This is a genomic window from Streptomyces sp. NPDC006551, from assembly GCF_040611675.1.
In the GTDB taxonomy this organism is placed as follows: Bacteria; Actinomycetota; Actinomycetes; order Streptomycetales; family Streptomycetaceae; genus Streptomyces.
This window is the reverse complement of sequence record NZ_JBEXOT010000040.1, coordinates 1-56,329: the sequence shown is the minus strand read 5'-3', so window position 1 is coordinate 56,329 and position 56,329 is coordinate 1. Positions and strand designations below refer to the sequence as shown.

The window sequence follows — 56,329 nt, the reverse complement described above, 5'->3', positions numbered from 1 at the left end:
ACGAGGGCCCGTTCTACGCCCGAGCGATCCACAAGGGCCTCGCCGCGCGCCTCGCGGCCTCGCCGTACGCCACCCTCGCCGAAGCCGTCGGCGCCGACACCCGAAAGGCCGCCCTGTGACTCTCTCCTTCGGTACCCGCCTGCGCACCGCCATGGACGAGCGTGGCCCCCTCTGCGTGGGAATCGACCCGCACGCCGCCCTGCTCGCCTCGTGGGGCCTGAGCGACGACGTCACGGGCCTGGAGCGGTTCTCCCGTACCGTCGTCGAGGCCCTGGCCGACCAGGTCGCCGTCTTCAAGCCGCAGGCCGCCTTCTTCGAGCGCTTCGGCTCGAAGGGCATCGCGGTCCTGGAACGGACCGTGGCAGACGCCCGCGCCGCCGGGACCCTGGTCGTCATGGACGCCAAGCGCGGAGACATCGGCTCCACCATGGCCGCCTACGCCGAGTCCTTCCTGCACAAGGACGCGCCGCTCTTCTCGGACGCGCTGACCGTCTCCCCGTACCTGGGCTACGGCTCGCTGAAGCCGGCCGTCGACCTGGCCCGGGAGAGCGGCGCCGGCCTCTTCGTCCTGGCCCTCACCTCCAACCCGGAGGGCGCCGAGGTCCAGCGCGCGGTCCACCCCGACGACCCGGCCGGCCGCACGATCGGCGCGACCATGCTGGCCCACCTCGCCGAGGAGAACGCGGGGGAGACCCCGATGGGCTCCTTCGGCGCGGTCGTCGGCGCCACCCTCGGCGACCTCTCCTCCTTCGATCTCGACATCAACGGCCCCCTGCTCGCCCCCGGCCTCGGCGCCCAGGGCGCGACGCCGGCCGACCTCCCGGCCGTCTTCGGCACGGCGGTCCGCAACGTCGTCCCGAACGTCAGCCGGGCGGTGCTGCGGCACGGGCCGGACGCCTCCGCGCTGCGGGCCTCGGCGGAGCGGTGGGCGGACGAAATCCGCGAGGCCGTGGCCGCGGCACCGCGGATCTGACCAATCCGCAGGTCGGAGCCGTCTCACCTGGTGACAGAAAGTTGGCCGAAAAGCCGGTCGATATGCCGGAAAAGTCCTGGTCGGTCGATGCTGACCAGGACTTTTCCTCCGTTCTCGCTGACTGGAGAGGCATAGGCCGCTAGTCTCCGGGGCAGAGTCAGCGTTCAACGGAGGCTTGCGTTGATCGTTGCTCCACTGGTGTGGGGCGACTAGGTTCCTCACCGGTCCGTATCCGACAGTTCGACATCCGAGGTGACGTAGGCGTGGCTCTTCCGCCCCTTACCCCTGAACAGCGCGCAGCCGCGCTCGAAAAGGCCGCCGCGGCTCGCCGGGAGCGGGCCGAGGTCAAGAATCGACTCAAGCACTCCGGCGCCTCCCTCCACGAGGTCATCAAGCAGGGCCAGGAGAACGACGTCATCGGGAAGATGAAGGTCTCCGCCCTGCTCGAGTCCCTGCCGGGCGTGGGCAAGGTCCGCGCCAAGCAGATCATGGAGCGACTCGGCATCTCCGAGAGTCGTCGGGTGCGCGGTCTCGGTTCCAACCAGATCGCCTCCCTGGAGCGCGAGTTCGGCAGCACCGGCGCCTGAGCCGGGACCGCCGTCCCGGGCATGCCCGTAAAGCTGGAATAATCGCTGCATGGCAGCAGAGGTTCGTCCGCGACTGACCGTGCTCTCCGGCCCCTCAGGGGTCGGCAAGAGCACGGTCGTCGCTCATATGCGCAAGGTCCACCCCGAGGTCTGGCTCTCGGTGTCGGCCACGACACGAAAGCCGCGGCCCGGCGAGAAGCACGGCGTCCAGTACTTCTTCGTCACGGACGACGAATTCGACAAGCTGGTCGCCAACGGTGAGCTCCTCGAGTGGGCCGAGTTCGCGGGCAACCGCTACGGCACGCCCCGGCGCGCGGTCCTGGACCGGCTGGAGGCGGGCGAGCCCGTGCTCCTGGAGATCGACCTCCAGGGCGCCCGGCAGGTCAAGGAGTCGATGCCCGACTCCCAGCTGGTCTTCCTGGCCCCGCCGAGCTGGGAGGAGCTGGTCCGCCGGCTCACCGGCCGCGGCACCGAGTCGCCCGAGGTCATCGAGCGTCGCCTCCAGGCGGCGAAGGTCGAACTGGCCGCCGAGTCGGAGTTCGACACCACCCTGGTCAACACCTCCGTCGAGGACGTGGCGCGTGAGCTGCTAGCCTTGATGAACGTTGTCTGATCTATTTCTGATCACCTGGATCTGATCATCCCGATCAGCTCACCCAGAAGTTTCTTCGGAAGGCTAGAGCGTGTCCTCTTCCATCACCGCGCCCGAGGGCATCATCAACCCGCCGATCGACGAGCTGCTCGAGGCCACCGACTCGAAGTACAGCCTCGTGATCTACGCGGCCAAGCGCGCGCGTCAGATCAACGCGTACTACTCGCAGCTCGGCGAGGGCCTGCTCGAGTACGTCGGTCCGCTGGTGGACACCCACGTCCACGAGAAGCCGCTCTCGATCGCCCTGCGTGAGATCAACGCGGGTCTGCTGACCTCCGAGGCCATCGAGGGCCCGGCGCAGTAAGCATGCACACGAGCGCGTGACGCTCGTCACCACAGGCCCGGCGGAACATCCGCCGGGCCTGTGGTGTCTCATGGAGTCGTACGCATCCGAGTGCGGGGAGCAGCAGTGGCAAAGCCGAAGGTCGTTCTGGGGGTGAGCGGCGGCATCGCCGCCTACAAGGCGTGCGAGCTGCTCCGGCGGCTGACCGAGTCCGGTCATGACGTACGGGTCGTCCCGACCGACTCCGCCCTGAACTTCGTCGGCGCGGCCACCTGGTCCGCGCTCTCCGGCCACCCCGTCTCCACCGAGGTGTGGGAGTCCGTCCATGAGGTCCCGCATGTACGGATCGGGCAGGCCGCCGACCTCGTCGTCGTGGCCCCCGCCACCGCCGACATGCTGGCCAAGGCCGCCCACGGCCTCGCCGACGACCTGCTGACGAACACGCTGCTCACCGCCCGCTGTCCGGTCGTCTTCGCCCCGGCGATGCACACCGAGATGTGGGAGCACCCCGCCACCCAGGAGAACGTGGCCACGCTGCGCCGGCGCGGCGCCGTCGTCATCGAACCCGCCGTCGGCCGGCTGACCGGCGTCGACACCGGCAAGGGGCGGCTGCCCGAGGCCGCCGAGATCTTCGAGGTCTGCCGGAGGGTCTTGGCCCGCGGCACCGCCGTGCCCGACCTCGCCGGCCGTCATGTCGTCGTCAGCGCGGGTGGCACGCGCGAGCCCCTCGACCCCGTCCGCTACCTGGGCAACCGCTCCTCCGGCAAGCAGGGCTACGCCCTCGCCAAGGCCGCCGCCGCCCGTGGTGCCCGGGTCACCCTCGTCGAGGCCAACACCGGCATCCCCGATCCGGCGGGCGTCGACGTCGTGCACGTCGGCACCGCCGTCCAGCTGCGCGAGGCGGTCCTGAAGGCGGCCGCCGACGCCGACGCGGTCGTGATGGCCGCCGCGGTCGCCGACTTCCGCCCGGCGGTCTACGCCCCCGGCAAGATCAAGAAGGCGGACGACGGTGGCGCCCCGACCGTCGAGCTCGTCCGCAACCCCGACATCCTCGCGGAGATCTCGGCCGAGCGGGCCGTGCCCGGGCAGGTCGTCGTCGGATTCGCCGCCGAGACCGACGACGTCCTCGCCAACGGCCGGGAGAAGCTGCGGCGCAAGGGCTGCGACCTGCTCGTGGTCAACGAGGTGGGGGAGCGCAAGACCTTCGGTTCCGAGGAGAACGAGGCCGTGGTGCTCGCTGCGGACGGCGCCGAGACGCCCGTACCGTACGGGCCGAAGGAAGCCCTCGCCGAGACGGTCTGGGACCTCGTCGCCCCGCGACTGCGGTCCGTGTCCGGGTAGAATTCCGGAAATCTCCGCTTCGCCCGGACATCACCGCGATGGCGGAGCGAAACTCCGCAAACCGGGCCACTCGGGCGCAACGGAGCGGTGTTCCCGCTGGTTGGAGGCCGCTTTCACGTATGATCCGGCTCCCACCTTGCGAGACACCCGGTCCCATGCGGGACCATGACCGATAGACTGGTCGCGGAACGTCGCGGGGCGCAGCCCCCTGCCGGTCCGCACATGCATTGAGCCAGCAGCCGCTGCAACCACAGGGAGCGTTGTGTCCCGTCGTCTGTTCACCTCGGAGTCCGTGACCGAGGGTCACCCCGACAAGATCGCTGACCAGATCAGCGACACCATTCTCGACGCGCTCCTCCGGGAGGACCCCACCTCCCGCGTCGCCGTCGAGACGCTGATCACCACCGGTCTCGTACACGTCGCCGGCGAGGTGACCACGAAGGCGTGGGCCGACATCCCCACCCTGGTGCGGAACAAGATCCTCGAGATCGGGTACGACTCCTCGAAGAAGGGCTTCGACGGCGCCTCCTGCGGCGTCTCGGTCTCCATCGGGTCGCAGTCCCCGGACATCGCGCAGGGCGTCGACACGGCGTACGAGAAGCGCGTCGAGGGCGACGAGGACGAGCTGGACAAGCAGGGCGCCGGCGACCAGGGCCTGATGTTCGGCTACGCCTCGGACGAGACCCCCGAGCTGATGCCGCTCCCGATCCACGTCGCGCACCGGCTCTCCCGGCGCCTGACCGAGGTCCGCAAGAACGGGACCATCCCGTACCTGCGCCCCGACGGCAAGACCCAGGTCACCATCGAGTACGACGGCGACAAGGCCGTCCGCCTCGACACGGTCGTGGTCTCCTCGCAGCACGCCTCGGACATCGACCTCGAGTCGCTGCTCGCGCCCGACATCCGCGAGTTCGTCGTCGAGCACGTCCTCAAGCAGCTCCTGGACGACGGCATCAAGCTGGACACCGACGGCTACCGCCTCCTGGTCAACCCGACCGGACGCTTCGAGATCGGCGGCCCGATGGGCGACGCCGGCCTCACCGGCCGCAAGATCATCATCGACACCTACGGCGGCATGGCCCGCCACGGCGGCGGTGCCTTCTCCGGCAAGGACCCGTCCAAGGTCGACCGCTCGGCCGCCTACGCCATGCGCTGGGTCGCCAAGAACGTCGTGGCCGCCGGCCTCGCCTCGCGCTGCGAGGTCCAGGTCGCCTACGCCATCGGCAAGGCGGAGCCCGTCGGCCTCTTCGTCGAGACCTTCGGCACCCACACGATCGAGACCGAGAAGATCGAGCACGCCATCGGCGAGGTCTTCGACCTCCGCCCGGCCGCGATCATCCGCGACCTCGACCTGCTGCGCCCGATCTACTCCCAGACGGCGGCCTACGGCCACTTCGGCCGCGAGCTCCCCGACTTCACCTGGGAGCGCACGGACCGCGTGGAGGCCCTGCGCAAGGCCGCGGGTCTCTGAGCGACGGCCTTACGGCCACGCACCGCACGGAAGCCCGGCACCCCTCGGGGGGCCGGGCTTCCGCATGTCCGGCTGTCAGTGCGGTCTGGTAGGTATGTGGCTGTGAGCAGCGAGAACGAGAAGCCCGAGGGGGCGGCCGGTGAGCCGCCCGAGCAGCTCGCGCTCATCCGGGAGACCGTGCGGAAGGCCAAGGTGCCGCGGGCCAAGCCGCGGACCTGGCGGGGCGCCGCGCTGGCCAGGGAGCTGCCCGTGGCGCGGGTGGTGGTCAACAAGGGAGTGCTGCACCTCGACCAGTTCTTCGACTACGCCGTGCCCGAGGAGCTGGACGCCGTGGCGCAGCCGGGCGTGCGCGTGCGGGTGCGGTTCGGGGCCGGGGCGCACCAGGTGCGCGACGGGCGGCGTGAGGGCGGGCGGCTGATCGACGGGTTCCTCGTCGAGCGGCGGGCCGAGTCGGACTACAAAGGAGCGCTGGCCGCGCTCGCCGATGTGGTGTCGCCCGAGCCGGTCCTGAGCGCCGAGCTGCTCGGGCTCGCCCGGGCGGTGGCCGACCGGTACGCCGGGAGCCTGGCCGACGTCCTGCAGCTGGCGGTCCCGCCGCGCAGCGCCCGGGCGGAGGGCAAGGCGTCGCCGGAGCCCCTGCCGCCGCCGGAGTCGCCGGAGCCGGGCAGCTGGGGGCGGTACGAACGGGGACCGGCGTTCCTGGAGTCCCTCGCACGGGGCGGGGCGCCACGCGCGGTCTGGAACGCGCTGCCGGGGCCGCACTGGGCGGACGAGCTGGCCCGGGCCGTGGGCGCCACGCTGGCCTCCGGGCGCGGGGCCCTCGTCGTCGTGCCCGACGGGCGGGCGGCGAGCCGGGTCGACGAGGCGCTGGGCCGGGTGCTCGGCGAGGGACGGCACGCGGTGCTGACGGCGGAGACCGGCCCGGAGAAGCGGTACGCCCAGTGGCTCGCGGTACGGCGGGGCTCGGTGCGGGCGGTCGTGGGCACACGGGCCGCGATGTTCGCTCCGGTACGGGACCTGGGCCTGGTGGTCATCTGGGACGACGGCGACGGCAGCCACAGCGAGCCGCACGCCCCCCAGCCCCACGCGCGCGACGTGCTGCTGCTGCGCGCCGCCCACGACCGGTGCGGCTTCCTCCTGGGGAGTACGAGCTGCACGGTCGAGGCCGCCCAGCTCGTGGAGTCCGGCTGGGCCCAGCCGCTGCTGGCCCGCCGGGACCAGGTCAGGGCGGCGGCCCCGCTCGTACGGACCGTGGGCGACACCGACCTGGCCCGCGACGAGGCCGCGCGCGCCGCCCGCCTGCCCTCGCTGGCCTGGCAGACGGTACGGGAGGGGCTGAAGACCGGTCCGGTCCTCGTCCAGGTCCCGCGCCGGGGCTATGTGCCGAGGCTGGCGTGCGAGCGGTGCCGGACCCCGGCCCGCTGCCGGCACTGCGCCGGGCCTCTGGAGGCGCCCGAACAGCGGGAGTTGACATGCGGCTGGTGCGGCCGTGGCGCCGCCGACTGGCACTGTGTGGAGTGTGGTTCGACCCGGCTGCGCGCCCAGGTGGTGGGAGCGCGGCGGACGGCGGAGGAGCTCGGCCGGGCGTTCCCCGCCGTGCCGGTCCGCACATCGGGCCGTGACCACGTCCTGGACCGGGTGCCGGGGCGGCCCGCGCTCGTCGTGTCGACGCCCGGAGCCGAGCCCGTCGCGGACGGCGGGTACGCGGCCGCGCTGCTCCTGGACGGCTGGGCGATGCTCGGCCGGCCCGACCTGCGCGCGGGCGAGGAGGCCCTGCGGCGGTGGATCGACGCCGCCTCGCTCGTGCGGGGGCAGGGGGAGGCCGGGACGGGTGGTGTTGTCGTCGTGGTGGCCGAGCCGACGCTGCGGCCGGTGCAGGCGCTCGTGCGATGGGACCCGGTGGGCCACGCCCAGCGGGAGCTGGCGGAGCGGGCGGAGCTGGGCTTTCCGCCGGTGTCACGGATGGCGGCGGTCTCGGGGCCGCCGGAGGCCGTACAGGCGTTCCTGGCGGCCGCCGAACTGCCAGGCGACGCCGAGATCCTGGGCCCGGTGGCCCTGCCGGTCGTCCGTCCGGGCGGCCCACGCCGTCCGGGCGACACGCCGCCGGGGGAGCAGTGGGAACGCGCGCTGATCCGCGTCCCGCCGGGCAACGGCGCGGCGCTCGCGGCCGCGTTGAAGAAGGCGCAGGCGGCCCGTCTGGCCCGGGGCGGCAGCGACCCCGTGCGGGTACGGGTGGACCCACCGGACATCGGCTGAACCGCGACCGGTGCGGACGCTGCGCGGCGGAGCGGCTCGGCCGCGCGGCTCCTCGGCCGGTCCGGATCCTGCGGCCCGAACGCGGTTCGGCCGCCCAGTCCCTCGGCCGGACCGGTCCGTACGCCCCGGACGCGGCTCGGTCGGACCTGTCCCGACGTCGCCGGACGCGGCTCGGCCGGTCCGCTCCCCACTCCCAGGACGCGGCTCGGCCGCCCGACCCCTTGGCGGGGCTGGGCGGCCGGAGGAGCAGGGAGCGTCAGCCGTTGCGCGGGCCCGGGAGGGCCGACGGGCGGGGCTCCTCGCGGAGGGACTGGGTGGCGGGCGTGGGCTGCGGGGGCATCGTGCGGGCCGACGGGACCACCGGGATCGTCCGGGTCGCGCCCGGCTCCGGCGCGCGGTCCTGTTCCACGACGCCGGCCTGCTGGGGCGCGCGGCGGGCGCCGTAGCGGCGGTGGACGGCCTGCTTCGTGACCCCGAGCGCCGAGCCCACCGCGTCCCACGAGAAGCCGAGCGAGCGGTCGAAGTCGACCGCCGCCGTCACCAGTGTCTCGACGCTGTCCCGCAGCTCCTGGGCGAGCCGGACGGTCGGGGCGGGCGCCCGTCCGTAGACGACGAAGCCCGTCGACGGGCCGGAGCGACGCGGGCGGTAGACATTGCCCAACTGGGCCGTGAGCGTGCGCAGTGCGTCCACCTGCCGCCGGACCCGCTCGATGTCCCGCACCAACAGATGCAGACTTGCCCGGGCTTGGGCGTCGTGGGTTGCGTGGTCGGCCATGTGAAAGCCTCTCGAACCGGCGTGGAATAGGGGCGGGCCACGACGAAGGGTCGGCCCGTTTCGGTCAATCTCTCTTGACCAACGCGCCACCCGTGCTTGGGTCACGCTGCGGGGGCGTACACGCATATGCGCGGGGCGCTCGTCCTCACGTACGCCCCCTTCCCGCCCCGGCCCCTAGACTGGTGCGCTGCCCGCCGACAGCCCCGAGAGACGGGCAGTCAGCCCCCCGATGCCGTGCTGTCCCGGGGAGCAACCCCCGGGCCCCCGGCGGACACCCGTGGGCAGGGGACCACACTGAAGATGCGAGGTTTTTCCGAGTGAAGTTGGTCTTCGCAGGCACCCCCGAGGTCGCCGTACCCGCCCTGGACGCCCTGCTCGCCTCCGGGCGGCACGAGGTGGCCGCCGTCGTCACCCGCCCGGACGCCCCCGCGGGCCGTGGCCGGCGCCTGGTCGCCAGCCCGGTCGCCCAGCGCGCGGAGGAGGCCGGTATCGAGGTGCTCAAGCCGGCGAAGCCACGGGACGAGGAGTTCCTCGCACGGCTGCGCGAGATCGCCCCGGACTGCTGCCCGGTGGTCGCCTACGGCGCCCTCCTGCCCCGCGTCGCCCTGGACATCCCGGCCCACGGCTGGGTCAACCTGCACTTCTCGCTGCTTCCCGCCTGGCGCGGCGCCGCGCCCGTCCAGCACGCGGTGATGGCGGGGGACGAGGTGACGGGCGCGTCGACCTTCCAGATCGAGGAGGGGCTCGATTCCGGCCCCGTCTACGGCGTCATCACCGAGGACGTGCGGCCGACCGACACCAGCGGCGATCTGCTCACCCGGCTCGCCTTCGCGGGCGCCGGGCTGCTCGCGGCGACGATGGACGGCATCGAGGACGGCACCCTGAAGGCCGTCCCGCAGCCCGCAGAGGGCGTCACCCTCGCGCCCAAGATCCAGGTCGAGGACGCGCACGTGGACTTCACCGCTCCCGCGCTCCGCGTGGACCGCGTGGTGCGCGCCTGCACCCCGGCCCCCGGCGCCTGGACCGTCTTCCGCGGCGAGCGTCTCAAGCTGATCCAGGCGCTCCCGGTCCCGGACCGCACCGACCTGGCCCCCGGCGAACTCGCGGTCGGCAAGAACAACGTGTTCGTCGGCACCGGCTCGTACGCCGTGGAACTGCTCTGGGTCCAGCCCCAGGGCAAGAAGCCGATGAAGGCCGCCGACTGGGCGCGCGGTGTGCGGATCGCCCCGGGAGAAGGGGTCGGCGCGTAGCGGCGTCGGCCGAGGGCGGTGACGGGAGGCGGGTCGGAGGGCCGGCGGAGCGGACGTAGGCTGAGGGGGTTGGACCCTCTCACTTCGTCAGCGGAGCACCTTTTGAGCGAGCAGGCACGTCGCCGTCCCCCCAAGCCGTACCGGCGCCCCAAGAAGGATCCCGTCCGGATCCTGGCCTTCGAGGCGCTCAGGGCCGTCGACGAGCGCGACGCCTACGCGAACCTCGTGCTGCCGCCGCTCCTGAAGAAGGCGCGGGAGAAGGAGGGGCCGGAGAAGTTCGAGGCCAGGGACGCGGCGCTCGCGACCGAGCTGGTGTACGGGACGCTGCGGCGGCAGGGGACGTACGACGCGATCGTCGCCGCGTGCATCGACCGGCCGCTGCGCGAGGTCGACCCGCCGGTCCTCGACGTGATCCTGCTCGGGGCGCATCAGCTGCTCGGTACGCGCATCCCCACCCACGCGGCCGTCTCGGCGACCGTGGAACTGGCGCGGATCGTGCTCGGGGACGGCCGGGCCAAGTTCGTGAACGCCGTTCTGCGGAAGATCTCGCAGGACGACTTCGACACCTGGGTGGAGCGGGTCGCCCCGCCGTACGAGAAGGACGCCGAGGAACATCTCGCGGTCGTCCACTCGCACCCCCGCTGGGTGGTCTCCGCACTGTGGGACGCGCTCGGCGGCGGGAGGGCCGGCATCGAGGACCTGCTGGAGGCGGACAACGAGCGGCCCGAGGTCACGCTGGTGGCCCGGCCGGGCCGGTCCACGGCCCGGGAGCTGGTCGAGGTCCTCGGCGAGGACTCGGTACTCCCGGGCCGCTGGTCGCCGTATGCCGTACGGCTGGCCGAGGGCGGCGAGCCCGGCGCCATCGAGGCGGTCCGCGAGGGACGGGCGGGCGTCCAGGACGAGGGCAGCCAGCTGGTCGCGATCGCGCTCGCCCAGGCGCCCCTGGAGGGCCGCGACGAGCGCTGGCTCGACGGGTGCGCCGGGCCCGGCGGCAAGGCCGCGCTGCTCGGCGCCCTCGCGGCGGAGCGCGGCGCCGCGCTGCTCGCCTCCGAGAAGCAGCCGCACCGCGCCCGACTGGTCGAGCGCGCGCTGGCCGGAAATCCCGGTCCGTACCAGGTCATCGCCGCCGACGGCACCCGCCCGCCGTGGCGTCCCGGATCCTTCGACCGCGTCCTGATGGACGTGCCCTGCTCGGGTCTCGGCGCCCTGCGCCGCCGCCCCGAGGCCCGCTGGCGCCGCCGCCCGGACGACCTCGACGGCTTCGCCCCGCTCCAGCGCGGGCTGCTGCGCGAGGCGCTGCAGGCCGTCCGCGTCGGCGGCGTGGTCGGCTACGCGACCTGCTCGCCGCACCTCGCCGAGACCCGCGTCGTCGTCGAGGACGTCCTCAAGGGACGGGGCGGCCCGGCCGTCGAAGCCGAATGGATCGACGCCCGCCCCCTCATGCCGGACGTCCCCGCCCTCGGCGACGGCCCGGACGTCCAGCTCTGGCCGCACCTCCACGGCACCGACGCGATGTATCTGGCGCTTCTGCGCCGCACGGCCTGACGGAGGCGCGCCTCCGAAGGCGGTCTCCGTGCGGCGAAAAGCCGGGTATGCCTGGCCTGTGGCGGTCTCGGAGGCCGCGATCCGTGCCGAAGTCGGACCGATGTCGGACCGAACCCGGTCCGAAACCGGTCCGCGGCAAAGAAGTGCCCAAGAACATGGCAGGCTTGGCACATGGCGCAGATCAATCCCAGCATCCTGTCCGCAGACTTCGCCCGCCTCGCCGAGGAGGCGAAGGCCGTCGACGGTGCCGACTGGCTCCACGTCGACGTGATGGACAACCACTTCGTGCCCAACCTGACCCTCGGCGTGCCGATCGTCGAGTCCCTCAGCCGGGCCACGGAGACACCGCTGGACTGCCATCTGATGATCGAGGACCCCGACCGCTGGGCCCCGCAGTACGTGGAGGCCGGCGCGGGCTCCGTCACCTTCCACGTGGAGGCGGCGGCCGCGCCCGTGCGGCTGGCGCGCGAGATCCGGGCCAAGGGCGCGCGGGCGTCGATGGCGCTGAAGCCGGCGACGCCCATCGAGCCCTACGAGGACCTGCTCCCCGAGCTCGACATGCTGCTGATCATGACGGTCGAGCCCGGCTTCGGCGGCCAGGCCTTCCTCGACATCATGCTGCCCAAGATCCGGCGCACCCGTGAGCTGATCTCCAAGCACGGCCTGGAGCTGTGGCTCCAGGTCGACGGCGGTGTCGCGGAGTCCACGATCGAGCGCTGCGCCGAGGCCGGAGCCGACGTCTTCGTGGCCGGCTCGGCCGTCTACGGCGCGAACGACCCGGCCGAGGCAGTGCGCGCCCTGCGGGCCAAGGCCGACGCCGCGACCGCGAACGCGGCGTGGGCGTGTGGCCACTGAGCCTCCGGGAGATGAACGCGGCCCGACGAGGGGCCGACAGGACTGATCAAGGACCGTCGGATCTGACAGGATGAACCGCGAGTCCAGAGTGTGAACAGCAGTGACGTGAGCAGCGGTACGTGAACAGCAGCAGTGAGGAGATCGCGGTGGCGGGTATCTCGGCGGGACGGTCAGCCCTGCGGATGGGACCCGCGGAGCTGGTGCAGGCGGCGGCCATGGCCCGCCGCTTCTACCTCGAGGGCAAGTCCAAGATCCAGATCGCCGAGGAGTTCGGCGTGAGCCGCTTCAAGGTGGCCCGGGTCCTGGAGACCGCCCTCGAACGCGACCTCGTACGCATCGAGATCCGCGTACCCGCCGAGCTGGACGCCGAGCGCTCCGACGCGCTCCGCGCCCGCTTCGGGCTCCGCCACGCCGTCGTCGTCGAGTCCCCGGCGGAGGGCGAGGACGAATCGCCCGATCCGGAGAACCTCGGCGAGGTCGCGGCCGATCTGCTCGGTGAACTGGTCACCGAGGGCGACGTCCTGGGCCTCGCCTGGGGCCGCTCGACCATCCACATGGCCGCGGCGCTCGACCGGCTGCCGCCGTGCACGGTCGTCCAGCTCACCGGGGTGTACGACGCCGGGACCGCGGAGCGCGGCTCGGTGGAGGCGGTACGGCGTGCCGCCCAGGTCTCCGGCGGCGAGGCGCACCCCATCTACGCACCGATGCTCCTCCCGGACCCGGCCACGGCGGCCGCGCTGCGCAACCAGACCGGGATCGCCCGCGCCTTCGACTACTTCGACAAGGTCACCGTCGCCTGTGTGTCCATCGGCTCCTGGGAGCCGGGCATCTCCACCGTGCACGACATGCTCACGGACGAGGAGCGGGCCCACTACGCCTCCCTCGGCGTCGCCGCCGAGATGTCCGCGCACCTCTTCGACGCCGAGGGCCGCCGGGTCGGGCGCGACCTGGGCGAGCGCTGCATCACGGTCGAGGCCGACCGGCTGCGCCGGATCCCCGAGGTCGTGGCCATCGCCGGCGGGCAGCGCAAGGCGGCGGCGATCGGCGCTGTCCTGCGGTCGGGTCTCGTCACCAGCCTGGTGACGGACCGCGCCGCGGCGGACTACCTCCTCACCGAGGCGGCCCCCGGCCCCCGCCCTGCCCTGGACCGCGCGGACCCGGACGGCGTCTGACCCGGCAGTCCACGCGCTGTCGCCGTGGCGCCGGGCCCTAGCCCGAGGGGCCGGGCCTCGGCGCAAGTCCCACGCTGCGGCGCCGGCCGCCGACCCGTAGATTCGGGCCATGCTGCTCCGGCCCCCGCGCGGGCTTCTCGCGCTGTTCCTCTGCCTCGGGGTGCTCGTCGGGTGCTCGCCCGCCGCGAGCGGCGGCGACCCCGCCCCCACCGGCTCCTCCGGACTTCCCGCCGTCCGCGTCGCCGACCTGCCCCCCGAGGCGCGCGACACCCTCGACCTCGTCGAGCGCGGCGGGCCCTTCCCGTACGAGAAGGACGGCGCGACCTTCTCCAACTTCGAACGGATCCTGCCGCGGCACCCGCGCGGCTACTACCTCGAGTACACCGTCCCGACCCCCGGCGAACGCGACCGCGGCGCCCGGCGCCTCGTCACCGGGCGGGGCGGCGAGGTCTACTACACCGACGACCACTACGAGACCTTCCGGGAGGTCGTGCCCGATGAAGCCCGCTGACGCGCTCCCCGACGCCCTCGTCCTCGATCTGCGCGGGGTCGTCGACAAAGCCGCCTTCATGGACCGCTGCGCGACCGCCCTCCGGCTGCCCGGCTGGTTCGGACGGAACTGGGACGCCCTCGCCGACTGCCTCTCCGATCTCCCCGAACCCCTCGCCGTGGTCGTCACCGGCTGGCAGGACTATGCCGAGGCCCGCCCTCGGGAGTGGGAGACCGCCCAGGAGGTCTTCGCCGCGGCGGTCGACACGAGCCCCACGGGCCTCGCAGTCCTCCTCGCGCTCGGAGGATCCGACAAGAGCGATGCCGCGAGCCTCGGATGAATCGCCCGGGTCTGGTATCCGTACCGGCGTGGGACAATGAACTACGTGCTTTTTCCCCTGGCTGAAATGCCTAGGGGCCACTCCGATCGACTGGGATTCAGCACGTGCGTTTCCTCAATGACGTCAAGCCGCCGTACGACCTGACGTACGACGATGTGTTCATGGTGCCGAGCCGCTCGGCCGTCGGTTCCCGCCAGGCCGTGGACCTCACCTCGCCGGACGGTACCGGCACGACGATCCCGCTGGTCGTCGCCAACATGACCGCGATCGCCGGCCGCCGCATGGCCGAGACCGTCGCCCGCCGCGGCGGGCTCGTCGTCATCCCCCAGGACATTCCGATCGAGGTCGTCACCGACGTCATCTCCTGGGTCAAGAGCCGCCACCACGTCCTCGACACCCCCATCGTCCTGGCCCCGCACCAGACCGTCGCGGACGCCCTGTCGCTGCTGCCCAAGCGGGCGCACGACGCCGGTGTCGTCGTCGACGAGGACGGCCGCCCGGTCGGTGTCGTCACCGACGCGGACCTGTCCGGAGTGGACCGCTTCACGCAGCTGTCCGAGGTCATGTCGAAGGACCTGCTGCTCCTCGACGCCGACATCGAGCCGCGCGACGCGTTCAACACGCTCGACCACGCCAACCGCCGCTACGCCCCGGCCGTCGACAAGGACGGACGCCTGGCCGGCATCCTCACCCGCAAGGGCGCGCTGCGCGCGACCCTGTACACCCCGGCCACCGACGCCGACGGCAAGCTGCGCATCGCCGCCGCCGTCGGTATCAACGGCGATGTGGCGGGCAAGGCCAAGCAGCTCCTCGACGCCGGTGTGGACACCCTCGTCGTCGACACCGCGCACGGCCACCAGGAGTCGATGATCACCGCGATCAAGGCCGTCCGCGGTCTCGACCCGCACGTCCCGATCGTCGCCGGCAACATCGTCGCCGCCGAGGGCGTCCGCGACCTCGTCGAGGCGGGCGCGGACATCATCAAGGTCGGTGTCGGCCCCGGCGCGATGTGCACCACCCGCATGATGACCGGTGTGGGCCGCCCGCAGTTCTCCGCCGTCCTGGAGTGCGCCGCCGAGGCGAAGAAGTACGGCAAGCACGTCTGGGCCGACGGCGGTGTCCGTCACCCCCGTGACGTCGCCATGGCGCTCGCCGCCGGTGCCTCCAACGTGATGATCGGTTCCTGGTTCGCCGGGACGTACGAGTCCCCGGGCGACCTCCACCAGGACGCCGAGGGCCGGTTCTACAAGGAGTCCTTCGGCATGGCCTCCGCCCGCGCCGTGCGCAACCGTACGAGCGAGGAGTCGGCCTACGACCGTGCCCGCAAGGCGCTGTTCGAGGAGGGCATCTCCACCTCCCGGATGTTCATCGACCCGGCCCGCCCGGGCGTCGAGGACCTGATCGACTCGATCATCGCGGGCGTCCGCTCCTCCTGCACCTACGCCGGAGCGGGCTCGCTCGCCGAGTTCGAGGAGAAGGCGGTCGTCGGCATCCAGAGCGCCGCCGGTTACGCCGAGGGCAAGCCGCTGCACGCCAGCTGGAGCTGAGCCCCGTAGCTCCGAGGGCCCCCGGGACACGTGTCCCGGGGGCCCTCGCCGTTCGCGTACGGGTGCGGAGACCGGGGACGGCGTCAGGCGATCCGACCGGCGGACCGGCCCACGAAGCCGGCCTCCCGCAGCGCCGCCGCCACGGCCGTCGCCAGCCGGGCGTGGCCGCGGTCGTCGGGGTGGAGGCCGTCGGCGAGATCCTCCGGGGCGAGCAGCGGGAGCCCGCTCAGGAGAGCCAGCCGGGAGTCTCCGGCCGAGACGAGGTCGCGGACCGCCTCCTCCATCGCGGTACGGAGCTCCGCCAGCGTGGCACCCAGCGCGTTGGGCGTGGTCTCCGCCGCGGGGCGCAGAACGGGGGAGAGGACCAGCAGCGGGGTGTCCGGGTGCCCTCGGCGCACCAGAGTGACGAACGCCCGCGTCGTCTCGTAGAGGAGCGGGGCCGAACTCGGTACGGCTCCCCAGCAGTTGGTGCCGAAGGCCAGGGTGACGAGCTCGCCCGGCAGGGTCGCGAGCTGCTCCGCGAGGGACAGCTCGCCGCGCGCCCCGCCCGCGAACCCGAGGTTGACCGTGTCCAGGCCGAGCATCCGTCCCGCCGTCGCCGGCCAGGAGTGGGCCGGCCGGGTCGACCACCAGCCCTCGGTGATCGAGTCGCCGTGCACCAGCCAGCGCGGGCGCCGCGGGGCGGGCGACAGCGCGCCGTCGAGCGCCCGCAGGCCCAGGACGACCGGCCCCCGGCTGTCGGGCGGGTGGACGGCGAACGAGCCGCCGCCCGGCGGCAGGGGCAGGCGGACCGTCGCCTCCTCGGCCGGGTCCGTCATGACCTCGCTCACACACCGTCCGCCCTGCCACAGGGCGAAGCAGTGCGGCAGGGACCCGGGCAGGGCCGCCCGGTAGCGCAGGTCGACCGCCCGCGTGCCCGGCGTGGCCGTGAACTCGATCCGCACCCCGATCGGCAGGGCCGCCCGCTCGGCGATGTCCCAGGGCAGCCGGTCGAGGTCGGCGGGGTCGGCGCGCACCGCACGTCCCCCGTCGAGCCACGCCGTACCGCGCAGAAAGGGTTCCGGGTCGAGCCAGGGCACCGGTGTCTCCTCCGCTCGGGACGGGGCTGAGGGCTCGCAGAGTGGGTCTTCCGGCATGAGAAGTCCATGCGCGCATCAGGGGTGCTTCACACCTCGACGTGTCGATTCATGCGGTGGGGCGCAATGTTTCCCCGCCTGCGCCCTGAGAGCGCAAGGATCATTCACAAGTGCGCAACAACCCTGCATTACGGACGCGAAGCGTGAAGGCTTAGGCTCGTGCCTCGTACCAGGAGTGGCGGCGACCGCCTGCTCGGCGGTTCCCCTTCCCTCGCGGGCTCCCTCGCTCTGCTCGCGTACCGCCGCGGTCGTCCCGATTTCGACAGGCAGCGATCAAGGAGCCCCCGCAGTGCTGGATCAAGGCACAGCCCCGCCGGCCACCGAGCCGACCGTCCCCAAGTCCTCCGGGCTGTCCGCCCTGACTCGCCGCAAGCCGGTGGAGGTGCTGGTCGCCGAGGGTGGCCAGGGTGAGGGCGGATCGCTCCGCCGCTCGCTCTCCATGTGGCAGCTGACGATGATCAGCATCGGTGCCACGCTCGGCACCGGCATCTTCGTCGTCCTCGGCGAGGCCGTACCGCTGGCCGGCCCGGCCGTCACCATCGCCTTCGTGCTCGCCGGGCTCACGGCGCTGTTCTCGGCGCTCTCGTACGCCGAACTGGCCGGCACCATCCCCGTCGCCGGCTCCTCCTACTCGTATGCGTACGCAACGATGGGTGAAGTCGTCGCCTGGATCTGCGGCTGGTGCCTGCTCCTGGAGTACGGCGTCTCCGTCGCGGCGGTCGCTGTCGGCTGGGGCGACTACCTCAACGAGCTCCTCGACGGAACCATAGGAGTGACCCTCCCCGCGGCGCTCACCGCGCCTCCCGGCGACGGCGGCGTGTTCAACCTGCCCGCCTTGATCGTCGTCATGCTCGCCATGGTGTTCCTGCTCGGCGGCGCCAAGGAATCCGCCCGCGCCAACACGATCATGGTCTTCGTCAAGATCGCCTCGCTCGTGCTGTTCTGCGCGATCGGATTCATCGGCTTCAACTCCGGCAACTACTCGGACTTCCTGCCGCTTGGCAGCGACAGCATCGGTGCCGCGGCGGCCATTCTCTTCTTCTCGTACATCGGTTTCGACGCCGCTTCGACCGCCGGTGAAGAGGCCAAGAACCCCAAGCGCGACCTGCCCCGGGCGATCATGCTCTCCCTGGTGATCGTCACCGCGCTGTACGTCCTCGTCGCCGCCGTCGCCGTCGGCGCGTGGGACTGGAAGAAGTTCGCCGGGACCGAAGCCACCCTCGCAGCGATCATGAACGACGTCACCGGACAGAGCTTCTGGGGCACTCTGCTCGCCGCAGGTGCCGTCATCTCCATCGCCAGCGTCGTCCTGACCGTGCTCTACGGCCAGACCCGCATCCTGTTCGCGATGTCCCGCGACGGTCTCGTGCCCAAGGTCTTCCGCAAGGTGAACCCCAAGACCGGGACGCCTCGCGCCAACACCGTGATCGTCTCGCTCTTCTGCGGCATCCTCGCCGCGGCCGTCCCTCTCGGCGAGCTCGTCAATGCCACCAGCATCGGCACCCTCTTCGCGTTCGCCCTGGTCAACATCGCCGTCGTGGTGCTCCGCTACACCCGACGCGACATGGAGCGTTCCTTCAAGGTGCCGTTCGGGCCGCTCTTCCCGGTGCTCGGCTTCTTCTTCTGCGCCTACAGCATGTACAGCCTCGACCTGATCACCTGGGCGTACTTCGGTGCGTGGATGGCCGCGGGCCTCGTGTTCTACTTCCTGTACGGCATGCGCCGCTCCCGTCTGGCCTCCGCCCCGGCTCTGGCAGAGGCCCCAGCAGAGAAGTGATCCACCCGTAGTGCGACTCAACGACCTCGACGAACGCATCGTCCACGCCCTCGCGGAAGACGCCCGTCGCTCCTACGCCGACATCGGCTCGCTCGTCGGCCTCTCCGCCCCCGCGGTCAAGCGGCGCGTGGACCGGCTGCGGGCCGAGGGCGCCATCACCGGCTTCACCGTACGGGTGGACCCGGCGGCGCTCGGCTGGGAGACCGAGGGGTTCGTCGAGATCTACTGCCGCCACAACACCTCGCCGGACGACATCCGGCGAGGTCTGGAGCGGTACCCCGAGGTGGTGTCCGCGTCGACCGTCACCGGTGACGCGGACGCCGTCGTCCAGGTCTTCGCCTCCGACATGCGTCACTTCGAACGCGTCCTGGAGCGGATCGCGGGCGAGCCGTTCGTGGAGCGCACCAAGTCCGTGCTGGTGCTCTCGCCGCTCCTGCGGCGCTTCTCCTCCGGCTCGCCGGCGTAGCCCCACGGGGGCGGACAGGCGGGATGGTGCGGGCCATGAGACCCGCGCCGCCCCGCCTTTCTCGTTGTACGGGAGTTGCCGGGGGCGGGGTGGCGCAACGAATCGCCGTGGCGCCCGACGATCGCGCAACGGTTCGACGGTTGGTCCGCAACGGTCGCGCCTTGTCCGGGACCAGTGCGGAACCGTACGGTTTTGACGTCTTCCTTCCACCCTTTTCACGCGAGGTCCTGCCGATGCCGCCGCTGCGCACCGCCCTGCTCCAGAGCTCCGGACAGCCCGGTGACGTGGCCGCCAATCTCGCCGTGCTCGACGACGCCGCCGCCCGCGCCGCGGCCACCGGCGCCCGCCTGCTGATCGCCCCCGAGCTCTTCCTCACCGGGTACGCGATCGGCGCGGACGTCCCCCGGCTCGCCGAGCCCGCCGACGGCCCCTCCGCACAGGCGATCGCCGCCCTGGCCGTCCGCCACGGACTGGCGATCGCGTACGGCTACCCGGAGCGGGACACCGAGCGGCACGGGGTCCTGTACAACAGCGCCCAGGTCATCGGCGCCGACGGCAGCCGGCTCGCGAACTACCGGAAGACCCACCTCTTCGGCTGCTTCGAGCAGAAGTGGTTCACCCCCGGCGAGCAGACCGTCACGCAGGCGGAGCTGGACGGCGTCCGGCTCGGCATCATGATCTGCTACGACGTGGAGTTCCCGGAGAACGTCCGCTCGCACGCGCTGGCCGGCACCGACCTCCTCGTCGTCCCGACCGCGCAGATGCACCCCTTCCAGTTCGTCGCCGAGTCCGTCGTCCCGGTGCGCGCCTTCGAGAACCAGATGTACGTGGCGTATGTGAACCGGACAGGTCCCGAGGGTGAGTTCGAGTTCGTCGGCCTCTCCACGCTCGCCGGCCCCGACGGCACCGCCCGGGCCCGCGCCGGCCGGGGCGAGGACCTGGTGGTCGGCGACGTCGACCCCGACTTCCTGGCGGCCTCCCGCGAGAACAACCCGTACCTGCGCGACCGCCGCCCCGGCCTCTACGGCTCCCTCGTGTGAGCCGTCCCCTCTCCCGACCCTCCCCAGTCTTTTCCGTGCAAGGAGTCCGTACCCCATGACGTCCACGGTGCCCACCGCCGTCCAGCACACCGACGCGCAGCCGCCGATCACCATGTTCGGTCCGGACTTCCCGTACGCCTACGACGACTTCCTGGCCCACCCGGCCGGGCTCGGCCAGATACCCGCGACCGAGCACGGCACCGAGGTCGCCGTCATCGGCGGCGGGCTCTCCGGCATCATCGCCGCCTACGAGCTGATGAAGATGGGCCTCAAGCCCGTCGTCTACGAGGCCGACCAGATCGGCGGCCGGCTGCGCACCGTCGGCTTCGAGGGCACCGGCACCGAGGGCCTGACCGCCGAGATGGGCGCGATGCGCTTCCCGCCGTCCTCCACCGCGTTCCAGCACTACATCGACCTGGTGGGCCTGGAGACGCGGGCCTTCCCGAACCCGCTCGCCGAGTCGACCCCGTCGACCGTCGTCGACCTCAAGGGCGAGTCGCACTACGCCGAGACCGTCGACGACCTCCCGCAGGTCTACCGCGACGTCGCCGCGGCCTGGAACAAGTGCCTGGACGAGGGCGCCGACTTCTCCGACATGAACCAGGCCATGCGCGAGCGCGACGTCCCGCGCATCCGCGAGATCTGGGCCAAGCTCGTCGAGAAGCTCGACAACCAGACCTTCTACGGCTTCCTGTGCGAGTCGGAGGCGTTCAAGTCCTTCCGGCACCGCGAGATCTTCGGCCAGGTCGGCTTCGGCACCGGCGGCTGGGACACCGACTTCCCGAACTCCATCCTGGAGATCCTCCGGGTCGTCTACACCGAGGCCGACGACCACCACCGCGGCATCGTGGGCGGCTCGCAGCAGCTGCCGCTGCGCCTGTGGGAGCGCGAGCCGGAGAAGATCGTGCACTGGGCGCAGGGCACCTCGCTGTCCTCGCTCCACGGTGGCGAGCCGAAGCCGGCCGTGACCCGGCTGAACCGCACCGCGGGCAACCGGATCACCGTCACGGACGCCTCCGGCGACATCCGTACGTACCGGGCGGCGATCTTCACCGCCCAGTCCTGGATGCTGCTCTCCAAGATCGCCTGCGACGACTCGCTCTTCCCGATCGACCACTGGACGGCGATCGAGCGCACCCACTACATGGAGTCCAGCAAGCTCTTCGTGCCCGTGGACCGGCCGTTCTGGCTGGACAAGGACGAGGAGACGGGCCGGGACGTCATGTCGATGACGCTGACCGACCGGATGACCCGCGGCACCTACCTCCTGGACGACGGACCGGACAAGCCGGCCGTCATCTGCCTCTCGTACACCTGGTGCGACGACAGCCTGAAGTGGCTGCCGCTGTCCGCGAACGAGCGGATGGAGGTCATGCTGAAGTCGCTCGGCGAGATCTACCCGAAGGTCGACATCCGGAAGCACATCATCGGCAACCCGGTGACGGTCTCCTGGGAGAACGAGCCCTACTTCATGGGCGCCTTCAAGGCGAACCTGCCGGGCCACTACCGCTACCAGCGCCGTCTGTTCACGCACTTCATGCAGGACCGGCTGCCGGAGGACAAGCGGGGCATCTTCCTCGCGGGTGACGACATCTCCTGGACGGCCGGCTGGGCCGAGGGCGCCGTGCAGACCGCCCTCAACGCGGTGTGGGGCGTGATGCACCACTTCGGTGGCGCCACCGACGCCACCAACCCGGGTCCTGGCGACGTCTACGACGAGATCGCCCCGGTGGAGCTCCCGGAGGACTGACCCCGGAGCACGCACGCGAACAGACCGGCCCCCGTGGAACTTCCCGGGGGCCGGTCCCGTTGGGGGAGTGGGGCGGACAGCATCGGTGCGCGAGCGGCCGCGAAAGCGGTCAGCCGCACGGTGCGAGCGGCGTCAGCAGCATCCGCCCCACCAGCCCCACCGACCGGTCGAGGCGTTCGGAGAACTCCTCGACCAGGTCGGGCAGCCCACGCAGCTGCCACAGCGAGCGGGCGGCGAGCCAGGCCCCGTCGCGGGCCCGGTCCAGGCTCCAGCAGCCGAGCAGATGCGTCAGCGGGTCCGTGACCTCCAAGAGGTCCGGGCCCGGCATCAGTTCCTCCCGGATACGTTCCTCCAGCAGGACGAGAATGTCGCCGACGCGGTCGAACTCGTCCTCCAGCTCCTTCGGCGCGCAGTCCAGTGCCCGGCACGTGTCGACCACGGCGAGCGCCAGGTCGTGGCCGATGTGCGCGTTGATGCCGGCCAGTGCGAACTGCAGCGGCCGTACGCCGGGGTGGCGCCGGTACATGAAGAGCGGCCGCCAGCAAGCCGGGGCGGGGCTCCCGGTGGCGACGGCGTCGACCACCGAGAGATAGCGCTCGGCGAAGCGGACGTCGAGGGTCGCGGCGGCCCGCCGGTCCGCGAAGGTGCCCGCCTCGATGGCGTGGCCGATCTCCTCCGTCACCGTCAGATAGACACGGTTGAAGACGGCGACACCGTCGGTGGGATGCCAGGCCGACCGGATGGCCCGCATCCGGTCCACCACCGGGTCGACCGCCGTGAACGGCCCGATCCGTTCGGTACCGATCTGTTCGTGGCCGATCCGCTCGCCGTCGAGCCGGGGGGTGCCGATCTGCTGGGTCTGCGCCATGAGGGCAGCGTTCCAGCAGCCGGGCCCGGTGGGAACTCCCCGGGCCCGGCTTCCCCAGAACGGGCGAACGCGGCGGGCGAACGCCGGGCGCGATCTCGGCGGCCGTGCGTGCCGGGCGTCGCGAGCCCGGCGGGACCGGCCGGACGGCCCCTACACCTTGGTGGCGGGCTCCTCGTCGGAGGTGCTCTCGTACGAGCTGGTGCCGGAGTCCAGCAGGGGCTCCTGGCGCTTCATGTGCGCCGGGGCGAAGGCCCGCAGCACGTGGTAGCCGGTGATCACGACGAGGGTGCCGAGGGCGATCCCGCCGAGTTCGAAGGTGTCGGTGAAGGTGAGCTTCACTCCGCCGACCCCGATGATGATGCCCGCCGCGGCCGGCACCAGGTTGAGCGGGTTGCGCAGATCGACCTCGGCGTTGATCCAGATCTGGGCGCCGAGCAGGCCGATCATGCCGTAGAGGATCACCGTGATGCCGCCGAGGACACCGCCTGGGATCGCCGCGACGACCGCCCCGAACTTGGGGCAGAGACCGAAGAGCAGCGCGAAGCCGGCCGCGGCCCAGTAGGCGGCGGTGGAGTAGACGCGGGTGGCGGCCATGACGCCGATGTTCTCGGAGTACGTGGTGTTGGGCGGGCCGCCGACGGCGGTGGACAGCATCGAGGCGGCGCCGTCCGCGGCGATCGCGGTGCCGAGCTTGTCGTCCAGCGGGTCGCCGGTCATCTCGCCGACGGCCTTGACGTGGCCGGCGTTCTCGGCGATCAGGGCGATCACGACGGGCAGGGCGACCAGGATCGCCGACCATTCGAAGCTGGGGCCGTGGAACGACGGCAGGCCGATCCAGTCGGCCTTGGCGACACCGGAGAGGTCGAGCCGCCAGTGATCGGTGACCTGAGCGCCCGGCGACATCGAGTTGATCTTGCCGAAGACCAGGTCGAAGACCCAGGAGACGGCGTAGCCGAAGATCAGGCCGAGGAAGATCGCGATGCGCGACCAGAAACCGCGCAGGCAGACCACGGCGAGCCCGGTGAACAGCATCACGAGCAGCGCCGTCCACTGGTCCTGCGGCCAGTAGGTGGCGGCGGTGACCGGGGCCAGGTTGAAGCCGATCAGCATGACGACGGCGCCGGTGACGATGGGGGGCATCGCCGCGTGGATGATCCGCGCGCCGAACTTCCGTACCGCCAGACCCGCCAGGAACAGCACCGCGCCGACGACGAGGACCGCGCCCGTGACGGTGGCGCTGGTGCCTCCGGAGGCCCGGATGGCGGCGGCGACGCCGACGAAGGAGAGCGAGCAGCCCAGGTAGCTGGGGACCGTGCCCCGCGTGGCGAGCAGGAAGATCACCGTCGCCACGCCGGACATCATGATCGCGAGGTTCGGATCGAGTCCCATGAGCACCGGGGCGACGAAGGACGCGCCGAACATGGCCACCACGTGCTGGGCGCCGAGTCCGGCCGTACGGGGCCAGGAGAGGCGCTCGTCCGGCCGGACCACGGCTCCTGGAGCGGGTGTCCTCCCGTCGCCGTGCAGGGTCCAGCGCACGCCGAGGTTCATGGGGTCGCTCCAGTTCTCCGGTTCCGGTGGCCGGTTCGCCGCGCGAAACATCAGCCGAAAAAAGTCAGCCACATGGTAATGCGCCGCTGGTCACCGGGGGCCGGCCCGAGGTCCGCGCGAGGTCTACGCGACCTTGTCCGAGCTGGGCGCCCGGCCGGCGTCCGAGGACGTGGCCGAGGGGCGGGAGCCGGTGCGGAGCACCCCGGCGCCGAGGACCAGGCCGAAGGCCAGCACCGTGACCAGCCCGAAGGAGAACATCAACGACGTCGCGTCGGCGATCCCGCCGATCGCCGAGGGGGCGATGAGACCCGAGGTGTACGTGATGGTGGCGACGCCCGCGATGGCCTGGCTGGGGTTGGGGCCGCTGCGGCCGGCCGCGGCGAAGGCGAGCGGGACGACGACCGCGACACCGAGGCCGATGAGACCGAAACCGGCCATGGCGAGAGCGGCGTGCGGGGCGAACACCACGAGCAGCCCGCCGAGGGTGGCCGCGACGCCGCCGACCCGTACCGTCCGCACGGCGCCGAACCGGTCCACCACCCGGTCGCCGACCAGCCGGGCGACGGCCATGGTCAGCGCGAAGGCGGTGGTCGACGCGGCCGCGACGCCGGCCGACGAGCCCAGTTCCTCCTTCAGATAGACCGCGGACCAGTCCAGGCTGGCACCCTCGGCGAAGACCCCGCAGAACCCGATCGCTCCGATGACCAGCGCGGACTTCGGCGGCAGGGAGAAGCGCGGCGGCGGCTCCTCGTCGGGGGCGCTCTGCAGATCGAGCACGCCCTGGCAGAAGGCGAGACCGAGAGCGGTCAGGACGAGGGCGGCGATCAGATGGTGGAGCCGGGCGTCCCCGCCGAGATGGGCGGCGACGGTGCCCGCGGCCGAACCGATGAGCGCGCCCGCACTCCACATGCCGTGCAGGCTGGACATGATCGACTTGCCGAGCCGGTTCTCGACCTCGACACCGAGGGCGTTCATCGCCACGTCGGACATGCCGGCCGTGGCGCCGTACACGAAGAGCGCCGCGCACAAGCCGTAGATGTTCGGGGCGAGCGACGGCAGGATGAGGGAGAGCGTCCACAGGGCGAGCAGGCCGCGCAGCGCGGTACGGGCGCCGAAGCGGTGGCTGATCGCGCCGGCCAGGGGCATCGCGAGCGAGGCGCCGATGGCGGGGAAGGCGAGGGCGAGGCCGAGCTGACCGGCGCTGACGCCCGCGTGGTCCTGGATCCACGGGATGCGGGTGGCGAAGCTGCCGGTGACCGCGCCGTGGACGCAGAAGACGGCGGCGACGGCGAAACGGGCCCGCCGCAGGCGCTCGGTACTGAAGACGGTCTCGCCCGCCATGGGCCCTCCCCGGGCTGTCTCTTTCGCTACGGTCCTGGTGCCGCCGTAAACTATCAGGAACCCTGCCTGATAAATAGTGGGCCCTACCAGAAGTCTGAGAGGATCCCGGCATGCCCGCATCCCCGAGCACCGCCCGGGCCATCAACGACCGGCTCGCCCTGCGACTGCTCCAGGACGAGGGGCCGCTGACGGCGACTCAGCTCAAAACGCTGACCGGACTCTCCCGGCCGACCGTCGCCGACCTCGTCGAACGGCTCCGAAGCTCCGGCCTCGTCCGGGTCGTGGGGGAGTCCGGCGCGGAGCGGCGCGGCCCGAACGCCAAGCTGTACGGGATCGTCGCCGACCGCGCCCACCTCGCCGCCCTCGACGTGCGGACCCGCTCCGTCTCCGTCGTCGTCGCCGACCTGCTCGGCCACACGCTCGCCGAGGCGACCCTGCCGATCGGGGACGGCACGGGTACGGAGCCCGCCGTCGAGCGGGCGGTCGCCCTCCTCGAACGCACGGCGAAGGAGGCGGGGGTCGGCGCGCTGCACAGCGTCGGCATCGGCGCGCCCGGCCTCATCGACCCGGCGACGGGGGATCTGAACGATTCCTCCGGGCTGCCGGCCTGGCACCGGCGGCTCGTGCCGGCGCTCCAGGAACGGCTTCCCGCGACCGTGCTGGTGGAGAACGAGACCAACCTGGCGGCCGTCGCCGAGCAGCGGCTGGGTGCCGCGCGGGACTGCGACACCTTCGTCCTCCTCTGGCTCGGCCAGGGCGTCGGCGCGGCCGTCGTCCTGGACGGGCGGCTGCGCCGCGGCGCCTCGGGCGGCGCCGGAGAGATCGGCTTTCTGCCGGTCCCCGGCACCTCCGGGCTGCCCTCGGCGACCGACTGCGCGGGCGGCTTCCACGAGCTGGTCTGCGTCGCGGCCGTCGACGCGCTGGCCGTCCGGCACGGCCTGGAGCCCCGTACGGCCCTCGCCTCGGGCGACGGCCTTTTCCTGGACGCCCTCGCGGAGCGCCTCGCCGTCGGCGCCGCCGCCGTCGTCTCGGTCCTGGACCCGGGCTGCGTCGTCCTCGGCGGCGAGACCGGCCACGCGGGCGGCGCCGCCCTGGCGGCCCGCGTGGAGAAGCGCCTCACGGCCCTTTCACCCCTGCGGACCGAGGTCCGCCCGACCACCCTCGGCGACACGGCGGTCCTCCACGGCGCCCTCCTGGCCGCCCGCGACGCCGCCCAGGACGCCCTCTTTCCGGCGGGCGGCTGACCGAGGCGCCGGGGCGCGCATCTCCGGGCGGGCGGCTGACCGAGGCCGCCTGGACAGCTCTTTCCGGCGGGCGGCTGACCGAGGCGCCGGGGCGCGCATCTCCGGGCGGGCGGCCGACCGACGCTGCCCTGGACAGCTCTTTCCGGCGGGCGGCTGACCGAGGCGCCGGGGCGCGCATCTCCGGGCGGGCGGCCGACCGACGCTGCCCTGGACCGTTCCTTCCGGCGGGCGCCTGACCGAGGCGCCGGGGGCGCGCTCTTTCCGGCCGGCGCTGACCGAGGCCGCCGGGACGCGCGCCCCGGCGGGCGGCTGAGGGGCGACGGTGAGCGGCGACCACCGGCGGGCTGCACGGTCCCCCCGGCGGGGCCGTCCGTCAGGGCGCCGGGGCCGGCCGGTGGGCGTCGCCGAGGTGTCGGGGGAGCCCGGCGGGCCTTACGGCGTACTCGGCCGCGCGCGCTCCGTCCTGGTGAGGAACTCGGCGAACGTGCCCTTCCCCACCGCCCGCTCCGGCGCGAGGTTGCCGCCCTCGCGCAGCGCCCTCGCCACGCGGCCCGGAAGCGGGAGCGGCACCCGGAGCCGCCGTCGCCCCGATGCCCGCAGGTACAGGTCGGCGAACTCCCGGAACGACAGCGCCTCCGGGCCGCCCATGTCCGGGACCCGCCCGGCCGGAGCCGCGCTCGCCAGCCCGGCCAGGCGGTCGGCGACCTCGGCGGTCTCGATCGGCTGGGACGAGACCCCCGACGGCACCGGCATGACCGGCAGCCGCGCCGCGCTCCGCACGATCGAGAGGATCAGGTCGTGGAACTGTGTCGTCCGCAGCACCGTCCAGTCGAGCCCGGACTCCTCCACGAGCCGTTCCACGGCCAGCTTCGTCTTGTAGTAGCCCAGCGGGACGCGGTCCACGCCGACGATCGAGATGTAGACCAGGTGCCCGACCCCGGCCCGCCGCGCCGCGGTGATCAGGTGCCGGGCCGCGTCCTCGTCACCGCGCGGCGCGGAGGCGCAGTGGACGACGGTGTCCACACCGTCCAGGGCGGTGTCGAGGCCGGGCCCGCCGGCCCGCAGATCGACGGCGTACGGCCGGGAGTGCCGGCTCAGCACCCGTACGTCGTGCCCGTCCGCCGTCAGCCGTTCGACGACGAGCCGGCCGAGTGTCCCCGTACCGCCGGTCACCAGAATCGTGGTCATCGCTGCTTCGTCCCCTCGGGGTTGGTTCACGCTGTCGCAGCTATGAGCCGACGACGTCCTCAGCATGTGACATCGACCGCCGCACCGATACGGCCCGCCGCCACGGGCCCAGCCTGCCGGAGGAGGCCGGGCCCGTGACGACGGGCCGGGACCCGGCGGCGGCAAGGGCCGTGAGAACCGCCGCCGGGCGTTCTTTCGGAGGAGGATCAGAGGAGGATCAGCAGGCGCCCTGGTCCTTCCAGACGCCCCACTCGCCGGTCGTCCCCGGCTCCTCGTTCTGGGTCCACCACTGCGCCTTCCAGGTGCGGCCCTTGTGGGAGACGAGCGAGCCGCCGTTGTAGACGGTGCCGGCCACGTACGCCGGCGCGCTGCAGGTGCCACCCGGGTTCGTCGGCGTCGGCGTCGGACCCGTCGGAGTCGGAGTCGGAGTCGGGTTGGTGGGCGTGGGGGTGGGCGTCGGGGTCGGCGTCGAGCCGCCCGGCTCCACCACCGTGGTCCCCCGCGCCAGGTCACCGGCGAGCGCGTACGTGGTACCGCCGATGTTCACCGTCCAGTTCGACGGCGTGGAGACCGGCAGGTAGTAGTTGAACGACAGGTCGACGCTCGCGCCCGGGGCCAGCGACTGCCAGGCCGGCAGCTTCAGGGACACCCGGTGGAAGTCGCCCTTCAGCCCGCCCACGTTGCTGCCGGTGTGGTCGCTGCTGATCACCTTCGTACCGAAGCCGGACTGGTCGGAGGCGTTCCCCGGCGCGGCCGTCGCGTAGTCGAACTGGAACTCCGTGCCGCCCGGCAGCGTGGCCGCGGTGCGGTTGGTGATCTTGATCTTGGGGGTGATCGGGTAGTTGGAGTCGCCCAGCTTGAACTCGGTGAACTCCACGCCCACGTTCACGGCCTTCGTCGGCAGCGCCGCCGCGCCCGCCTTCTTCGCGCCGTACGGGGTGGCCGCCTTGAACTTGTCGTACATCAGCGAAGTGAGCGTGTCACCCATCTCGTACTGGCCCTTGGCGGCGTTCCAGTCGTAGTCGCCGGCCATCTCCCAGACCATGGTCCCGCCGATGCCGCGGTCGACCACGTAGTCCGCCTTGGCGGCCACCGACTGCTCGTCCTCCGTGGAGAGGAAGACCTTCTTCTGCGCGTTCCACAGCCACGGCGCGACCAGCGTGGAGTCGTACTTACGGGCGTAGGTGCCGGTCAGCGTGGTGTTCGCCGGGAATCCGTACCGGGTGACGTAGTCGCCGACGATCCCCTTCTCGAGGTTCTTGGCGTGCCACATCGGGTTGGAGCCGGCGGGGGACTCGACGCCGTTGGTGTCCTTGTCGTGCCACAGGTTGTCGATGCCGACCGCGCCGTCACCGCACTTGGTCAGCCCGGAGCCGGCCGGGCAGGTGGTCGCGGCCGCCTTGCCCCACAGTCCGTCCGTGCCGCCCTGCACGTTCTTGTGGCCGCGGGTGTAGTAGGGCAGGCCGATGTTGATCCGGCCGGCCGGCATGGAGCCGCGGAAGTAGTGGTACGCCCAGTCGGTGTTGAGGTAGCCGATGCCGCCGTACTGGGAGCTGCCGTAGACGTTGGCGGCGGCCAGTTCGGCGTCCTTGCCGTCGTCGAAGAGCGAGGCGTTGGGGCCGACGTACTCGTTCCAGGCACCGTGCAGGTCGTAGGACATGATGTTGACGTAGTCCAGATACTTCTGCATCTGGTACGTCTCCATGCCGCGCAGCAGATAGCCGGAGGAGGGCGCGGCGACGGTCAGCAGGTAGTGCCTGCCGTCGGCGGCGCCGGCCCGGTCGAGCTTCTCGCGCAGCGACTTCATCAGCGCGTCGTAGCCCTTGACCAGGCCCGCGCGGCGGGCGTTGGAGAGCTGCCAGTCGAGCGGGTTGCCCGCGTCCTTCATCGTCGTCGGGTACTCGTAGTCGATGTCGACGCCGTTGAAGCCGTACTTCTTGATGAAGGCGACGGCCGAGTCCGCGAACGTGTCGATCCCGGCCTGGTTGACCGAACCGTCGGCGTTGGTGGCCATCGAGTAGAAGCCGCCGGAGTTCACGCGGGTTCCGTTGTCGTCGAAGTAGCCGCCGGTCTCCGCCCAGCCGCCGACCGAGATCAGCGTCTTGACGTCCGGGTGCTGCTTCTTGAACTTGTTGAGCAGGTTGAAGTGGCCCTTGTAGGCGAAGGCGGGGTCCATCTCCGCGCCGGCGACACCGGGCCAGGTCATCCCGGTGGCCGCGTTGTTCGGCCCGTCCGTGCCCACCGACAGCTTGTTGTCCGAACCGATGTGTCCGAAGGCGTAGTTGATGTGGGTGACCTTGTCCCACGGAATGTTGTTGGCGAGGTAGGCGGGCTCGCCGTTCTTGCCGGTCCGCCAGCCGGTGAAGTAGCCGATGACCCGGCGCTGGTGGTCCGCGCCCATTTTCTCGCGGCCCTGGGTGTCGTAGACGGAGCAGTACGGGACGTCGACGCCGGGAGTCCTGTACAGCCCGTCGGGGCGACAGCTCTCGTTGTCGGCCGCGTACGAGACGCCGCCGGAGAGCGAGCTGATCAGCAGCCCGGCGACGGCCGCACCGGACGCGAGCAGCGAGGCTCTCGTCTTCGTGGGGGACAACACGATCGGTTCCTCCTGGGAGGTGGACAGAACACAACGAACAAGGGGGTGGGTCGTGTTGGGCCCGTGGAGTGCGCACACCGGCGGGCCGTACCTCGGAGGTGACACGGAGATTAAGAGGACTAGACCAGTGCGTCAATAGGTCTGGACCATCTGAAGGGGCTCGGTGGAGGTCGCGGGGCGCCTGTGAGTCAGCCCACAGGGCCTCACTCGCATGGCCCACGATCGTCCGTGGCACACTGGCCCTGTATCAGCAGCAGCGCACTCCGGGGTCGGTGTAATTCCGAACCGGCGGTATAGTCCGCGACCCGTCCGCAGCCAGCGGCCGGTTGACCAGGTGAGATTCCTGGACCGACGGTGAAAGTCCGGATGGGAGGCAGTGCGCGGCGGGCGACCCTTCCGGGGGCGCTGTCGGCCGTATCGCCGCTGGTCGCCCTCGTCGGCGACCGGTGTGTCCGGCCTCGGCATCCCTGTGCGAAGCGTCGTACCCGCTCTCTGTCGTCATCGACAGGCCCCGGAGTCCGTGCCCGAAGAGGCAGGAGGACCCGGTGGCAGACCAGGCCGACATCACCGCCATGCGCCGAGCCGTCGCGCTCGCCGCCCGCGGTCTCGGCTCCACCAGCCCCAACCCGGTCGTCGGCTGCGTCATCCTCGACGCCTCCGGACACCAGGTCGGCGAGGGCTTCCACCAGCGCGCCGGCGGACCGCACGCCGAGATCCACGCCCTGCGCGCCGCCGGCGTCCTCGCCCGCGGCGGCACCGCTTACGTCACCCTCGAACCCTGCAACCACACCGGCCGCACCGGCCCCTGCGCCCAGGCCCTGATCGAGGCCGGGATCAGCCGGGTCGTCTACGCCGTCGGCGACCCGAACCCGCAGGCCACGGGCGGTGCGGACACCCTGCGGGCGGCCGGCGTGGAGGTCTCGGACGGCCTCCTGGCGGACGAGGCCGAGGCGGGCAACATCGCCTGGCTCACCTCCGTACGCCTCGGCCGGCCCTTCGTGCGGTGGAAGTACGCCGCCACCCTCGACGGCCGGATCGCCGCCGCCGACGGCAGCTCCCGCTGGATCACCTCAGCCGAGTCCCGGGCCGACGTCCACCGGCTGCGCGCCGAGGCCGACGCCGTCGTGGTCGGTTCCGGCACCGCCCGCGCCGACGACCCCCATCTGGCGGTACGAGGCATCGAAGGGGCCGTCCAGCCCCTGCGGGTCGTCGTCGACACCGAGGCGAGCGCCGTGAAGCCCGGCGCCCGGGTCCTGGACGACGCGGCGCGCACCGTGATCGCCGTCGCCGAGGACGTCCTCCCGGAGGACACCGCCCATTTCCCCGAGACGTGGCGACTGCCCCGTGCGTCCGGCGGCGGACTCGACATCCCGGAACTCCTCGCGACGCTCCAGCGGCAGGGCGTCCGTTCCGTCCTCCTCGAAGGCGGCCCCACCCTCGCGGGCGCCTTCGTCGCGGCGCGGGCCGTCGACCAGGTCGTCGGCTACCTCGCCCCGGTCCTCCTCGGCGCGGGCCCGAACGCCCTCGCCGACGCCGGAATCACCACCATCACCGACGCGTTGCGGCTCGACGTCAGCGAGACCGTCCCCGTCGGCCCCGACCTTCGTATCACTGCCACCCTCAAGGGAGCCTGAGCGTGTTCACCGGAATCGTCGAAGAACTGGGTGAGGTCACCGCCGTCGAGAAGCTGGAGGACGCCTCCCGCTTCCGTCTGCGCGGCCCCCTGGTCACGGAAGGCGCCAAGCACGGCGACTCCATCGCCGTCAACGGTGTCTGTCTCACGGTCGTCGAGTTCGGCGACGGCGAGTTCACCGCCGATGTGATGGCCGAGACGCTCCTCCGCTCCTCGCTCGGCGCCCTCGGCGTCGGCTCCCGGGTCAACCTGGAGCGGCCCATGGCCGTCGGCGACCGCCTCGGCGGACACATCGTCCAGGGCCACGTCGACGGCACCGGCACCGTCCTGGACCGCACGCCCTCCGAGCACTGGGAGATCGTCAAGGTCGCCCTGCCGGCCCACCTCTCCCGGTACGTCGTCGAGAAGGGCTCGATCACGGTCGACGGCGTCAGCCTCACCGTCGTGGAGGCCGCCGACGACTGGTTCACCATCAGCCTCATCCCCACGACCCTCGCCCTGACCACGCTCGGCATCAAGCGGCCCGGCGACCCGGTCAACCTCGAGGTCGACGTCATCGCCAAGTACGTCGAGCGGCTGCTCGGCGCGGAAGCCAAGGAGAACGCGAAGTGAGCTGGCTCAACTCCGAGGCCTTCAGCGCCTTCGGTCAGCACATCATGTGGTCCGACATGATCGGCAACACGATCGGTCTGATCGCCCTCGCGCTCGGCTGGCGCCGCTCCATCCTCACCTGGCCCGCGCAGCTGCTCTCCGGCGTCATCCTCGTCGGCGCCTACGCCTCCGCCCACCTCAGCGGCGGTGTCGGCAAGCAGCTCCTGGTCATTGCCGTCGCCGCCTGGGGCTGGTGGCAGTGGAACCGCGGCAGGCGGCAGGCCCAGGACGGCTCCATCGCCGTCCGCTTCGCCACCTGGAAGGAGCGCGGCCTGCTCCTCGCCGGCGCCGTCCTCGGCACCCTGGCGGTCGGCGGCCTGTTCACCCTCTACCCGTCGCTCTCCTGGAGCCCCTGGGCCGACGCGTACATCTTCGTCGGCACGCTCGTGGCGATGGTCGCCCAGGCCCGCGGTCTGGTCGAGTTCTGGTTCGCCTGGCTCCTCGTCGACCTGGTCGGCGTGCCCCTCGCCTTCTCCAGCGGCCTCGCCTTCTCCGGCCTGGTCTACGTGATCTACTTCGCCCTCGTCATCTGGGGCATGCGCGACTGGTGGCTCCGGACGCGCACCGACGCCAAGCCCTCCCTGGAAGGAGCCATGTTGTGAGCGACGCGTGCGCGGCCGCCGGGCCGCAGTCGACAATCATGCCCGCACCTCTGCGCCGCGCAGGCGGAGAAGCTCACGAAAGGGATGCAGCATGAGCGCGCTTCCGCTGTGGGACGCCACCGACCTCTCCCTCGACCCCGTCGAGCAGGCCATCCGCGACATCGCCGCCGGCCGTCCCGTCGTCGTCGTCGACGACGAGGACCGCGAGAACGAGGGCGACCTCGTCATCGCCGCCGAGAAGGCCACCCCCGAGATCGTCGCCTTCATGATGACCGAGTGCCGCGGCCTGATCTGCGCCCCCATGGAGGACGAGGAGCTCCAGCGCCTCCAGCTCCCGCAGATGGTCGAGCACAACACCGAGTCGATGCGCACGGCCTTCACCGTCTCCGTCGACGCGGCCCCCGCCCACGGCGTGACCACCGGCATCTCCGCCGCCGACCGCGCCACCACCCTCCAGATGCTGGCGAGCGGCACGTACGAGCCGTCCGACTTCGTCCGCCCCGGCCACATCTTCCCCCTGCGCGCCAAGCCCGGCGGCGTCCTCGTCCGCAACGGCCACACCGAGGCCGCCGTCGACCTCGCCCGCCTCGCGGGCCTGCGGCCGGCCGGCGCGATCGTCGAGATCGCCGGCGAGGACGGCGTGATGCTGCGGCTGCCCGAGCTCGTCCCGTTCGCCCGCAAGCACGGCCTCACGATCATCTCGATCGAGGACCTCGTCGCCTACCGCCGCTCCGCCGAGCCGACGGTCCGCCGCGAGGCCGAGGTCCAGCTGCCGACCGCACACGGCGAGTTCACCGCGTACGGCTACCGCTCGATCGTCGACGGCGTCGAGCACGTCGCCCTCGTCCACGGCGAGATCGGCGACGGTGAGGACGTCCTGGTCCGGGTCCACTCCGAGTGCCTGACCGGCGACATCTTCCACTCGCTGCGCTGCGACTGCGGCCCCCAGCTGCAGGCCTCCATGGACCGGATCACCGAGGACGGCCGCGGCGTCGTGGTCTATCTGCGCGGACACGAGGGCCGCGGCATCGGCCTGCTCTCCAAGCTGCGCGCGTACGAACTCCAGGAACGCGGCCGGGACACCCTCGACGCCAACCTGGAGCTCGGACTGCCGGCCGACGCCCGCGACTACGCCGCCGGGGCGCAGATCCTCGTCGACCTCGGTGTCCGCAGCCTGCGGCTGATGACCAACAACCCCGAGAAGACCGCCGCCCTCACCCGGTACGGCCTGCGGGTCGAGGGCCGCGAGCCCATGCCGGTCCAGGCGGGCGAGCACAACCTCCACTACCTGCGCACCAAGCGGGACCGGATGGGGCACGACCTGCCCTGGCTGGACGGCGCCACCGCCTCCACCTGCGGCAACCAGTAAGTCACCCCGTACCAGCACAGCGAGCAAGGCGAACAAGGAGAGACATGAGCGGCAAGGGCGCACCCGTCCTCAGCGTGAAGAACTGCGGCGACCTGCGGGTCGCGGTCATCGCGGCGCAGTGGCACGAGAAGATCATGGACGGACTCGTCGACGGCGCCCTGCGCGCCCTGCACGAGCTCGGCATCGACGAGCCGACGCTGCTGCGCGTCCCCGGCAGCTTCGAGCTGCCCGTGGTGGCGAAGGTCCTCGCCGGTCGCGGCTACGATGCCATCGTCGCCCTCGGCGTCGTCATCCGCGGCGGAACGCCGCACTTCGAGTACGTGTGCCAGGGCGTCACCCACGGCCTCACCCAGGTCTCGATCGACACCGGCGTACCCGTCGGCTTCGGCGTCCTGACCGTCGACAACGAGGAGCAGGCCCTGGACCGGGCCGGCCTCGAGGGCTCCAGCGAGGACAAGGGCCACGAGGCCGTCACCGCCGCCGTCGCCACCGCGACCACGCTGCGCACGGTCAGCGAACCCTGGCGCTAAGTACGTGACCCTTACCCCGTACTCTTAGGACCATCATGGCGAACAAAACCTTCGAAGAGCTCTTCGCCGAGCTCAAGCTCAAGGCCGAGAACGGCGACCCGGCCACCTCCCGCACCGCGGAACTGGTGGACAAGGGAGTCCATGCCATCGGCAAGAAGGTCGTCGAAGAGGCCGCCGAGGTCTGGATGGCCGCCGAGTACGAGGGCAAGGAAGCCGCCGCCGAGGAGATCTCGCAGCTGCTGTACCACGTCCAGGTGATGATGGTCGCCCGCGGGATCTCGCTCGACGACGTCTACGCCCACCTCTGAGCCCAGCCGCTCACCCCTGAAACTCCCACGCAAAGGAAGCCCACCCCATGCTGCGCATCGCCGTCCCCAACAAGGGTTCCCTCTCCGGACCTGCGTCGGAGATGCTCCATGAGGCCGGCTACCGCCAGCGCAAGGAGTCCAAGGAACTCGTCGTCATCGACCCCGACAACGAGGTCGAGTTCTTCTACCTGCGGCCGAAGGACATCGCGATCTACGTCGCCTCCGGCAAGCTGGACATCGGCATCACCGGCCGTGACCTGCTGCTGGACTCCGGAGCCAACGCGGAGGAGATCCTCCCGCTGAACTTCGGCCGCTCGACGTTCCGCTACGCCACCCGCCCCGGCACCGCGAAGGGCCCCGAGGACTTCGGCGGCATGACCATCGCGACCTCGTACGAGGGAATCGTCGCCAAGCACCTCGCCGACCAGGGCATCGACGCCTCCGTCGTCCACCTGGACGGCGCCGTCGAGACCGCGATCCAGCTGGGCGTCGCCCAGATCATCGCGGACGTCGTCGAGACCGGCACCAGCCTGCGCAACGCCGGCCTGGAGGTCATCGGCGAGCCCATCCTCAAGTCCGAGGCCGTCGTCGTCCGGCGCAACGGCGCCGAGGCGGACCACCCGCAGGTGCAGCAGTTCCTCCGCCGCCTCCAGGGCGTCCTCGTCGCCCGCTCGTACGTGATGATGGACTACGACTGCCGCGCCGAGCACCTGGAGCAGGCGGTCGCGCTCACCCCGGGCCTGGAGTCGCCGACGATCTCGCCCCTGCACAACGAGGGCTGGGTCGCGGTCCGGGCCATGGTCCCGGCCAAGGAGGCGCAGCGGGTCATGGACGACCTGTACGAACTGGGTGCCCGCGCCATCCTGACGACGGCCATCCACGCCTGCCGTCTCTGACGACGACGCCCCAGGCATGAGGCACCAGGCATGAGGCACGAAGGAACCGCGATGTCCGAGTCACCGACGCCCACCCTCCCGGTCACCTTCAGGCCGGGCCGCACCCGCGCGGTCCTGCTGACCGTGGGGGCGGTGATGTTCGCCGTCATCACCGCCGTCGCGCTGATGCTGGAGAAGCTCGGCCCGGGGGAGCGGGCCAGCTTCATCTTCGTCGCGGCCCTCTTCCTCGGCGTCCTCGCGCTGCTCAGCCGCCCCAAGGTCGTCGCCGACGACGACGGCGTCACCGTCGTCAACATCACCCGGACACGCCGACTGGCGTGGGCCGAGATCCTGCGGGTCAACCTGCGGCCGGGCGACCCCTGGGTCTTCCTCGACCTGAGCGACGGCACCAGCATGCCCGCGCTCGGCATCCAGCCCGGAATCGCCAAGCAGCGGGCCATCCGTGACGCCCGCGCCCTGCGCGCCCTCGCCGAGGCGCGCGGCACCGGGCCGGACGCCTGCTGAGCCGAACGTACACCCGCCGAACGACGCCCGTACGTCGCCCATACGGGGCCGACCCCCTGCCCTGCGCCCGGTCGGCGTGATTACTCTGGAGGCGGTGGTGCCGAGCGGCACCACCGCCTCGCATGTGCAGGGCCGCTGCCGCGGCCCGCGGGGCCCCACCCTGCGACCCGAGGAGTGACTCCCTCCAGCAATGGACGGATCGTCCGGTAGTACCCGCGCCGCCCCCTCCACGGAGGCGGCGGCATGATCATCCCGCTTCTGCTGCTCGCCGCGGCCTTTCTCCTGATCCTCGCCAACGGCTTCTTCGTGGCGGCCGAGTTCGGCCTCGTCACCGTGGAACGCGCCGACGCCGAACGGGCCGCGGCCGCCGGCGACCGACGCGCCCGTACGGTGGTCAAGGCGCTGCGCGAGCTGTCCTTCCAGCTCTCCGGCACCCAGCTCGGCATCACCCTCACCTCGCTCGTCGTCGGCATGCTCGCCGAGCCCGCGCTCGCCCGGCTCCTCGGCCCGCCCCTGACCTGGACCGGACTGCCCGAGAGCGTCGTCCCCGGGGTGTCGGTCGTGATCGGGATGCTGCTCGCCTCCGCCGTCCAGATGGTGGTCGGCGAACTCGTGCCCAAGAACTGGGCGGTCTCCCGGCCGCTCCAGGTCGCCCGCTTCGTGGCCGGCCCGCAGCACCTCTTCTCGTCCGTCTTCCGGCCGGTCATCGCCCTGCTCAACCGGGTCGCCAACCGGCTGGTCCGGCTCCTGGGCGTGGAGCCCACCGAGGAACTGGACTCCGTCCGTACCCCCGGTGAGCTGGTCGCCCTGGCCCGGCACTCGGCCCGGGCGGGCGCGCTGGAACAGGACACGGCCGACCTGTTCGTCCGCACCCTGACGCTGGGCGGGCTCACCGCGCAGCACGTCATGACCCCTCGGGTGAAGGTGAGCGCCCTACAGACCGACGCCACCGCGGCCGACGTCCTCAACCTCACCCGGGCGACCGGCCTTTCCCGTTTCCCGGTGTACCGCGAACGCATCGACGAGATCGTCGGCATGGTCCATCTCAAGGACGCGCTCGCCGTGCCCCCGCACGAGCGGCTGCGCACCCCCGTCGGCCGGATCGCCGTCCCGCCGCTGCTCGTGCCCGAGACGCTGCCGGCACAGGCGCTCCTGGAGCGGCTGCGCCGCGAGCAGCCGATCGCCGTCGTCGTCGACGAGTACGGCGGCACCGCCGGGGTCGTCACCCTGGAGGACATGGTGGAGGAGCTCGTCGGCGAGGTCCGCGACGAGCACGACACCGCCGCCGACGAGCGGCCCGAGCTGGCCGCCGTCACCGCCGAGGACGGCAATCCCGCCTGGGACGCCGACGGCTCCTGCCGGGTGCACACCCTGCACCGGATAGGACTCGACGTGCCCGACGGTCCGTACGAGACGGTCGCCGGGCTCGTCGCCGACCTCCTGGGCCGCATCCCGGCGCCCGGGGACCGGGCCGAACTGCCCGGCTGGCGGCTCTCCGTACGGCAGGTGGACCGCTATCGCGCCGAGCGCGTACGGATCGTGCGGACGGCCGAGCTGCCCCTGGTGCCGGAGGCGGTCCGATGAGCCTGCTCCCTCTGCTGTTCGCCGTCCTTCTCGTGGTGGCCAACGGCTTCTTCGTCGGCGCCGAGTTCGCGCTGGTCTCGGTACGCCGCAGCCAGATCGAGCCGCTCGACGGCACCCGGGCCCGCCAGGTGCTGTACGGCCTGGAGAATCTGCCGCAGATGATGGCGGCGGCACAGTTCGGCATCACCGTCTGCTCGTTGACGCTCGGCGCGGTCGCCGAGCCGACGGTGGCACGTCTCCTCGAACCGGTCTTCCACGCCGTACGGGTGCCGGAGGGCCTGATCCATCCGCTCGGGTACGTCGTGGCTCTCGCCGTGGTCGTCTTCCTCCATCTCGTCATCGGCGAGATGGTGCCGAAGAACCTCGCGATGGCGGCCCCGGAGCGGACGGCGCTCTGGCTCGGCCCCGCCCTGGTCGGGTTCGCCCGGATCTGCCGGCCGGTGACCACCGCGCTGGGCGCCTGCTCCCGGCTGGTGCTGCGCGCCTTCAAGGTGGAGCCCAAGGACGAGGTGGAGGCGGTCTTCACCAGCGTCCAGCTCGGACGCCTGGTGGAGGACGCCGGTCAGGCCGGACTGCTCGACCCGGGCGAACAGGAGCGCCTGGAGGACGCCCTCGAACTGGGCAGCCGCCCGGTGACGGACGTGCTCATAGGCCCGGCGGCGCTGGTGACGGTCACCCCGGCCGTCACCCCGCGCGAGATCGAGGAGCTGACCGTCCGCACCGGCTACTCGCGGTTCCCGGTGTGCGCCGAGGGGCGCGGGACGTACATGGGGTTCGTGCACGTCAAGGACGTCCTGGACCTGGAGGAGCGCGAGCGGGCGGTGCCGCAGCACATCTGGCGCCCCATGGCGACGCTCCGCGCCGAGCTGCCGCTCGACGACGCCCTGACCGTGATGCGCCGGGCGGCGACCCATCTCGCCCAGGTGGCGGACGGCTCGGGCCGCGTTCTCGGCCTGGTCGCCCTGGAGGACGTCCTGGAGATGCTGGTCGGCGAGGTCCGCGACCCGTCCCACCGCGCGCCCGCCCCCGCACCCGCCGACCCCGCGCGCCGTGCGCCCGCGGCCCGGCCGGCCACGGATCCCCGACCCGAGCAACCGGCGGGGGTGCTGGCCGGCTGAGCCGCCTGACCCGGGAGGGTCTGGGCGCGGCTGGGCGGGGCCAGGGTGCCCGCCCCGCGGCCGTGTCACCGGCCCGGCGGGGCCAGGGCGCCGGCCCCGCGGCCGTGTCACAGGCCCGGTGGCTCCTGGGAGCCCCGCCCCGAGGGGCCGCGGCCCGAGAGGACCTCGCCGTACGCCTGCATCAGGTCGGCCAGCCGGAGCGTGGCCAGGTCCTCGCGGGTCGGGGTGCCGGGGTAGCCGGAGAGACGGAGGTCGCGGTAGGCGCAGGACTTCTCGTACAGCGTCCGCAGGAAGCGGCCGTTGCCCAGCTCGTCGATCCAGCCCTGGTCGACGACATGGCCGCTGATCGAGCGCAGCTCGTCCAGCGCCTCCTCGTCCCAGCCGTCCCCGTTCGCCGCCGCCAGGACCTCGCCGATCGCGGTGAGTTCCAGGGGGCGGTACGAGGGGAAGTCCACCCGGGTCGTGAAGCGGGAGGAGAGCCCGGGGTTGGTGGCGAGCAGCCGGTCCATGCCCTCGGGGTAACCGGCCAGGATCACCACCAGGTGGTCCCGGTTGTCCTCCGCCCGCTTCAGCAGCACCTGAAGCGCCTCGTCGCCGTACGCGTCGCCCTTGCTGTAGCCGGTGTTGGAGAGCGAGTACGCCTCGTCGACGAAGAGGACCCCGCCGACCGCCGAGTCGATCAGCTCGTTCGCCTTGACCGCGGTCTGTCCGAGGAACTCCCCGACGAGGTCCGCCCGCTGGGCCTCCACGAGGTGATCGCCGCCGAGCAGGCCGAGGGCGTAGAAGACCCGGCCCAGGATCCGGGCGACGGTGGTCTTCCCGGTGCCGGAGGGGCCGGAGAAGACAAAGTGACGTTTCGGCGGCTGTACGGGCAGGCCCTGCCCGGCTCGTAGCCGGGCCATCTCCAGCTGCGCCGACAACGCCTTGACCTGCCGCTTCACCGGCTCCATCCCGACCATGCGCTCCAGCTCGGCGAGCGCCTCGGCGAGCAGGGCCGGGTCGGTCGGGCTGGCGGGGAACCGTGGGGGCGCCGGCTGAGGCGGGAGCGACGCCTTCTGCCGTACGACGTCGGGCGGCTCGGGCGGGCCGACCGGAGCGGCGGGCGGCGGGGGCTCCGTGTCCAGCCGCACGCCGTCGGTCACCGGGTTCTCGGGATCGCCCTGGGTCCCGCCCGCCGCGTCCTGGCCGAGACCGCCGAGGGTGACCGAGGCCAGCCCGGCGGGGTCGTCCGTCCCCTCGAAGCCGTCGTACTCGGTGATCGCCGCCAGGCGGGCGGCCGTGTCCATGAACGCCGGGTCGATGCGGTGCACCGCCCGGTAGAGCGGAAGCGCGGCGGCGCTGCGCCCGGTTCCCTCGTGCGCCCTGGCCAGCCAGTAGCGCAGCTCCTTGCGCTGCGGCTGCTCGCTGCGGCAGCGCATCAGGGCCGCCGAGAGCAGCGGTTCGGCCTGGCTGTACATCTCCAGACGGACCCGGGCCATCCCGCCGAAGAGACCCGCCTCGATCCCGAGCAGCGGATCGTCCACCAGCGTCTCGGTGTGCCGGACCAACTGGTCCCAGTCCTTGACCAGGTAGGACCGGCAGGCGTGCAGAAAACGCACCTGGGGATCGGTGTCGACCGGGGGAAGGCCCGCGAGCGCCCGGTCCAGCTCGGGCACATGGCGTCCGTCCAGCCAGTGCGAGGCGTGGGCGAGGAGCAGGTCCCGCGGGGTCTCCAGGACGGGCTGCACCCACCAGCCCAGCCAGTACCAGGAGTTCAGGGTGCGGCGGTGGCGGGCCCGCTGTTCGCCGAACCGGTCGCGGTTGCGGTACATCCGCAGCAGCGCCGTGGTGGTGTCCACCCGCAGCGCGTGCAGCCCGAGCCAGCCGTCCGCCATCCCGGGATCGATGCGTACCGCCGTCCGGAATTCTTCCTCCGCCTGCGGATAGGCGCCCATCGTGTAGGCGTCGACTCCGCGCAGCCAGGCGAGCTCGGCCGGGGCCTGTCCGCCCTGAGTGCCGATGTCCATCGGGTCCCCCACAACACGTGCCCCCGTTGCCGTCCCGGCGGGCGGACGCCCGCCGGAAGCCGTACACAACCGCCTTCTCGCGGACGGGATTTGACCGCACCGAGGGGCATCGTACCTGCGCAGAGGGGGCGCGACGTAGGAGAAGCGCATGATCCGGTGGCGGTGACCCTGGGTGAGCACAGCGCCTTGACGGCCGACCGGAGAACGGGATGATCAGGGCAGAACGAAGCCCCCGATCACGGGGGAACAACCGGGGGCTTCGTGTCCGCGGCGGCTCCGAAAAGCCGCACATTGAGAACGTAAGACCTGTACGCCCCTGGGGTCAAGCCGAGTTGAGGCACTTGCGGAAGCCGGTTTCCGGCTACTCAGTTCACCGACCGAGCGCGGTCACGGTGCGTGATGATCTGGTTCGGGCCTGCTGTCACTGAGGGCCCAGGAAGCCATTCATAACCCTCCTGACACTCCCGTACCAAGGTGTCGGCGAAGGGCCGCGAAGGGTCCTCGTCGAAATGGCGAGTCTCCGCCACCGTCCAGCCGTCCCAGAAGGCCGACAGGGCCGGTCCGTCCCGGTGCCGGCCCCGCGACCAGGACTCCTCGGGCCCCCGGTCCATCCACAGCAGCGCGGCGAGACACGGCCGCAGCGCGCGCCGGCCCGCTCCGACGCCCTCGATGAGGACGACCGGCGCCGGGGGCAGTGCGCGCGGCGGACCGAAGGCCCGCAGATTCCAGTCGTACGGGTGATACAGCGCGGCTTCACCCCGCGAGAGCGGCTCGATCACCTGGTCCCGCATCCGCTCCGTCCAGGCGAAGAGCTCCTCGTGCGTGGCGAGGTCGTCGAGGTGCAGGACGGGCGCCGTCAGCCGCGCGGCGAGCCGGCCGGCGAAGGTCGACTTGCCGGAGCCCGCGTGCCCGTCGACCGCGATCAGCCGCACCGGCCCGCAGGACGGCGGCAGGCGGCGCAGCTCGGAGGCGGCGCGGTCGAGGGAGTGCATGACGTCAGCCTAGGTCGTCTCGGTAGCCGCAGGTCAAGCGCCTGCCCCCGTCACCGGTCTCGACCAATATTGGTCGGTCGACGCGGGGCGAATCGCTGGCAGAAGCGCTTCACGAGCCGCGATAGTGGTCCCCGCGCGCACCCGCACGGCACCACCCGGCCCGCGCACCCGCAGCCCCGTTCGTTCGCCACCACCGCTCTCGACTGGGGGTCACCGCCCATGACCAGCTCCACCCCGCGCAGAACCGTTCTCGCCGCGGCCCTCGCGGCCGCCGCCGGTACGGCCGCGGCCTCCGCGGCACCGGCGGCCGCCCTGGTCCGCGACAACCCGGACACGGCCCACGCCCTCGCGCCCGCACTCGTGGACAACCGTTTCTGGACCTCGTACACCGACTGGCGCTCCGGCAGCGCCGTGGGCACCCGGCCCGTCGCCGGCCACCGCCCCGGCCTGGTGATCGCGGCGCCCGCCGGCCGCACCGACTACACCGACCCGCACACCGGCCGGACCTCCGCCTGGGAGTACGCGAGCTGGACCTCCCCGGTCCACACCTCCACCGTCCCCGCCACCGAGGTCATCGCCTCCTGGAACGCCGACACCCCGCCCGGCACCTGGATCCAGATCGAGCTGCGCGGCATGTACAACGACGCCACGGCCACCCCCTGGTTCGTGATGGGCCGTTGGGCCTCAGGAGACGGGGACGGCGACATCCGGCGCACCTCGGTCGACGACCAGAGCGACGGCAGGAGCTCCGTCTGGACCGACACCTTCGCCGTGGACGACGCCGCGAGCGGGCTGCGCCTGGCCTCGTACCAGCTCAGGCTGACGCTCCACCGGACCCCTGGCACCACGTCCACCCCCACGGTGTGGCGGCTCGGCGCGATGGCGTCCGACATCCCGGACCGGTTCACCGTCCCCGCCTCCGTGCCCGGACTCGTCCGCGAGCTGGCCGTCCCGCGCTACTCCCAGAACACCCACGTCGGCCAGTACCCGGAGTACGACAACGGCGGCGAGGCATGGTGCAGCCCGACGTCCTCGCAGATGATCGTCGAGTACTGGGGGCGCCGCCCGAGCGCGGAGGACCTGGCCTGGGTGAACCCGGCCTTCGCCGACCCCCAGGTCTGCCACGCGGCCCGCTTCACCTTCGACTACCAGTACGAGGGGTGCGGCAACTGGCCCTTCAACGCCGCCTACGCCGCCACCTACCCGGACATGAACGCCGTGGTCACCCGGCTGCGCTCGCTCACCGATCTGGAGACCCTGATCCGGGCGGGCATCCCGGCCATCACCTCGCAGTCCTTCCGCAAGGAGGAGCTGACCGGAGCCGGGTACGGCACCGCCGGCCACCTCATGACCGTCATCGGCTTCACCGCGGACGGCGACGTGATCGCCAACGACCCCGCCTCACCCGGCAACGAGGCCGTGCGCCGCGTCTACCGGCGGCGCGAGTGGGAGAACATCTGGCTCCGGACCAAGCGCTACAACGCGAGCGGCAAAGTGGTCTCCGGCACAGGAGGGGTGTGTTACCTCTACTTCCCGGACCGCCCGACCCCCGCCCAGCGCAAGGCATTGGCGGCGGTCGGCATCCGCTGACCGGCGTCTTCGGCCCCGGGGGCCGTGATGAACGTCTCTACCCCGGGGCCGCCGTCGCCGGCACGGTGGTGGCCATGACCGCCACCACCCACTCCGCCGCCCGCACCCGCGCCCGTACCGGCGGCCCCGAGGACAACGGACCCAAACTGCTCGAGCACATCCTGGGCTGGACCCTGGTCGTCGTGCTCGCCATGTTCGTCACGCAGGTCGGGCTGATGTGACGGTCTCCTCAGGCCCGGCGGCAGGGACGGGCGACGGCGTCCGACCGGGTCGACGGGAGCGGGAAGGGCGTGGACGGTGCGGGCCCCGGTCGTGTGACCCGGGCCCGCCGAATGGGCATACTCCCTCCGCCACGGGCGCCGGGCGCCCCCTCGCGTGATCCGCCCGGGGGAGCATCGGCGCAGACCGACCGACGGCAGTGCGTCGCCCGACCCTGGCCCGCGCCGCCGCAGCCCCCGACAGGGAGGAGTGCGCCGCCATGCCCGACCGCGCCCCGCAGACGGTGGACCGCAGGCTGCCCACGGAGGAGGCCGGGGATCTGCTCGCCCTGGTCCGTGAGATCGCCGAGCGGGAGATCGCGCCCCGCGCCGCCGAGGAGGAGCACGCGGGCCACTTCCCCCGTGAGCTCTTCTCGCTGCTCTCCGCCTCCGGGCTGCTCGGCCTTCCCTACGACTCGGAGTACGGCGGCGGCGACCAGCCCTACGCCGTCTACCTCCAGGTTCTCGAGGAACTCGCCGCCGCCCGGCTCACCGTCGGCCTCGGCGTCAGCGTCCACACCCTGTCCTGCCACGCCCTCGCCGGTTTCGGTACGAAGGAGCAGCGGGCCGCCCATCTGCCCGCCATGCTCGGCGGCGGCCTCCTCGGCGCGTACTGCCTCTCGGAACCGGCCTCCGGCTCCGACGCGGCCTCGCTGCGGACGAAGGCGGTCCGGGACGGCGACGCATGGGTGCTCACCGGCACCAAGGCGTGGATCACCCATGGCGGGATCGCCGACTTCTGCACGGTCATGGCCCGCACCGGAGGCGAGGGGCCCAAGGGCATCACGGCGTTCCTGGTGCCCGGGGACGCCGAGGGGCTGAGCGCCGCGGCGCCCGAACGGAAGATGGGCATGAAGGGCTCGCCCACCGCCCAGCTGCACTTCGACGGGGTGCGGATCCCCGACGCGCGCCGGATCGGCGAGGAGGGGCAGGGGTTCGCCATCGCGCTGTCCGCCCTGGATTCCGGCCGTCTCGGGATCGCGGCCTGTGCGGTGGGGCTCGCCCAGGCGGCGCTCGACGAGGCCGTCGCGTACGCCCGTGAGCGACGGCAGTTCGGCCGGCCGATCGCCGACTTCCAGGGGCTCCGCTTCCTGCTCGCCGACATGGCGACCCGGATCGAGGCGGGCCGGGCGCTGTACCTGGAGGCGGCGCGGCTGCGCGACGAGGGCCGGCCGTTCGGACGGCAGGCCGCGATGGCGAAGCTGTTCTGCACGGACGCGGCGATGGGCATCAGCACGGACGCGGTCCAGGTCCTCGGCGGCTACGGCTACACCGCGGACTTCCCGGTGGAGCGCTACATGCGGGAGGCGAAGATGCTGCAGATCGTCGAGGGGACCAATCAGATCCAGCGGATGGTCATCGCGCGTCACCTTGTCGGACCAGAGTCCCGCTGACACCGCTCACGCGCACCGTGCGGTCGGCCCAGACCGGCGCGGCTGCCAGCCGGTTCCACTCCTGGTCGTTGCGGCCCGGGAGGGTCCGGCCGTGACTGGCCCACTGGCGGAGCAGCGCCTGGTAGATCGGCGGGTCGGTGAGGTGCGGACCCGGGTGGGGAACCACGTGCGGAGCCGCGCGCGGAACCGATTCTTCAAGGCGCGGCTCGGCGAGCCGCCGTCTTCCGTAGGTGCTCGGGGCGGTGTGCACAGACGTCATGACCGGCCCAACGCGACCGGTCCGGCCGGGGTCACCGCCGGACCGATTCGAGCGGCAGTTCGGGGATTACCCGGCGTTTCCCGAATGAGGTCGGCCGCGCCAGGCTCTGGCCCCGCGAAAACTCATGACGCACGGTCAACTCACGTTCGGTGACCAGGAAGACAGAACTCTCAGGCCGCGCGCCGCATCTGCGACGCCTTGATCGGACGCGAGCCGGGACCGCCGACGTGCGAGAAGGGCTGCGTCCGCCAGTCGAGCCCCTGAGGGAGCGTCAGCAGCAGCGCGGTGTCCTGCTCCAGGACCTCCAGGGTCTCGTCGGCGGGGCGCGCCTCGGACGCGGCACGGCCGGTGCCGGGGCAGACCGTGAGGACGAACGGGTTCCACGGAGTCGGGCACAGCGCGTGCTCCGGCAGCTCGTCCTCGTCCGCGAGCAGCGCGATCGGCTGCACACAGTCCGGGCAGATGACCCGGTACATCTCAAAGGTGTCGTACGCGTCGAGCTCGTCGGGCGTCTCGACCGAATCAACAGGCTCCTGCATGGAGAATCTCCCCCTCGGGTGGGTCGACCAAGTACGTATGGCCTCGACCACAGCAAGCAATTCCCATACGGCCCGCCGCATAATCGTGAGGGCCGGTCCGAGCCGGTCCGCAAACCTGTGGCGTTCGTCACATGCCTGTCGCAGGTGCCGCGCGGATGGCCATAGCCGCTCATACCGCCGACCGGCGACTGTGCCGATGACCTCCCGGGGCAATAGGTTGACCGCATGGAGGAGCTGGATCGTCAGATCGTGGAGTTGCTCGTCAGGGACGGGCGCATGAGCTACACCGACCTGGGCAAGGCCACGGGCCTGTCCACCTCGGCCGTACATCAGCGCGTCCGCCGCCTGGAGCAGCGCGGGGTCATCCGCGGCTATGCCGCCGTCGTCGACCCGGAGGCCGTCGGTCTGCCGCTGACCGCCTTCATCTCGGTGAAACCCTTCGATCCCAGCGCCCCCGACGACACCCCGGACCGGCTCGCCGACATCCCCGAGATCGAGGCCTGTCACAGCGTCGCGGGCGAGGAGAACTACATCCTCAAGGTGCGCGTCGCCACCCCCCTGGAGCTGGAGCACCTGCTCAGCCGCATCCGCTCCCAGGCCGGCGTCTCCAGCCGTACGACGGTCGTCCTGTCCACCCCGTACGAAGCCAGGCCGCCACGTATCTAACCTGGTCACCATGACCGAGAGCCTGTCGAAGACCGAACACCGCACCGTGCTGCTGCGCGGTGGAGAAGTGCACAGCCCCGCCGACCCCTTCGCCACCGCCATGGTGGTCGAGCGTGGCCACGTCGCCTGGGTGGGCTCGGAGGGCGCGGCCGACGCCTTCGCCTCCGGCGTCGACGAGGTGATCGACCTCGAAGGCGCCCTGGTCACGCCCGCGTTCGTCGACGCGCACGTGCACACCACCGCCACCGGTCTCGCGCTGACCGGCCTCGACCTCTCCGCCGCCGCCTCGCTCGCCGAGGCGGCGGAGATGATCCGCGCCCACGCCGTCGCCCGCCCCGACGACCGGATCCTGATCGGGCACGGGTGGGACGCCGCCCGCTGGCCCGAGCGCCGTGCGCCGCGCCGTGAGGAACTGGACGAGCTCACCGGCGGCCGCCCCCTCTACCTCACTCGTATCGACGTCCACTCGGCCGTCGTCACCACCGCGCTGCTCGACCTCGTGCCCGGCATCCGCGCGCTCACCGGCTTCCGCGCGGACGAACCGCTGACCGGCGACGCGCACCACGCCGTCCGCGCCGCCGCCTACGCCGCCGTCTCCCCGGGGCAGCGCACCGAGGCCCAGCGAGCGGCCCGCGCCCGCGCCGCATCGCTCGGCATCGGCACCCTCCACGAGTGCGGCGGCCCCGAGATCTCCTCCGAGGACGACTTCACCGGACTGCTCGACCTCGCCCGTGAGGAAGCGGGTCCGCGCGTCGTCGGCTACTGGGCCGACCTCGACATCGAACGGGCCCGCGCCCTCGGCGCCGTCGGCGCGGCCGGCGACCTGTTCGCCGACGGCTCCCTCGGCTCCCACACCGCCTGCCTCCACGACCCCTACGCCGACCTGGCCGCCGCGCACACCGGGGTCGCCCACCTGGACGCGGCGACGGTCGCCGCCCATGTCGTCGCCTGTACCGAGGCGGGGCTCCAGGCCGGTTTCCACGCCATCGGCGACGCCGCCCTGACGGCCGTCGTCGACGGTGTGCGCGCCGCGTCCGAGAAGCTCGGCCTCGGCAGGATCCGCGCGGCCCGGCACCGCGTCGAGCACGCCGAGATGCTCACGCCCGAGACGATCGCCGCCTTCGCCGAACTCGGTCTCACCGCCTCGGTGCAGCCCGCCTTCGACGCGGCCTGGGGCGGCGAGCGGGGCATGTACGCCGAACGCCTCGGCGCCGAGCGGGCCCGCACCCTCAACCCGTACGCCGCCATGCTCCGGTCCGGGGTGCCGCTGGCCTTCGGCTCGGACAGTCCGGTCACCCCGCTGGATCCCTGGGGCACCGTCCGGGCCGCCGCCTTCCACCGCACCCCCGAGCACCGGATCTCCGTCCGGGCCGCCTTCACCGCCCACACCCGGGGCGGCTGGCGGGCCGTCGGCCGCGACGACGCCGGCACCCTCGTCCCCGGCGCCCCCGCCGACTACGCGGTCTGGCGCACCGGCGAACTCGTGGTCCAGGCCCCCGACGACCGGGTGGCCCGCTGGTCGACCGACCCGCGCTCCGGCACGCCCGGACTGCCCGATCTGACCCCCGGCGGCGAGCTCCCCGTCTGCCTGCGGACGGTGGTCCTGGGGCAAACGGTCTTCGAGCGGCCGAACGAGTGACGCAGGGATATTCCGTACCACCGATCGATGATCCTCCCGCTCGTCCACGACCTGCGGATCTTCCCCGCTGACCTGGCGGTATCCGGCGTTCCCGCAGGTCAAACGAGTATTGACAGCCAACCGCCACCGGCGGGTAGGTTCGGCGGGTCCACCACAGGACATCCGACCGGTTTCGAACCTCCACGCAGTCGTCGAACGCCGCTGGGTCAGGGGATGGTGTGCCGCACCGGCTCACCAGCACCGCGAACCAGGTTCAGCGCCCGCGCCTCGGGGGCGAGGGAAGGTTTTTTCCGGCGGAGGGTGGGATCCGGGTGGGGCCCGGACGTTCAGTAGACAACGGCTCTCGGTCGACCCGCAGCCAGCGGGTCCCAGGTCGGCCCGAAGGACACCGGGCCCCGATCCGCAGCGCGGTCCCGTGGTGGCGTCGCGTGACGCTCCCCGCCCCCGACGAGTCCGGTAGCCGGAGCCGCGACCGGGGCTCGCTATGGTGGGAGCTCGCGTATGTATCCGAAGGGGCAGCAGTGAACGACGGTGGCCAGAGGCGTTACGGCCCGCTCGGCAGAGCCTTGGTGATCATTCCGACCTACAACGAGGCGGAGAACATCAAGCCGATCGTCTCGCGGGTACGGGAAGCCGTACCGGAGGCGCACGTCCTCGTGGCCGACGACAACAGCCCCGACGGAACGGGCAAGTTCGCGGACGAGCTCGCCGCGGAGGACGACCACGTCCACGTCCTGCACCGCAAGGGCAAGGAGGGCCTCGGCGCCGCCTACCTCGCCGGCTTCCGCTGGGGGATCGAGAACGGCTACGGCGTCCTCGTCGAGATGGACGCCGACGGCTCCCACCAGCCCGAGGAGCTGCCCCGGCTGCTGACCGCGCTCAAGGGCGCCGATCTGGTCCTCGGCTCCCGCTGGGTGCCCGGCGGCCGGATCGTGAACTGGCCCAAGTCCCGCGAGTTCATCTCCCGGGGCGGCAGCCTCTACTCCCGCGTCATGCTCGACGTCCCGATCCGTGACGTCACCGGCGGCTACCGCGCCTTCCGCAAGGAGACCCTGGAGGGCCTGGGTCTCGACGACGTCGCCTCGGCCGGCTACTGCTTCCAGGTCGACCTGGCCCGCCGTGCCGTCGCCGCCGGATTCCATGTCGTCGAGGTGCCCATCACCTTCGTGGAGCGCGAGGTCGGCGACTCCAAGATGAGCAAGGACATCCTCGTCGAGGCGCTGTGGCGGGTCACCGGCTGGGGCCTGACGGCCCGCGCGAACAAGGTCGGCAAGCTGCTCGGCCGCAAGTCCGCGCACTGATCCGTCCTTTACGACGTTCCTGCGGGGCGCCAGGCACACTGGGGACCATGACGACAGGCGCACCGCCCCCTCTCGCCCCCAAGCGCTCCCGCGCGCGTACGTTCCTCCCGTTGGCCCTCGCCGCCTGGCTGGTCCTGGAGACCTGGCTGCTCACGGTGGTGGCCGGAGCGGCCGGCGGACTGACCGTCCTCGGCCTCCTGGTCGGCGGCGCCGTCCTCGGCGCCGTGGTGATCAAGCGGGCGGGACGGCGTGCCTTCAAGAACCTCACCGAGACCTTCGAGCGGGCCCAGGCGGCGGCCCGCACCGGCGAGACCCCCACCGCCGCCGACCGGGTCGGCGCGGAGGACCGCAACGGCTTCCTGATGCTCGGCGGTCTGCTGCTGATGCTGCCGGGGCTCGTCTCCGACGTGGCCGGGCTGCTGCTGCTCGCGCCGCCGGTCCGCTCGCTGCTCGGGCGGTATGCCGAGAAGGCCGTGGAGCGCCGGATGAGCGTCGCGCCCACCGGAAGCCTCCAGGACGCCTTCCAGCAGGCCCGCATTCACCGCCCGGACGGCAAGGTCGTCCAGGGTGAGGTCATCCGCGAGGGCGCTCCTGGGAGCGACGCTCGGCGGGCCGACGGGCCCCGCCCTCCGCTGACGCCCTGAGAGCCCGTCGAAGAGGTCCCGGCCCTCGGAGACAGCCCGGACAGCGCGAGAACGCCGCGGGGCCCGGTACACGGATCGTGTACCGGGCCCCGCGGCGTCGCTTCAGGCCGTGCCGTCCGCCTATGCGGACTTGCGGCTGTCCCGCGGATGGACGGCGATGTTCATGGCGCCGGAACGCAGGACCGCCAGCCTCTCGGCCAGCACCTCCTCCAGCTCCTCACGCGTGCGCCGCTCCATCAGCATGTCCCAGTGCGTACGCGCCGGCTTGCCCTTCTTCTCCTCGGGGCCGTCCCCGTCCACCAGAAGTGCCTGGCTTCCGCAGACCTTGCACTCCCACTCCGGCGGAATTTCCGCTTCCACCGAGAAGGGCATCTCAAAACGATGGCCCTTCTCGCATGCGTACTCCACGGCCTGGCGCGGGGCCAGATCGATGCCGCGGTCGGTCTCGTAGCTGGTCACCACGAGGCGCGTGCCGCGAAGAGCTCGCTCACTCATGAATCGTGCCTCCCGGGCTTGTCGCCCACAGGACAGGTGTCGCTGTCGTCGTCATCCGGTCAACGTCCGGTCGGCGGTAAAGATTCCCGTTCCGGGTCATGCGTCGCCCGTCGTGCCGCCCCTTGTTCTACCCACCAGTGCCCGATTTGTCACATCTGGCATCAGATGTCACCCAGCGTCTTCCCTAAAGCAGCGCGCAGTAACGGTCCGCCTGGCAGGCCAAAGGCGTACACTACCGGCCTTTCACTTCCGCGTCTAAATCCGCTCCGGAACCGGGTTGCCCGCCGCGGCCACGGCACGCCGTACCGGTACCCGCGCGAGCAGGACGAAACCTACCGCGAAGAAGATCACCAGGGAGATGATGGCATCGCGGTAACTGCCGGTCAGCTGATACGCGAGACCGAACACCAGCGGCCCCAGCCAGCTCAGACCCCGGTCGCTCATCTCGTAGGCCGAAAAGTACTCCGCCTCCTTGCCGCGCGGCACCAGATGGGAGAAGAGCGAGCGTGAGAGCGCCTGGCTGCCGCCGAGGACGAGACCGATCGCCGCCGCCAGACAGAAGAACGCCACCGGCGCGCCGGCCGGCAGGAAGTACCCGGCCGCCAGGATCAGCGTCCAGACGGCCAGGGAGGCCAGGATCGTGCGCTTGGCCCCGTACGAACGCGCCATCCGCCCCATGCCGAGGGCGCCCGCGACGGCGAGTACCTGGACCAGGAGCACCGCGGTGATCAGTGTCGTCTGCTCCAGGCCCAGCTCCTCCGAGCCGTAGATCGACGCCTGCGAGATCACCGTCTGCACCCCGTCGTTGTAGACGAGGTACGCCAGCAGGAACGAGAGCGTCAGCGGATGGCGCCGCATGTCCCTCAGCGTCGCCATCAACTGCCGCCAGCCACCGCCGACGGCCCCCTCGCCACCGGCGTCGCGCACCCGGCGGTCCCGGAGCCTGCGCAGCGGTACCAGGGTGAAGGCGCCCCACCACAGCCCGGCCGACGCCAGACAGATCCGTACCGCCGTCCCCTCCGACAGCCCGAAGGAGTCGTGACCCGAGTACAGGACCAGATTGAGGACCAGGACCAGGGCCCCCGACGTATAGCCGAAGGCCCAGCCCCGCGAGGAGACCGCGTCCCGCTCGTCCGGCTCGGCGATCTGCGGCAGATAGGCGTTGTAGAGCACCATCGAGACGGCGAGCGAGGCGTTCGCGACGATCAGCAGGAACGCGCCGAGGAGATACCGGTCGCCGTCCAGGAAGAACATGCCCGTGGTGGCCGCCGCGCCCAGATAGGCCGAGACGGCGAGCAGCGGCTTCTTCCGGCCCGTACGGTCCGCGGCCGCGCCCACGAGCGGCATCACGCACACCGCCACCACGATCGAGGCGGAGACGGCGTAGGCGAACAGCGAACCCGCCCGGACCGGGATTCCCAGCGGGTGGACGAAGCCCTCCGCGTCCGCCGCCGCCTTGGCGACCGAGGTCAGATAGGGGCCGAGGAACACGGTGAGCACGCTGGTCGAGTAGACCGAGCAGGCGAAGTCGTAGAAGTACCAGCCGCGTTGTTCGCGCTTGCGGTCGGCGGGATCGGCGGTGTGCTCCTCCGGCTCGGCAGTGTTGGCGGTCAAGGCCGCGGCCCCCTCGTTCGTCCCCGTGGCGGGACGCGCGCTCAGACCCACGCCCCCCGGTCGGTGAGCACCGCGCGCAGCGTCTCCAGATGATCGGTCATGATGCCATCCACCCCCAGGTCGAGGAGAGAGTTCATCCGCTCCGGATCGTTGACGGTCCAGACGTGCACCTGGAGACCGCGCGCGTGCGCCTCCCGGACGAAACGCCGGTCCACCACGGGAATCCCTCCCTGGCTCTCCGGCACCTGCGCGGCGACCGCGCCCGCGCGCAGCGCCGCGGGGATGCCGAAGGACCGCAGCCGCAGCCCGAGCACGCCCTTCACTCCGTACGAGGTGGCGAGCCGCGGCCCCGCCAGGCGCTGCGCCCTGGCCACCCGCGCCTCGGTGAAGGAGCCCACGCACACCCGGTCCCAGGCACCCGTCCGCTCGATCAGGTCGACCAGCGGCGCCAGCGACGACTCCGCCTTCAGGTCCACGTTCCAGCGGGCCTCGGGGAACTCGTCGAGGAGCTCCTCGAAGAGCGCGAGCGGCTCCTCGCCGGCCACCCGCGCCTCCCGGACCGCGTCCCACGGCAGATCGCGGATCCGGCCGGTCGCGTCCGTGACCCGGTCGAGCGTCGCGTCGTGGAAGGCGACCAACGCGCCGTCCGAGGTGGTGTGCACATCGGTCTCGAAGTAGCGGTAACCGGCCGCCGCGGCCCGTCGGAAAGCGGCCGCGGTGTTCTCCAGTCCGTCCGCCGAGCCGCCGCGGTGGGCGAACGGGATGGGCGACGGGTGGTCGAGATAGGGGTGGCGTACGCGAGTCACCGCCGCAGTATGGCCTGCTCCGGTGTCCCGGAGGCGACCACGGTGCTGCTCACGTTCTGCTCGGGGATGGCGAACCGGCGCAGGAAGAACTGGGCGAGGGGGCCGATGGACAGCGCGTACAGCACCGTGCCGACCCCGACCGAGCCGCCGAGCAGGAAGCCGGAGGCGACGACGGCGACCTCCAGCGCCGTACGCACCAGACGGATCGAACGGCCGGTGAGCCGGTGCAGACCGGTCATCAGTCCGTCACGCGGACCGGGGCCGAAGCGGGCGGCGATGTAGAGCCCCGTCGCCATGCCGTTGAGGACGATGCCGAGGATCATCAGCGGGATCTGCCCCGCCGGGCCGTGGACGTCGGGGACGAGCGCCAGGGTGCCGTCCATCGCCACCCCGATCACGAAGACGTTCGAGACGGTGCCCAGCCCCGGCTTCTGCCGGATAGGGATCCACAGCAGCAGCACGATCGCGCCGACGACGATCGACACCACTCCGATGGTCAGCCCGGTCCTCTCCGCGAGGCCCTGGTGGAGCACTCCCCAGGGCTCAAGGCCGAGCCCGCCGCGCACCAGGAGCGCCGAGCTGATCCCGTACAGAGCCAGTCCGGCGTACAGCTGCGCGAGCCGGCGGGTGAGGTGCCGGCCGCGCAGGCCCGTGGCGAAGGTCGTGATGGACAAGCGAGTGCCCCCTGTGAGGTGATGGTGGACTGACCCATGACACTCTGTGGCGGGGGATCGGATACCAACCATGGCCAATTCGAGGAAGGTGGACTGGATTCCATGGCTCAGTGGACTTCGGCGGTCGGGCCGGCCCAGTTGGCCCGTCAGCTTCAGGCGCAGCAGCCCCGTCCCGCCGGACCGGGGACGCGCAAGCCGCCCGCCTACCGCGCGCTGGCCGACGGCATCCGCCTCCTCGTGCTGGAGGGCCGGGTCCCGGTGGCCGCGCGGCTGCCCGCCGAGCGGGAGCTGGCGCTGGCGCTGACCGTGAGCCGTACGACGGTGGCGGCGGCGTACGAGGCGCTGCGCGCCGAGGGATTCCTGGAGTCCCGGCGCGGCGCCGGCAGCTGGACCGCCGTACCCGCCGGGAACCCGCTGCCCGCGCGTGGGCTCGAACCGCTGCCGCCGGAGTCCCTCGGCTCGATGATCGACCTCGGCTGTGCGGCGCTGCCCGCGCCCGAGCCGTGGCTGACGCGCAGCGTCCAGGGCGCCCTCGAGGAGCTGGCGCCGTACGCCCACACGCACGGGGACTACCCCGCGGGGCTGCCGGCGCTGCGGCAGATGCTCGCCGACCGGTACACCGAGCGGGGCATCCCGACCATGCCCGAGCAGATCATGGTGACGACCGGCGCGATGGGCGCAATCGACGCCATCTGCCACCTCTTCGCCGGGCGCGGCGAGCGGATCGCCGTCGAGTCGCCGTCCTACGCCAACATCCTCCAGCTCATGCGGGCGGCGGGGGCCCGCCTGGTGCCGGTCGCCATGGCCGAGGGCCTGGCCGGCTGGGACCTGAACCTGTGGCGCCAGGTCCTGCGCGACGCGGCTCCGCGGCTGGCGTACGTCGTGGCGGACTTCCACAACCCGACGGGCGCCCTGGCCGACGAGGACCAGCGGCGGCAGCTGGTGGACGCGGCCCGCTCGGCCGGCACGGTCCTGGTGGTCGACGAGACCATGTCCGAGCTGTACCTGGAGGACGACCTGGAGATGCCCCGGCCGGTCTGCGCCTTCGACCCGGCCGGCTCGACGGTCCTCACGGTCGGCTCGGCCAGCAAGGCGTTCTGGGCGGGCATGCGGATCGGCTGGGTGCGGGCCGCGCCCGACGTCATCCGCTCGCTGGTGGCGGCCCGGGCCTACGCCGACCTCGGCACCCCGGTCCTCGAACAGCTCGGCGTCAACTGGCTGATGCGGACCGGCGGCTGGGAACAGGCCGTCACCATCCGCCGCGAGCAGGCCCGGGAGAACCGCGACGCCCTCGTCGCGGCGGTGCGGGCCGAACTGCCGACGTGGGAGTTCGACGTCCCGCGCGGCGGCCTGACGCTCTGGGTCCGCACGGGCGGCCTGTCTGGCTCGCGCCTGGCGGAGGCGGGCGAACGGGTCGGCGTACGGGTCCCCTCGGGCCCCCGCTTCGGCGTGGACGGCGCCTTCGAGGGCTACATCCGCCTGCCGTTCACCGTCGGCGGTCCCGTAGCGGAGGAGGCGGCCTCCCGCCTCGCGGCCGCGGCACGCCTGGTGGAATCGGGCGCGGGGGCGGCGACGGGGGCGGAGCCCCCGAGGACGTTCGTGGCGTAGGGGTGGCCGTTCGGCCGGCGCTCCCTGCGCGGGGCCGGCCCCCGCCCCGCCTCTGAGCGGCGCGCTCGGCGTGCGGAGGGGGCGGGGGGGGGGGGGGGGAGGCGCCGGGCGCACTCCGTGGTGGTGGTGTCGTCTCACCGGATCAGGCGGCGGGGC

At 72.1% G+C, this 56,329-nt stretch carries 53 protein-coding genes and 1 riboswitch (1 of these 54 cut by a window edge); of the genes, 38 read left to right on the top strand and 15 right to left on the bottom strand.

Features of this window, described 5'->3' with window-relative positions; translation table 11 throughout:
- The 8 genes from ABZY12_RS27585 to ABZY12_RS27550 form a co-directional block, all read left to right on the top strand.
- Positions 1-119, top strand: partial view of a quinone-dependent dihydroorotate dehydrogenase gene (locus ABZY12_RS27585; RefSeq protein ID WP_356894903.1) — the 3' end only. The gene continues 991 nt to the left of window position 1, outside the view; only the last 119 of its 1,110 coding nucleotides appear in the window; its start codon lies off the left edge, out of view; its stop codon occupies positions 117-119.
- Positions 116-973 carry an orotidine-5'-phosphate decarboxylase gene (gene pyrF, locus ABZY12_RS27580; protein WP_356894901.1) on the top strand — a complete coding sequence of 286 codons (858 nt, stop codon included), beginning with the start codon at positions 116-118 and terminating at the stop codon, positions 971-973. Before ABZY12_RS27585 ends, pyrF begins: the two co-directional genes overlap by 4 nt.
- A gap of 263 nt (positions 974-1,236) precedes the next feature.
- Entirely contained in the window at positions 1,237-1,560 is a 324-nt protein-coding gene (locus ABZY12_RS27575; RefSeq protein WP_026246651.1) for an integration host factor, read from the top strand.
- 49 nt (positions 1,561-1,609) lie between these two features.
- Entirely contained in the window at positions 1,610-2,173 is a 564-nt protein-coding gene (gene gmk / locus ABZY12_RS27570) for a guanylate kinase (RefSeq protein ID WP_356894899.1), read from the top strand.
- Positions 2,174-2,243: 70 nt separating this feature from the next.
- Positions 2,244-2,516 (top strand): DNA-directed RNA polymerase subunit omega, encoded by a 273-nt coding sequence (rpoZ, locus tag ABZY12_RS27565; RefSeq protein WP_005319902.1) that lies wholly within the window; start codon positions 2,244-2,246, stop codon positions 2,514-2,516.
- Between the two features lie 105 nt (positions 2,517-2,621).
- A complete protein-coding gene (coaBC, locus tag ABZY12_RS27560) occupies positions 2,622-3,836 on the top strand; it encodes a bifunctional phosphopantothenoylcysteine decarboxylase/phosphopantothenate--cysteine ligase CoaBC (protein ID WP_356894897.1) in 1,215 nt (404 codons plus the stop codon).
- A gap of 262 nt (positions 3,837-4,098) precedes the next feature.
- The gene (gene metK, locus ABZY12_RS27555; RefSeq protein WP_356894895.1) at positions 4,099-5,307 is read left to right on the top strand and encodes a methionine adenosyltransferase; all 1,209 of its coding nucleotides are present in this window, start codon (positions 4,099-4,101) and stop codon (positions 5,305-5,307) included.
- A gap of 102 nt (positions 5,308-5,409) precedes the next feature.
- Complete coding sequence (locus tag ABZY12_RS27550) at positions 5,410-7,563, top strand: primosomal protein N' (protein WP_356894893.1); 2,154 nt, start codon at positions 5,410-5,412, stop codon at positions 7,561-7,563.
- 256 nt (positions 7,564-7,819) lie between these two features.
- On the opposite strand, the gene ABZY12_RS27545 is transcribed toward ABZY12_RS27550, so the two are convergent.
- Positions 7,820-8,338, bottom strand: coding sequence for a hypothetical protein (locus tag ABZY12_RS27545; RefSeq protein WP_356894891.1), 519 nt, complete (start codon positions 8,336-8,338; stop codon positions 7,820-7,822).
- Between the two features lie 317 nt (positions 8,339-8,655).
- Here ABZY12_RS27545 and fmt point away from each other — a divergent pair, with 317 nt between their 5' ends.
- The 7 genes from fmt (at position 8,656) to ABZY12_RS27510 (ending at position 15,537) form a co-directional block, all read left to right on the top strand.
- Positions 8,656-9,588, top strand: a complete 933-nt coding sequence (gene fmt / locus ABZY12_RS27540; protein ID WP_356894889.1) for a methionyl-tRNA formyltransferase — start codon at positions 8,656-8,658, stop codon at positions 9,586-9,588.
- Between the two features lie 102 nt (positions 9,589-9,690).
- A complete protein-coding gene (locus ABZY12_RS27535; RefSeq protein ID WP_356894887.1) occupies positions 9,691-11,133 on the top strand; it encodes a transcription antitermination factor NusB in 1,443 nt (480 codons plus the stop codon).
- A gap of 171 nt (positions 11,134-11,304) precedes the next feature.
- The gene (gene rpe, locus ABZY12_RS27530) at positions 11,305-11,988 is read left to right on the top strand and encodes a ribulose-phosphate 3-epimerase (protein WP_356894885.1); all 684 of its coding nucleotides are present in this window, start codon (positions 11,305-11,307) and stop codon (positions 11,986-11,988) included.
- Positions 11,989-12,170: 182 nt separating this feature from the next.
- Positions 12,171-13,160: a sugar-binding domain-containing protein gene (locus ABZY12_RS27525; protein ID WP_356894921.1), complete on the top strand. Its 990-nt coding sequence runs from the start codon at positions 12,171-12,173 to the stop codon at positions 13,158-13,160.
- Between the two features lie 109 nt (positions 13,161-13,269).
- Complete coding sequence (locus ABZY12_RS27520; protein ID WP_356894883.1) at positions 13,270-13,671, top strand: ribonuclease domain-containing protein; 402 nt, start codon at positions 13,270-13,272, stop codon at positions 13,669-13,671.
- Positions 13,658-13,990, top strand: coding sequence for a barstar family protein (locus ABZY12_RS27515; RefSeq protein WP_356894881.1), 333 nt, complete (start codon positions 13,658-13,660; stop codon positions 13,988-13,990). The genes ABZY12_RS27520 and ABZY12_RS27515 overlap by 14 nt, the downstream gene beginning before the upstream one ends.
- Positions 13,991-14,094: 104 nt before the next feature.
- Complete coding sequence (locus ABZY12_RS27510; RefSeq protein WP_356894879.1) at positions 14,095-15,537, top strand: GuaB1 family IMP dehydrogenase-related protein; 1,443 nt, start codon at positions 14,095-14,097, stop codon at positions 15,535-15,537.
- A gap of 83 nt (positions 15,538-15,620) precedes the next feature.
- On the opposite strand, the gene ABZY12_RS27505 is transcribed toward ABZY12_RS27510, so the two are convergent.
- Positions 15,621-16,616, bottom strand: a complete 996-nt coding sequence (locus ABZY12_RS27505) for a GDSL-type esterase/lipase family protein (protein WP_356894877.1) — start codon at positions 16,614-16,616, stop codon at positions 15,621-15,623.
- Between the two features lie 346 nt (positions 16,617-16,962).
- Between ABZY12_RS27505 and ABZY12_RS27500 the strand changes: the two genes are divergently transcribed.
- The 4 genes from ABZY12_RS27500 (at position 16,963) to ABZY12_RS27485 (ending at position 21,706) form a co-directional block, all read left to right on the top strand.
- The gene (locus ABZY12_RS27500; RefSeq protein WP_356894875.1) at positions 16,963-18,450 is read left to right on the top strand and encodes an amino acid permease; all 1,488 of its coding nucleotides are present in this window, start codon (positions 16,963-16,965) and stop codon (positions 18,448-18,450) included.
- Positions 18,451-18,460: 10 nt separating this feature from the next.
- A complete protein-coding gene (locus ABZY12_RS27495) occupies positions 18,461-18,916 on the top strand; it encodes an Lrp/AsnC family transcriptional regulator (protein WP_015032260.1) in 456 nt (151 codons plus the stop codon).
- 233 nt (positions 18,917-19,149) lie between these two features.
- Entirely contained in the window at positions 19,150-19,956 is an 807-nt protein-coding gene (locus ABZY12_RS27490) for a carbon-nitrogen hydrolase family protein (RefSeq protein WP_356894873.1), read from the top strand.
- 55 nt (positions 19,957-20,011) lie between these two features.
- On the top strand, positions 20,012-21,706 hold the full coding sequence (locus tag ABZY12_RS27485) for an NAD(P)/FAD-dependent oxidoreductase (RefSeq protein WP_356894871.1): 1,695 nt from the start codon (positions 20,012-20,014) through the stop codon (positions 21,704-21,706).
- A 109-nt stretch (positions 21,707-21,815) separates the two neighbouring features.
- Here ABZY12_RS27485 and ABZY12_RS27480 read toward each other — a convergent pair whose 3' ends face one another.
- From ABZY12_RS27480 to ABZY12_RS27470, 3 genes are all read right to left on the bottom strand, one after another.
- Complete coding sequence (locus tag ABZY12_RS27480; protein WP_356894919.1) at positions 21,816-22,496, bottom strand: DUF5995 family protein; 681 nt, start codon at positions 22,494-22,496, stop codon at positions 21,816-21,818.
- Positions 22,497-22,724: 228 nt separating this feature from the next.
- Entirely contained in the window at positions 22,725-24,125 is a 1,401-nt protein-coding gene (locus ABZY12_RS27475; RefSeq protein ID WP_356894869.1) for a solute carrier family 23 protein, read from the bottom strand.
- Positions 24,126-24,248: 123 nt separating this feature from the next.
- On the bottom strand, positions 24,249-25,466 hold the full coding sequence (locus tag ABZY12_RS27470; RefSeq protein WP_356894867.1) for an MFS transporter: 1,218 nt from the start codon (positions 25,464-25,466) through the stop codon (positions 24,249-24,251).
- A gap of 110 nt (positions 25,467-25,576) precedes the next feature.
- Between ABZY12_RS27470 and ABZY12_RS27465 the strand changes: the two genes are divergently transcribed.
- A complete protein-coding gene (locus ABZY12_RS27465; RefSeq protein ID WP_356894865.1) occupies positions 25,577-26,710 on the top strand; it encodes an ROK family transcriptional regulator in 1,134 nt (377 codons plus the stop codon).
- 432 nt (positions 26,711-27,142) lie between these two features.
- On the opposite strand, the gene ABZY12_RS27460 is transcribed toward ABZY12_RS27465, so the two are convergent.
- Together ABZY12_RS27460 and ABZY12_RS27455 are read right to left on the bottom strand one after the other, a co-directional pair.
- Positions 27,143-27,898, bottom strand: coding sequence for an NAD(P)H-binding protein (locus ABZY12_RS27460; RefSeq protein ID WP_356894863.1), 756 nt, complete (start codon positions 27,896-27,898; stop codon positions 27,143-27,145).
- A 217-nt stretch (positions 27,899-28,115) separates the two neighbouring features.
- The gene (locus tag ABZY12_RS27455) at positions 28,116-30,494 is read right to left on the bottom strand and encodes a chitinase C-terminal domain-containing protein (protein ID WP_356894861.1); all 2,379 of its coding nucleotides are present in this window, start codon (positions 30,492-30,494) and stop codon (positions 28,116-28,118) included.
- Positions 30,495-30,748: 254 nt separating this feature from the next.
- Positions 30,749-30,878: riboswitch (FMN riboswitch) on the top strand.
- 161 nt (positions 30,879-31,039) lie between these two features.
- Here ABZY12_RS27455 and ribD point away from each other — a divergent pair.
- The 10 genes from ribD (at position 31,040) to ABZY12_RS27405 (ending at position 39,689) form a co-directional block, all read left to right on the top strand.
- Positions 31,040-32,128 (top strand): bifunctional diaminohydroxyphosphoribosylaminopyrimidine deaminase/5-amino-6-(5-phosphoribosylamino)uracil reductase RibD, encoded by a 1,089-nt coding sequence (gene ribD, locus ABZY12_RS27450; RefSeq protein WP_356894859.1) that lies wholly within the window; start codon positions 31,040-31,042, stop codon positions 32,126-32,128.
- Positions 32,129-32,130: 2 nt separating this feature from the next.
- Positions 32,131-32,739 (top strand): riboflavin synthase, encoded by a 609-nt coding sequence (locus tag ABZY12_RS27445; protein WP_356894857.1) that lies wholly within the window; start codon positions 32,131-32,133, stop codon positions 32,737-32,739.
- Between the two features lie 44 nt (positions 32,740-32,783).
- Entirely contained in the window at positions 32,784-33,380 is a 597-nt protein-coding gene (locus tag ABZY12_RS27440; RefSeq protein ID WP_356894917.1) for a nicotinamide mononucleotide transporter family protein, read from the top strand.
- Between the two features lie 91 nt (positions 33,381-33,471).
- Complete coding sequence (locus ABZY12_RS27435; protein WP_356894855.1) at positions 33,472-34,749, top strand: bifunctional 3,4-dihydroxy-2-butanone-4-phosphate synthase/GTP cyclohydrolase II; 1,278 nt, start codon at positions 33,472-33,474, stop codon at positions 34,747-34,749.
- 44 nt (positions 34,750-34,793) lie between these two features.
- A complete protein-coding gene (ribH, locus tag ABZY12_RS27430) occupies positions 34,794-35,279 on the top strand; it encodes a 6,7-dimethyl-8-ribityllumazine synthase (protein ID WP_215071932.1) in 486 nt (161 codons plus the stop codon).
- A 35-nt stretch (positions 35,280-35,314) separates the two neighbouring features.
- Positions 35,315-35,587: a phosphoribosyl-ATP diphosphatase gene (locus ABZY12_RS27425; RefSeq protein WP_053643769.1), complete on the top strand. Its 273-nt coding sequence runs from the start codon at positions 35,315-35,317 to the stop codon at positions 35,585-35,587.
- A 47-nt stretch (positions 35,588-35,634) separates the two neighbouring features.
- Positions 35,635-36,483, top strand: coding sequence for an ATP phosphoribosyltransferase (gene hisG, locus ABZY12_RS27420; RefSeq protein ID WP_356894852.1), 849 nt, complete (start codon positions 35,635-35,637; stop codon positions 36,481-36,483).
- A gap of 51 nt (positions 36,484-36,534) precedes the next feature.
- Positions 36,535-36,987: a PH domain-containing protein gene (locus ABZY12_RS27415; RefSeq protein WP_356894850.1), complete on the top strand. Its 453-nt coding sequence runs from the start codon at positions 36,535-36,537 to the stop codon at positions 36,985-36,987.
- A 243-nt stretch (positions 36,988-37,230) separates the two neighbouring features.
- Complete coding sequence (locus tag ABZY12_RS27410; RefSeq protein WP_356894848.1) at positions 37,231-38,571, top strand: hemolysin family protein; 1,341 nt, start codon at positions 37,231-37,233, stop codon at positions 38,569-38,571.
- On the top strand, positions 38,568-39,689 hold the full coding sequence (locus tag ABZY12_RS27405) for a hemolysin family protein (protein ID WP_356894846.1): 1,122 nt from the start codon (positions 38,568-38,570) through the stop codon (positions 39,687-39,689). The genes ABZY12_RS27410 and ABZY12_RS27405 overlap by 4 nt, the downstream gene beginning before the upstream one ends.
- A gap of 107 nt (positions 39,690-39,796) precedes the next feature.
- Here ABZY12_RS27405 and ABZY12_RS27400 read toward each other — a convergent pair whose 3' ends face one another.
- On the bottom strand, positions 39,797-41,695 hold the full coding sequence (locus tag ABZY12_RS27400; RefSeq protein ID WP_356894844.1) for an AAA family ATPase: 1,899 nt from the start codon (positions 41,693-41,695) through the stop codon (positions 39,797-39,799).
- A gap of 365 nt (positions 41,696-42,060) precedes the next feature.
- Positions 42,061-42,687, bottom strand: a complete 627-nt coding sequence (locus ABZY12_RS27395) for a hypothetical protein (RefSeq protein WP_356894842.1) — start codon at positions 42,685-42,687, stop codon at positions 42,061-42,063.
- A gap of 219 nt (positions 42,688-42,906) precedes the next feature.
- Between ABZY12_RS27395 and ABZY12_RS27390 the strand changes: the two genes are divergently transcribed.
- The 3 genes from ABZY12_RS27390 to ABZY12_RS27380 all read left to right on the top strand — a co-directional run bounded on the left by ABZY12_RS27390 (position 42,907) and on the right by ABZY12_RS27380 (position 45,928).
- Positions 42,907-44,277 (top strand): peptidase C39 family protein, encoded by a 1,371-nt coding sequence (locus ABZY12_RS27390; RefSeq protein ID WP_356894840.1) that lies wholly within the window; start codon positions 42,907-42,909, stop codon positions 44,275-44,277.
- Between the two features lie 74 nt (positions 44,278-44,351).
- Positions 44,352-44,498, top strand: a complete 147-nt coding sequence (locus tag ABZY12_RS27385) for an SCO1431 family membrane protein (protein ID WP_356894838.1) — start codon at positions 44,352-44,354, stop codon at positions 44,496-44,498.
- A 257-nt stretch (positions 44,499-44,755) separates the two neighbouring features.
- On the top strand, positions 44,756-45,928 hold the full coding sequence (locus ABZY12_RS27380; RefSeq protein ID WP_356894836.1) for an acyl-CoA dehydrogenase family protein: 1,173 nt from the start codon (positions 44,756-44,758) through the stop codon (positions 45,926-45,928).
- Here ABZY12_RS27380 and ABZY12_RS27375 read toward each other — a convergent pair.
- On the bottom strand, positions 45,891-46,187 hold the full coding sequence (locus ABZY12_RS27375; protein WP_356894834.1) for a hypothetical protein: 297 nt from the start codon (positions 46,185-46,187) through the stop codon (positions 45,891-45,893). The two genes, ABZY12_RS27380 and ABZY12_RS27375, sit on opposite strands and share 38 nt — an antisense overlap.
- A gap of 170 nt (positions 46,188-46,357) precedes the next feature.
- Positions 46,358-46,726, bottom strand: a complete 369-nt coding sequence (locus ABZY12_RS27370) for a hypothetical protein (protein WP_356894832.1) — start codon at positions 46,724-46,726, stop codon at positions 46,358-46,360.
- A gap of 225 nt (positions 46,727-46,951) precedes the next feature.
- Between ABZY12_RS27370 and ABZY12_RS27365 the strand changes: the two genes are divergently transcribed.
- From ABZY12_RS27365 to fxsA, 4 genes are all read left to right on the top strand, one after another.
- Positions 46,952-47,392 carry an Lrp/AsnC family transcriptional regulator gene (locus ABZY12_RS27365; RefSeq protein ID WP_158985307.1) on the top strand — a complete coding sequence of 147 codons (441 nt, stop codon included), beginning with the start codon at positions 46,952-46,954 and terminating at the stop codon, positions 47,390-47,392.
- A 10-nt stretch (positions 47,393-47,402) separates the two neighbouring features.
- Positions 47,403-49,031 (top strand): amidohydrolase, encoded by a 1,629-nt coding sequence (locus ABZY12_RS27360; RefSeq protein ID WP_356894829.1) that lies wholly within the window; start codon positions 47,403-47,405, stop codon positions 49,029-49,031.
- A gap of 521 nt (positions 49,032-49,552) precedes the next feature.
- Entirely contained in the window at positions 49,553-50,332 is a 780-nt protein-coding gene (locus ABZY12_RS27355; RefSeq protein ID WP_356894827.1) for a polyprenol monophosphomannose synthase, read from the top strand.
- 47 nt (positions 50,333-50,379) lie between these two features.
- Complete coding sequence (fxsA, locus tag ABZY12_RS27350) at positions 50,380-50,976, top strand: FxsA family membrane protein (RefSeq protein WP_356894825.1); 597 nt, start codon at positions 50,380-50,382, stop codon at positions 50,974-50,976.
- Between the two features lie 120 nt (positions 50,977-51,096).
- Here fxsA and ABZY12_RS27345 read toward each other — a convergent pair whose 3' ends face one another.
- The 4 genes from ABZY12_RS27345 to ABZY12_RS27330 form a co-directional block, all read right to left on the bottom strand.
- Entirely contained in the window at positions 51,097-51,471 is a 375-nt protein-coding gene (locus ABZY12_RS27345) for an RNA polymerase-binding protein RbpA (RefSeq protein ID WP_026278069.1), read from the bottom strand.
- Between the two features lie 255 nt (positions 51,472-51,726).
- On the bottom strand, positions 51,727-53,085 hold the full coding sequence (locus ABZY12_RS27340; protein ID WP_356894823.1) for an MFS transporter: 1,359 nt from the start codon (positions 53,083-53,085) through the stop codon (positions 51,727-51,729).
- Between the two features lie 41 nt (positions 53,086-53,126).
- Positions 53,127-53,891 carry a glycerophosphodiester phosphodiesterase gene (locus ABZY12_RS27335; RefSeq protein WP_356894821.1) on the bottom strand — a complete coding sequence of 255 codons (765 nt, stop codon included), beginning with the start codon at positions 53,889-53,891 and terminating at the stop codon, positions 53,127-53,129.
- Positions 53,888-54,565, bottom strand: a complete 678-nt coding sequence (locus tag ABZY12_RS27330) for a hypothetical protein (protein ID WP_356894819.1) — start codon at positions 54,563-54,565, stop codon at positions 53,888-53,890. Before ABZY12_RS27330 ends, ABZY12_RS27335 begins: the two co-directional genes overlap by 4 nt.
- Positions 54,566-54,667: 102 nt before the next feature.
- Between ABZY12_RS27330 and ABZY12_RS27325 the strand changes: the two genes are divergently transcribed.
- Positions 54,668-56,173 (top strand): PLP-dependent aminotransferase family protein, encoded by a 1,506-nt coding sequence (locus tag ABZY12_RS27325; protein ID WP_356894817.1) that lies wholly within the window; start codon positions 54,668-54,670, stop codon positions 56,171-56,173.
- Positions 56,174-56,329 lie beyond the last annotated feature (156 nt).

What these genes read in the sequence shown, in the direction of transcription:
- ABZY12_RS27395 (WP_356894842.1), bottom strand. Translation starts at nt 42,687, where the DNA reads ATGCACTCCCTCGACCGCGCCGCCTCCGAGCTGCGCCGCCTGCCGCCG.
- ABZY12_RS27325 (WP_356894817.1), top strand. Translation starts at nt 54,668, where the DNA reads ATGGCTCAGTGGACTTCGGCGGTCGGGCCGGCCCAGTTGGCCCGTCAG.
- ABZY12_RS27465 (WP_356894865.1), top strand. Translation starts at nt 25,577, where the DNA reads ATGCCCGCATCCCCGAGCACCGCCCGGGCCATCAACGACCGGCTCGCC.
- ABZY12_RS27440 (WP_356894917.1), top strand. Translation starts at nt 32,784, where the DNA reads ATGTGGTCCGACATGATCGGCAACACGATCGGTCTGATCGCCCTCGCG.
- ABZY12_RS27405 (WP_356894846.1), top strand. Translation starts at nt 38,568, where the DNA reads ATGAGCCTGCTCCCTCTGCTGTTCGCCGTCCTTCTCGTGGTGGCCAAC.
- ABZY12_RS27365 (WP_158985307.1), top strand. Translation starts at nt 46,952, where the DNA reads ATGGAGGAGCTGGATCGTCAGATCGTGGAGTTGCTCGTCAGGGACGGG.
- ABZY12_RS27385 (WP_356894838.1), top strand. Translation starts at nt 44,352, where the DNA reads ATGACCGCCACCACCCACTCCGCCGCCCGCACCCGCGCCCGTACCGGC.
- ABZY12_RS27425 (WP_053643769.1), top strand. Translation starts at nt 35,315, where the DNA reads ATGGCGAACAAAACCTTCGAAGAGCTCTTCGCCGAGCTCAAGCTCAAG.
- ABZY12_RS27345 (WP_026278069.1), bottom strand. Translation starts at nt 51,471, where the DNA reads ATGAGTGAGCGAGCTCTTCGCGGCACGCGCCTCGTGGTGACCAGCTAC.
- ABZY12_RS27415 (WP_356894850.1), top strand. Translation starts at nt 36,535, where the DNA reads ATGTCCGAGTCACCGACGCCCACCCTCCCGGTCACCTTCAGGCCGGGC.
- ABZY12_RS27460 (WP_356894863.1), bottom strand. Translation starts at nt 27,898, where the DNA reads ATGACCACGATTCTGGTGACCGGCGGTACGGGGACACTCGGCCGGCTC.
- gmk (WP_356894899.1), top strand. Translation starts at nt 1,610, where the DNA reads ATGGCAGCAGAGGTTCGTCCGCGACTGACCGTGCTCTCCGGCCCCTCA.
- ABZY12_RS27475 (WP_356894869.1), bottom strand. Translation starts at nt 24,125, where the DNA reads ATGAACCTCGGCGTGCGCTGGACCCTGCACGGCGACGGGAGGACACCC.
- ABZY12_RS27375 (WP_356894834.1), bottom strand. Translation starts at nt 46,187, where the DNA reads ATGACGTCTGTGCACACCGCCCCGAGCACCTACGGAAGACGGCGGCTC.
- ABZY12_RS27400 (WP_356894844.1), bottom strand. Translation starts at nt 41,695, where the DNA reads ATGGACATCGGCACTCAGGGCGGACAGGCCCCGGCCGAGCTCGCCTGG.
- fxsA (WP_356894825.1), top strand. Translation starts at nt 50,380, where the DNA reads ATGACGACAGGCGCACCGCCCCCTCTCGCCCCCAAGCGCTCCCGCGCG.
- rpe (WP_356894885.1), top strand. Translation starts at nt 11,305, where the DNA reads ATGGCGCAGATCAATCCCAGCATCCTGTCCGCAGACTTCGCCCGCCTC.
- ABZY12_RS27380 (WP_356894836.1), top strand. Translation starts at nt 44,756, where the DNA reads ATGCCCGACCGCGCCCCGCAGACGGTGGACCGCAGGCTGCCCACGGAG.
- ABZY12_RS27470 (WP_356894867.1), bottom strand. Translation starts at nt 25,466, where the DNA reads ATGGCGGGCGAGACCGTCTTCAGTACCGAGCGCCTGCGGCGGGCCCGT.
- ABZY12_RS27360 (WP_356894829.1), top strand. Translation starts at nt 47,403, where the DNA reads ATGACCGAGAGCCTGTCGAAGACCGAACACCGCACCGTGCTGCTGCGC.
- ABZY12_RS27490 (WP_356894873.1), top strand. Translation starts at nt 19,150, where the DNA reads ATGCCGCCGCTGCGCACCGCCCTGCTCCAGAGCTCCGGACAGCCCGGT.
- ABZY12_RS27515 (WP_356894881.1), top strand. Translation starts at nt 13,658, where the DNA reads ATGAAGCCCGCTGACGCGCTCCCCGACGCCCTCGTCCTCGATCTGCGC.
- ABZY12_RS27390 (WP_356894840.1), top strand. Translation starts at nt 42,907, where the DNA reads ATGACCAGCTCCACCCCGCGCAGAACCGTTCTCGCCGCGGCCCTCGCG.
- ribH (WP_215071932.1), top strand. Translation starts at nt 34,794, where the DNA reads ATGAGCGGCAAGGGCGCACCCGTCCTCAGCGTGAAGAACTGCGGCGAC.
- ABZY12_RS27410 (WP_356894848.1), top strand. Translation starts at nt 37,231, where the DNA reads ATGATCATCCCGCTTCTGCTGCTCGCCGCGGCCTTTCTCCTGATCCTC.
- ABZY12_RS27520 (WP_356894883.1), top strand. Translation starts at nt 13,270, where the DNA reads ATGCTGCTCCGGCCCCCGCGCGGGCTTCTCGCGCTGTTCCTCTGCCTC.
- ABZY12_RS27525 (WP_356894921.1), top strand. Translation starts at nt 12,171, where the DNA reads ATGGGACCCGCGGAGCTGGTGCAGGCGGCGGCCATGGCCCGCCGCTTC.
- ABZY12_RS27545 (WP_356894891.1), bottom strand. Translation starts at nt 8,338, where the DNA reads ATGGCCGACCACGCAACCCACGACGCCCAAGCCCGGGCAAGTCTGCAT.
- ABZY12_RS27370 (WP_356894832.1), bottom strand. Translation starts at nt 46,726, where the DNA reads ATGCAGGAGCCTGTTGATTCGGTCGAGACGCCCGACGAGCTCGACGCG.
- ABZY12_RS27485 (WP_356894871.1), top strand. Translation starts at nt 20,012, where the DNA reads ATGACGTCCACGGTGCCCACCGCCGTCCAGCACACCGACGCGCAGCCG.
- hisG (WP_356894852.1), top strand. Translation starts at nt 35,635, where the DNA reads ATGCTGCGCATCGCCGTCCCCAACAAGGGTTCCCTCTCCGGACCTGCG.
- ABZY12_RS27435 (WP_356894855.1), top strand. Translation starts at nt 33,472, where the DNA reads ATGAGCGCGCTTCCGCTGTGGGACGCCACCGACCTCTCCCTCGACCCC.